The sequence below is a fragment of the Mesorhizobium sp. WSM4814 genome (assembly GCF_055811595.1).
Map to the genome: position 1 here is coordinate 57,672 of NZ_JBVVQT010000011.1, position 57,671 is coordinate 115,342.

At 59.0% G+C, this 57,671-nt stretch carries 38 protein-coding genes and 12 pseudogenes (1 of these 50 only partly in view); 37 read left to right on the plus strand and 13 right to left on the minus strand.

Translation table 11 applies throughout. The features are described 5' to 3' along the window. Positions 1 to 70: 70 nt before the first annotated feature. Complete coding sequence (locus tag AC0L2V_RS18045) at positions 71 to 973, minus strand: dihydrodipicolinate synthase family protein (RefSeq protein WP_473520772.1); 903 nt, start codon at positions 971 to 973, stop codon at positions 71 to 73. Positions 974 to 1,013: 40 nt separating this feature from the next. Continuing rightward, positions 1,014 to 2,246, minus strand: a pseudogene (locus AC0L2V_RS18050) (trans-sulfuration enzyme family protein). A 30-nt stretch (positions 2,247 to 2,276) separates the two neighbouring features. On the opposite strand from AC0L2V_RS18050, the pseudogene AC0L2V_RS18055 reads away from it, so the two are divergent. The 4 genes and pseudogenes from AC0L2V_RS18055 to AC0L2V_RS18070 form a co-directional block, all read left to right on the plus strand. Continuing rightward, positions 2,277 to 2,783: pseudogene (locus AC0L2V_RS18055) on the plus strand (GntR family transcriptional regulator); the annotation flags it as partial. A 74-nt stretch (positions 2,784 to 2,857) separates the two neighbouring features. Beyond that, a complete protein-coding gene (locus AC0L2V_RS18060) occupies positions 2,858 to 3,196 on the plus strand; it encodes a sterol desaturase family protein (protein WP_473520773.1) in 339 nt (112 codons plus the stop codon). Positions 3,197 to 3,614: 418 nt separating this feature from the next. Then, complete coding sequence (locus AC0L2V_RS18065) at positions 3,615 to 3,737, plus strand: hypothetical protein (RefSeq protein WP_473520774.1); 123 nt, start codon at positions 3,615 to 3,617, stop codon at positions 3,735 to 3,737. Positions 3,738 to 4,218: 481 nt separating this feature from the next. Next, complete coding sequence (locus tag AC0L2V_RS18070; protein ID WP_473520775.1) at positions 4,219 to 4,902, plus strand: transposase; 684 nt, start codon at positions 4,219 to 4,221, stop codon at positions 4,900 to 4,902. Between the two features lie 56 nt (positions 4,903 to 4,958). Here AC0L2V_RS18070 and AC0L2V_RS18075 read toward each other — a convergent pair. Further along, positions 4,959 to 5,574: pseudogene (locus tag AC0L2V_RS18075) on the minus strand (M16 family metallopeptidase); the annotation flags it as partial. A 554-nt stretch (positions 5,575 to 6,128) separates the two neighbouring features. Here AC0L2V_RS18075 and AC0L2V_RS18080 point away from each other — a divergent pair. Both AC0L2V_RS18080 and AC0L2V_RS18085 read left to right on the plus strand, forming a co-directional pair. Continuing rightward, a complete protein-coding gene (locus tag AC0L2V_RS18080; RefSeq protein WP_095777381.1) occupies positions 6,129 to 6,341 on the plus strand; it encodes a cold-shock protein in 213 nt (70 codons plus the stop codon). A gap of 253 nt (positions 6,342 to 6,594) precedes the next feature. Then, positions 6,595 to 7,428, plus strand: a complete 834-nt coding sequence (locus AC0L2V_RS18085) for a prephenate dehydratase (RefSeq protein WP_473520776.1) — start codon at positions 6,595 to 6,597, stop codon at positions 7,426 to 7,428. Between the two features lie 408 nt (positions 7,429 to 7,836). Here AC0L2V_RS18085 and hemN read toward each other — a convergent pair whose 3' ends face one another. Next, a complete protein-coding gene (gene hemN / locus AC0L2V_RS18090) occupies positions 7,837 to 9,171 on the minus strand; it encodes an oxygen-independent coproporphyrinogen III oxidase (protein WP_473520777.1) in 1,335 nt (444 codons plus the stop codon). A 754-nt stretch (positions 9,172 to 9,925) separates the two neighbouring features. Here hemN and AC0L2V_RS18095 point away from each other — a divergent pair. Beyond that, positions 9,926 to 10,963, plus strand: coding sequence for a cytochrome-c peroxidase (locus AC0L2V_RS18095; RefSeq protein WP_473520778.1), 1,038 nt, complete (start codon positions 9,926 to 9,928; stop codon positions 10,961 to 10,963). A 106-nt stretch (positions 10,964 to 11,069) separates the two neighbouring features. Here AC0L2V_RS18095 and AC0L2V_RS18100 read toward each other — a convergent pair whose 3' ends face one another. The 3 genes and pseudogenes from AC0L2V_RS18100 to AC0L2V_RS18110 form a co-directional block, all read right to left on the minus strand. Beyond that, the gene (locus AC0L2V_RS18100; RefSeq protein ID WP_473520779.1) at positions 11,070 to 11,489 is read right to left on the minus strand and encodes a hypothetical protein; all 420 of its coding nucleotides are present in this window, start codon (positions 11,487 to 11,489) and stop codon (positions 11,070 to 11,072) included. Beyond that, on the minus strand, positions 11,470 to 11,661 hold the full coding sequence (locus tag AC0L2V_RS18105) for a hypothetical protein (RefSeq protein ID WP_473520780.1): 192 nt from the start codon (positions 11,659 to 11,661) through the stop codon (positions 11,470 to 11,472). Before AC0L2V_RS18105 ends, AC0L2V_RS18100 begins: the two co-directional genes overlap by 20 nt. 1,285 nt (positions 11,662 to 12,946) lie before the next feature. Beyond that, positions 12,947 to 13,452 (minus strand): annotated as a pseudogene (locus AC0L2V_RS18110) (IS21 family transposase); the annotation flags it as partial. A gap of 1,555 nt (positions 13,453 to 15,007) precedes the next feature. Between AC0L2V_RS18110 and AC0L2V_RS18115 the strand changes: the two are divergent. The 13 genes and pseudogenes from AC0L2V_RS18115 to AC0L2V_RS18175 all read left to right on the plus strand — a co-directional run bounded on the left by AC0L2V_RS18115 (position 15,008) and on the right by AC0L2V_RS18175 (position 32,726). After that, a complete protein-coding gene (locus AC0L2V_RS18115; RefSeq protein WP_473520781.1) occupies positions 15,008 to 15,892 on the plus strand; it encodes a hypothetical protein in 885 nt (294 codons plus the stop codon). 249 nt (positions 15,893 to 16,141) lie between these two features. Then, positions 16,142 to 17,887 carry a type IV secretion system ATPase VirD4 gene (virD4, locus tag AC0L2V_RS18120; RefSeq protein ID WP_473520852.1) on the plus strand — a complete coding sequence of 582 codons (1,746 nt, stop codon included), beginning with the start codon at positions 16,142 to 16,144 and terminating at the stop codon, positions 17,885 to 17,887. A gap of 150 nt (positions 17,888 to 18,037) precedes the next feature. Further along, positions 18,038 to 22,054, plus strand: a pseudogene (locus tag AC0L2V_RS18125) (Ulp1 family isopeptidase); the annotation flags it as partial. A 51-nt stretch (positions 22,055 to 22,105) separates the two neighbouring features. Beyond that, positions 22,106 to 22,234, plus strand: coding sequence for a hypothetical protein (locus AC0L2V_RS18130; protein WP_473520782.1), 129 nt, complete (start codon positions 22,106 to 22,108; stop codon positions 22,232 to 22,234). A 616-nt stretch (positions 22,235 to 22,850) separates the two neighbouring features. Continuing rightward, positions 22,851 to 23,744 (plus strand): nitrogenase iron protein, encoded by an 894-nt coding sequence (gene nifH, locus AC0L2V_RS18135; RefSeq protein ID WP_473520783.1) that lies wholly within the window; start codon positions 22,851 to 22,853, stop codon positions 23,742 to 23,744. A 104-nt stretch (positions 23,745 to 23,848) separates the two neighbouring features. Next, on the plus strand, positions 23,849 to 25,354 hold the full coding sequence (gene nifD, locus AC0L2V_RS18140; protein ID WP_473520784.1) for a nitrogenase molybdenum-iron protein alpha chain: 1,506 nt from the start codon (positions 23,849 to 23,851) through the stop codon (positions 25,352 to 25,354). A gap of 129 nt (positions 25,355 to 25,483) precedes the next feature. Further along, entirely contained in the window at positions 25,484 to 27,025 is a 1,542-nt protein-coding gene (gene nifK / locus AC0L2V_RS18145; RefSeq protein WP_473520853.1) for a nitrogenase molybdenum-iron protein subunit beta, read from the plus strand. A gap of 62 nt (positions 27,026 to 27,087) precedes the next feature. Further along, positions 27,088 to 28,578 (plus strand): nitrogenase iron-molybdenum cofactor biosynthesis protein NifE, encoded by a 1,491-nt coding sequence (gene nifE, locus AC0L2V_RS18150; protein ID WP_473520785.1) that lies wholly within the window; start codon positions 27,088 to 27,090, stop codon positions 28,576 to 28,578. 9 nt (positions 28,579 to 28,587) lie between these two features. Next, complete coding sequence (nifN, locus tag AC0L2V_RS18155; protein WP_473520786.1) at positions 28,588 to 29,970, plus strand: nitrogenase iron-molybdenum cofactor biosynthesis protein NifN; 1,383 nt, start codon at positions 28,588 to 28,590, stop codon at positions 29,968 to 29,970. Then, positions 29,936 to 30,433, plus strand: a complete 498-nt coding sequence (gene nifX, locus AC0L2V_RS18160; protein WP_473520787.1) for a nitrogen fixation protein NifX — start codon at positions 29,936 to 29,938, stop codon at positions 30,431 to 30,433. The genes nifN and nifX overlap by 35 nt, the downstream gene beginning before the upstream one ends. A gap of 17 nt (positions 30,434 to 30,450) precedes the next feature. Next, positions 30,451 to 30,930 carry a NifX-associated nitrogen fixation protein gene (locus AC0L2V_RS18165; protein ID WP_473520788.1) on the plus strand — a complete coding sequence of 160 codons (480 nt, stop codon included), beginning with the start codon at positions 30,451 to 30,453 and terminating at the stop codon, positions 30,928 to 30,930. Between the two features lie 24 nt (positions 30,931 to 30,954). Further along, complete coding sequence (locus AC0L2V_RS18170) at positions 30,955 to 31,740, plus strand: response regulator transcription factor (RefSeq protein WP_473520789.1); 786 nt, start codon at positions 30,955 to 30,957, stop codon at positions 31,738 to 31,740. A gap of 299 nt (positions 31,741 to 32,039) precedes the next feature. After that, positions 32,040 to 32,726, plus strand: coding sequence for a universal stress protein (locus AC0L2V_RS18175; RefSeq protein ID WP_473520790.1), 687 nt, complete (start codon positions 32,040 to 32,042; stop codon positions 32,724 to 32,726). Positions 32,727 to 32,807: 81 nt separating this feature from the next. Here AC0L2V_RS18175 and AC0L2V_RS18180 read toward each other — a convergent pair. After that, a pseudogene (locus tag AC0L2V_RS18180) lies at positions 32,808 to 33,216 on the minus strand (carbonic anhydrase family protein); the annotation flags it as partial. Between the two features lie 474 nt (positions 33,217 to 33,690). Between AC0L2V_RS18180 and AC0L2V_RS18185 the strand changes: the two are divergent. Both AC0L2V_RS18185 and AC0L2V_RS18190 read left to right on the plus strand, forming a co-directional pair. Beyond that, complete coding sequence (locus AC0L2V_RS18185) at positions 33,691 to 33,846, plus strand: GDP-mannose 4,6-dehydratase (RefSeq protein ID WP_473520791.1); 156 nt, start codon at positions 33,691 to 33,693, stop codon at positions 33,844 to 33,846. 393 nt (positions 33,847 to 34,239) lie between these two features. Continuing rightward, entirely contained in the window at positions 34,240 to 34,578 is a 339-nt protein-coding gene (locus tag AC0L2V_RS18190; protein ID WP_473520792.1) for an ArsR/SmtB family transcription factor, read from the plus strand. Between the two features lie 555 nt (positions 34,579 to 35,133). On the opposite strand, the gene AC0L2V_RS18195 is transcribed toward AC0L2V_RS18190, so the two are convergent. Continuing rightward, a complete protein-coding gene (locus AC0L2V_RS18195) occupies positions 35,134 to 36,147 on the minus strand; it encodes a 1-aminocyclopropane-1-carboxylate deaminase (protein ID WP_473520793.1) in 1,014 nt (337 codons plus the stop codon). A 414-nt stretch (positions 36,148 to 36,561) separates the two neighbouring features. Beyond that, the gene (locus tag AC0L2V_RS18200) at positions 36,562 to 36,993 is read right to left on the minus strand and encodes a hypothetical protein (RefSeq protein WP_473520794.1); all 432 of its coding nucleotides are present in this window, start codon (positions 36,991 to 36,993) and stop codon (positions 36,562 to 36,564) included. 1,436 nt (positions 36,994 to 38,429) lie between these two features. On the opposite strand from AC0L2V_RS18200, the gene AC0L2V_RS18205 reads away from it, so the two are divergent. From AC0L2V_RS18205 to AC0L2V_RS18220, 4 genes and pseudogenes are all read left to right on the plus strand, one after another. Beyond that, on the plus strand, positions 38,430 to 39,734 hold the full coding sequence (locus AC0L2V_RS18205) for a lysine N(6)-hydroxylase/L-ornithine N(5)-oxygenase family protein (RefSeq protein WP_473520854.1): 1,305 nt from the start codon (positions 38,430 to 38,432) through the stop codon (positions 39,732 to 39,734). A 199-nt stretch (positions 39,735 to 39,933) separates the two neighbouring features. Beyond that, positions 39,934 to 40,713: a phytanoyl-CoA dioxygenase family protein gene (locus AC0L2V_RS18210; RefSeq protein WP_473520795.1), complete on the plus strand. Its 780-nt coding sequence runs from the start codon at positions 39,934 to 39,936 to the stop codon at positions 40,711 to 40,713. A 454-nt stretch (positions 40,714 to 41,167) separates the two neighbouring features. Beyond that, positions 41,168 to 43,009, plus strand: a complete 1,842-nt coding sequence (locus AC0L2V_RS18215; RefSeq protein ID WP_473520796.1) for a class I tRNA ligase family protein — start codon at positions 41,168 to 41,170, stop codon at positions 43,007 to 43,009. 745 nt (positions 43,010 to 43,754) lie between these two features. Then, positions 43,755 to 44,039 (plus strand): annotated as a pseudogene (locus tag AC0L2V_RS18220) (ATP-binding protein); the annotation flags it as partial. Here AC0L2V_RS18220 and AC0L2V_RS18225 read toward each other — a convergent pair. After that, positions 44,037 to 46,142, minus strand: a complete 2,106-nt coding sequence (locus tag AC0L2V_RS18225; RefSeq protein WP_473520797.1) for a recombinase family protein — start codon at positions 46,140 to 46,142, stop codon at positions 44,037 to 44,039. The pseudogene AC0L2V_RS18220 and the gene AC0L2V_RS18225 sit on opposite strands and share 3 nt — an antisense overlap. A 499-nt stretch (positions 46,143 to 46,641) precedes the next feature. Between AC0L2V_RS18225 and AC0L2V_RS18230 the strand changes: the two are divergent. The 10 genes and pseudogenes from AC0L2V_RS18230 to AC0L2V_RS18275 all read left to right on the plus strand — a co-directional run. Continuing rightward, positions 46,642 to 46,806: pseudogene (locus AC0L2V_RS18230) on the plus strand (ATP-binding protein); the annotation flags it as partial. A 258-nt stretch (positions 46,807 to 47,064) separates the two neighbouring features. After that, complete coding sequence (locus AC0L2V_RS18235) at positions 47,065 to 48,648, plus strand: integrase catalytic domain-containing protein (protein WP_473520798.1); 1,584 nt, start codon at positions 47,065 to 47,067, stop codon at positions 48,646 to 48,648. A 1,349-nt stretch (positions 48,649 to 49,997) separates the two neighbouring features. Continuing rightward, positions 49,998 to 50,201: a CCE_0567 family metalloprotein gene (locus tag AC0L2V_RS18240; protein WP_473520799.1), complete on the plus strand. Its 204-nt coding sequence runs from the start codon at positions 49,998 to 50,000 to the stop codon at positions 50,199 to 50,201. Beyond that, complete coding sequence (gene fdxB, locus AC0L2V_RS18245) at positions 50,198 to 50,515, plus strand: ferredoxin III, nif-specific (protein ID WP_473520800.1); 318 nt, start codon at positions 50,198 to 50,200, stop codon at positions 50,513 to 50,515. Before AC0L2V_RS18240 ends, fdxB begins: the two co-directional genes overlap by 4 nt. Next, complete coding sequence (locus tag AC0L2V_RS18250) at positions 50,487 to 50,876, plus strand: exopolysaccharide production repressor protein (RefSeq protein ID WP_473520801.1); 390 nt, start codon at positions 50,487 to 50,489, stop codon at positions 50,874 to 50,876. Before fdxB ends, AC0L2V_RS18250 begins: the two co-directional genes overlap by 29 nt. Positions 50,877 to 51,089: 213 nt before the next feature. Further along, positions 51,090 to 51,556 (plus strand): annotated as a pseudogene (locus AC0L2V_RS18255) (IS21 family transposase); the annotation flags it as partial. Then, positions 51,541 to 51,660: pseudogene (locus AC0L2V_RS18260) on the plus strand (IS21-like element helper ATPase IstB); the annotation flags it as partial. The pseudogenes AC0L2V_RS18255 and AC0L2V_RS18260, both read left to right, overlap by 16 nt. A gap of 66 nt (positions 51,661 to 51,726) precedes the next feature. Further along, complete coding sequence (locus tag AC0L2V_RS18265) at positions 51,727 to 52,596, plus strand: radical SAM protein (RefSeq protein WP_473520802.1); 870 nt, start codon at positions 51,727 to 51,729, stop codon at positions 52,594 to 52,596. A gap of 927 nt (positions 52,597 to 53,523) precedes the next feature. Then, the gene (gene ectB, locus AC0L2V_RS18270) at positions 53,524 to 54,780 is read left to right on the plus strand and encodes a diaminobutyrate--2-oxoglutarate transaminase (protein ID WP_473520803.1); all 1,257 of its coding nucleotides are present in this window, start codon (positions 53,524 to 53,526) and stop codon (positions 54,778 to 54,780) included. Continuing rightward, positions 54,773 to 55,612, plus strand: a complete 840-nt coding sequence (locus AC0L2V_RS18275; RefSeq protein WP_473520804.1) for a 2OG-Fe(II)-dependent halogenase WelO5 family protein — start codon at positions 54,773 to 54,775, stop codon at positions 55,610 to 55,612. The genes ectB and AC0L2V_RS18275 overlap by 8 nt, the downstream gene beginning before the upstream one ends. A 273-nt stretch (positions 55,613 to 55,885) precedes the next feature. Here AC0L2V_RS18275 and AC0L2V_RS18280 read toward each other — a convergent pair. Next, a pseudogene (locus tag AC0L2V_RS18280) lies at positions 55,886 to 56,083 on the minus strand (helix-turn-helix transcriptional regulator); the annotation flags it as partial. A 407-nt stretch (positions 56,084 to 56,490) separates the two neighbouring features. After that, positions 56,491 to 56,813, minus strand: a pseudogene (locus AC0L2V_RS18285) (transposase); the annotation flags it as partial. Between the two features lie 552 nt (positions 56,814 to 57,365). Between AC0L2V_RS18285 and AC0L2V_RS18290 the strand changes: the two are divergent. Then, a protein-coding gene (locus AC0L2V_RS18290) for an isopenicillin N synthase family dioxygenase (RefSeq protein WP_473520805.1) crosses the window boundary here: on the plus strand, positions 57,366 to 57,671 show its start. It continues 624 nt past the right edge of the window; the window shows 306 of its 930 coding nt (coding positions 1-306); it begins with the start codon at positions 57,366 to 57,368; the stop codon falls past the right edge of the window.

Consider the following 57,671-nt stretch of genomic DNA (forward strand, 5'->3'; position numbering starts at 1 on the left):
CGAGCCTCGATATCGGAGAACGTCCAGAAGTAGGCTCCAAGCGGGGAAGGCTGGCTTGAAGTCTCGCGGCTTACGATCCGGTACCTGATCCCAGACGGGCCGGGGCCCCGGCGAGCTGGCCCTTCGCGGCAGCGGGAAGCGGCATGATTGGCCGTGGGGGCTCTGCGCGACAGATGTCGAGGAGCTCGGCGAGCGCGTAGACGACGCGAAGGCTCGAAAACACCTCAAAAAGCTCCCACAGCGGAGCAAGCATGGCGTCGATCCGGTGTGCTTCTGCGTGATCGCCGTGCTGAGCGGCTCTGACAATCCCCAGGCAGGGCTCGGGCAAGATGCCACCGAGGACGCTGTACCATATATCGGCGCCGGCGATCATGGCCTCGGCGGCGTTCGAGTCGCCACTGTAGCCGATCGAGAAACCTTCTGGCACGATTTTTTTCTGGTGCGCCAGATGGCGTTTGATGGCATCGCCCCGGTCGGTTGAGTTTTTGATAGCGAGAATGTCAAGCAGCTGTGCCAGGCGCCCGACGAGCGCTGGCGTGAAGCGAAAATGCGTCGTTCCAAGATTGTCGTAGATCACGATTGGCAGACCGCTTTCGCGCGCCACTGTAGAAAAATGCTCGAAAACCTCGTCGTCGGTGAGCGGAGTGTAGGAGACAGCCGCGAGCAAGCCCGCGGCTGCGCCGAGGGCCTTCGCGTCACTAGCATATTTTACCGCCTCGTCAGTGCGCAAGGCGCCCACGCCCGCCACGAGCGGGATCCGTCCACCCGTCTCGTCCAGCGCCTCGGAAAGGGCGCGGCGGCGTTCCTCGCGCGAGAGATACATATAGGTGCCGGTGCTGCCGAGCAGGCCGATGGAATCCACGTTTGCTGCGCAAAGCCGTGCAATCAGCTTGCGCAGCGCCAGGGCATCGACGTGGCCGTCAGCGTCTCCCGGTGTGATTGGGAAGGCGGAAAGGCCGCTCAGGAACGCCATGCTGAAGCTTCCGTCGTTGGATTGGGTAAAGCGTTGGGCATCAGACCGCGTCCAGTGCCTGCTGCAGATCCGCGATCAAATCGGCGACGTCTTCGAGCCCTACCGACAGGCGCATGAGGTCGTCGCCAATCAGGCAAATGCGCGTCCTGGCGGATTGACTTGCGCGAGCGGGCCAGGCTTGCCGGATGATAGATGAGGCTGTCTGCGTCGCCGAGGCTGACCGCCCGGGTGATCAGCTTGAGCCGGTCCATCATACGGCGCGAGCCTTCGAACCCTGTGTGGAGGCCGAGAGCCAACATGCCCGAGCCTTGCGACATCTGTTTACGCGCGATCTCATGGTCGGGATGAGAGCCGAGAAATGGATAGCTCACCCAAGCCACAGCCGGGTGCGCCTCGAGCGCGTGAGCGACCGCAAGCCCGGAGGCACTGTGACGTTCCATACGCAAGGTGAGCGTCTTCAACCCGCGCAAGATCAGGAACGTCGACATCGGCGAGAGCGCTGCCCCCGGTGACATAGCGCAGGCCAGTTTCGTGCAGCAGGTGCAGTGTTTTCGCATCGCCGAATCGCGCCGCCCAGCGCATCGCCGTGGCCGTTGATGTACTTGGTCAACGAATGGATCACGATGTCCGCTCCGAGTTCCAGCGGACGCTGGAGGGCGGGCGAGGCGAAGGTGCTGTCGACCGCGACTTTCACGCCGCGCGCATGGGCGTGTTCGGCAATGGCGGCGATGTCGAGGATTCGGCTCAGCGGGGTGATCGGCGTCTCGAAGAAAACGAGACGGGTCCTGTCAGAGATGGCGCCATCGAGATTGCTCGGATTTGAGAGATCGACCGCAACGACCTTGATGCCAAACCGAGGCAACCCCTGTTCGACCATAGCGAGCGTGTTGGAATGGATCGTATTGTGGACAATAAGTTCGTCACCTTGCGAAAGCAGCGAAAGGATCAGCGTGCCGAACGCCGCCATCCCCGAGGCGACGACCAGCCCACCTTCGGCTCCTTCGAGATTGGCGAGCCGTTTTTCGAAGATCTCGGTCGTAGGGTTGTATTCGCGTGCGTAGAGTCTTCCGCCAAGCGCTGCGGCCGCCTCGTTTGCTGCCACACTTTCAAATCCATAGGTCGAGGTGAGAAACACAGGTGGCTGAACGGAATTGGAAAAGCCGGCCGGATCGTAGCCATGATGAATGGCCGGGGTGGCGAATGCGAGATCGGCGTCGTTCGAGGGCGGCGTTGTTCGTGCATCGGTTCCAGGCTGAGCTTCGGCGCCGATCATCGATTTTGAGTCCTCTTGATTTCGGGGACAATGCCGTCACACTGGTTCAGATTGGACGTCCAGTTGGCGATAAAGCAAATCGTCCAGTCTTCCCGTGCCGCGTCGGCAGGTCGCTCGCAAGGCCTGGGCCGCGCCAGATCTACGAAGCTCTTCGCGGGCAGATCCTGGCCGGGGTTTATGAACGCGGCAGTCAGCTGTCGTCGTCCCGCAGCCTCGCAAATGAGCTCGGCGTTTCGCGAACGACGGTTACAGCCGCCTACGACCAGTTGGCCGCGGAACGTTTCATCGAGGTCATTCAAGGCGCAAGGACTCGCGTACGTCTTCGCTGGTCCGTAGCAAGGCCAGCAGCGCGGTGGCAAAACGGACCGGCCCGATGCACCTTTGCGGCTACGGCGAGCGACTGCGCGCCAGTCCGCCATTACCTGATTACCTACCCAACCGCTTGAAGGTCGATTTCCGGTATGGCGACCTCGCGCCATCTGATTTCCCGGCGCTGACCTGAAGCGCGCGATGAACGCGGCGATGTCACAACGCCCCCGGAAGGCTAGGGTTGGTGGCACTACCACTCACGCTGTTCCACTTCGAATCTGGGCGTAGTGCCTTTTGTTGCCATGACGCTCATTGCTTTTCAGACCCATCTTTCACACTCTAGCACCCGCATCGATCTTGGGCCGCTTCGAGATGTCATTCGCGACAACGAGTTCCACCGCATTCACCACTCGTTGGAACCGCATCACGGGCGCCGAAACTACGGCTTCCTTTCAACTATCTGGGACACGATTTTTTCCATGGCATACTGCCAAAAGGAAGTTGACCTCCGAGAACAACCCGAGCCGCTCACCGTGCGCGATTACGTTATGTTTCCATTTGATCGACGTCGCTGGCGTAGAGCTAAAGTCGGAAGCGGTGTAAAGGCTGGGAATGGTTTACGCTTCGAATCCGATTGTTGAGGTCGGAACCCATCAACTGCGCCTGAAGGGGACGGATCATTGGCGCTCGCCTTATCGGAGACGGAGGATCTGGAACTACGCAGTGTGCAATGCTCCTCGAAGGGCATTCAGGCACGGCGAGGTTTTGCAGACCTTGCCTGGAAATTGCAGGCGGCCGTGGCTCTATGAGTCTCGTCCGCGGAATCGTCCGCCGACAGGTTGTTAGAGTCCAATAACCAGTGATGCCTAGCGCGAGCGATGAAGATCCGATGATGGCATCCGGCTGAGCGTACGCCCGGCGAGGCTTCCGATTACCCACATCGTCGACTTGATCCAATCGCGATGCCGAAACCAACACCCTGAGCGGCAACCTCGCCACTCTGGCCTTCGACATCGACATCACTGGCGAGCCGGTTGAAACACAAACCCGAAGGCTCCGGTGTATCGCCTCTATGACAGGACGCCGCGCAATCGCCGGATCGAGATCGGCGGCATCTGGAAGAAGAAGAACCAGAGCGGCGGCGACTACTACACCCTCTCAGGCGGCTTCGCGCCAAATTGAACGCGAACCTCGGCCGTTGTCCGGGGCAGCACGACCGTTGCGCTAGCGCTGGGCGAGGGCACGGCGAGAAAGCGTCGAGCGAATGCTGAGAAAGGTCGGGGGCACAGAAGGCGTGCAGGCCTGCAGTCCGGAGCCCTTGCTGGCCTTACGGGCACGCGCTCCGGGACCGAGATTGGATCGGCGCTCTGGGGCAGCCTCTTTGAGTTTGCATGCAAGCCGTCGATTGTACTTTCGGACACACGGGGAAATAGCTTTTGCATGCTGCCAGGTTTGGGGGTATCGACATCTTCGTCGATGCCGAGATGGCATAGCCTACCTGCTCACAGGCTTCATAGGAAACGATCTGTTCAGGGTGTGCGTAGCCAGCAGGCTTGCTCGCGCCGTCGGATGGATATAGCTCGGGCGACAGAAGAAGGCCCAGACGTTCATTCGTCGTCTGCCGCGACTTCCGCGAAAATTCGTATCCAACAAGGAAGAAACTATGAGGCGGCAGACCCGACCGTTCACGGTGGAGATCAGACAGAAGCGCAGTTCTCAACAACGGGGTCGTTCCATCTGGAGCGATGTCGATCTCTCCGCAGCAATGGCCGAGACAACAAGGGAACTCCAAGAGATGGAGTTGCCAAATGGTCGCCTTATTGACTCTAGTGCCGTAGCGCTTGATGCTGAACACATGCACAAACCGCGAGCGGAGCATCTTATGGCAAATCCCTTGGAAGCTGAATCAGTAAAAACTGCAACGGAACCGGCAGCGAAAGTGGAGACGCCTGAAAAGAAGAAAGTCCCACGGTCGCGGAAGGCGAAGGCTGAGCCTAGGCAGCCTGCTCGGAAGAATGCCGCCAAGACGGCGCCTCAGGCGGAGGAAGCACCAGCAGCGGCCGTCGGGACCGGACGGAAGATTTACTCTGAAAAGGAGCGTGCCCATATGCTCGCCCAGATCGAGAAGTCTATTAGTGGCGGCGCCACTCACAAGGGTGCCGTAAAGCAGGCCGGCATCTCGGAACAGACCTACTATCAATGGAAGAAGGCTGCGCCGCCTGCATCGGATGGTGACAATCTGAAGGACCTCGTCGCGCTTGAGGAAGAAAACAAGCGACTGAAGAGCCTGCTCGCGGAACGCTTGCGCAAGGAGAACGCGGAACTGAAGAGGAAACTGGGGCTGTAATAACACTGAATCGCAGACCGGAGCGGATACGTATTCGTCGTCGACGCTATCCGAGTGCTCATCATCTGCTCCAGCGCCGAGGGCGCCACTCTTTCGTAGAAGGGATAGTCGTAAGAGGTGAAGGCGCTGGGCGAGCCGCCGATCTCGGCCACCGCGCGGTTCAACTCGCCGGCGGTGTTATTGGCCGTCGCTTTGAACATCAGATGCTCGAAATAATGCGCGATGCTGGATTTCCCCGGCGGCTCGTCGGCGCTGCCGATCTTGTACCTCACCATATGGGTGACGATGGGCGCGCGGTGATCGGGGATGACGACCACCTCCATGCCGTTGTCGAGCAGGAAATTCCTTGCCTTGATGTCGTCGGTGGCCGCCAGAACCGGAGCGGTGGTTACAAACGCCACCGCGCTCGCAAAACGTGTCCCGCGCAAGCCGGCCAGACCGAAGATTTATCGATGCCTTCGGTTGTGGTGACCGGGCGGTGGGCAAGGTTCGAGGCGAAGCGAGTTGTCCCTCATTTTGAAGGTGCCGCGCCCTCGTCGCTCTCACTGAAAGTGGATCAGTGGTCAGCGCCGGGCCGGGATGAGCCCTCAGCATGCTTCCAGGCCCGGCTCGAGCGTTATCTTTGAGTCCGTGGGGGAAAGGTGAGGCGGCATTTTTTTGGTGGGGGATCATGGGGCGAATCTCCTGGCTTCGTGACGCGTTTGCGATGACCGCGCACGAACCGTGCCAAATGGGAAACCCTTTCGGCAATGTGATTATCGGATGTGCTGTGTTGCGTATCCGACATTGTCGGATATCAGACACGGCCGAATGGGAAGCCCTTGCAGCTTAAAAAGTGGCTAGGCAAACTGCCCGTCGGAGAGCGACGAATGTGGTGGCGTTAGCGCGCGCCCTCAGCTGCGGGTCGTCAGGGTACCCTTGCTCGCATGGAGATCGCAGATCTCGTGATAGGGCTCCAAAACCAGCGATAGACGCGGTTCTGGAATCTCCGGGACGTTGCAGCATTCGCTTGATTTTTGGGCCATTCCGAGCGCCCGCGGGAGACTGGCTCCGTCATCGACTACGATCAATTCGATCGATGCTTGGTCATGGTGGGCCTTGCGAGCCGCTTTGCAATTGGAGCGTGGCATTTGCAATTTTCGCTTTTGCTCCTCCTGAAATCTCGGATATGAAGCGGACTGGCTTATGGCCTGCCCACATCGAAATGGTTACAAAGGAATACGATTATGGCGACCGGAACGGTAAAGTGGTTCAACAGCACCAAGGGATTTGGATTCATCCAGCCCGACAATGGCGGTCAGGATGTTTTCGTCCACATTTCGGCTGTCGAACGAGCGGGCCTTTCGACCCTTAATGAGGGGCAGAAGATCAACTACGAGATCGAACAGGACCGCCGTACTGGCAAGTCCTCCGCTGGCAGTCTCAGCAAAGCTGGCTGAACTCTTCTGCTTCTGCCCGGCAAGAGCCGGGCAGACGTGCCACCGACCGCCCTATAAGAGCGGGCAAGAACATGGATCCCATCGCCGACCGGGGCAGCAGATTGGGGAAGCTGCCAATTCCTATGAAACAAGATGTTTGCCAGAGAAGAGGGGCGAGTCCCCGGCTTCTTAATGTTCTGCAGTCAACCTCTCCACATGTGATTCTTCCTGGGATGTTGGGTCTGACGCACTTTCGATCGAGTGTGGCCGGAGAATGAACGAGCAATCCAAGGGGCCTCCAGCGATTGACACCTCCGGGATCAAGAGGGCCGGGTACATTGGCCCCGAGGGTACCTGGACACATCAAGCCACGCTGGACATCTTTGGTGACCAAGTTGAACTCGTTCCGTTCAGCGACGGATTGTTCGAAGCATATGAAAAGGGCTGCGTCGACGTTGCATGCGCCCCAGCTACGACCTCTCTGGTCGGAACCACTCCTTACCTCGATCAAATCCTGAGCTTGAGGTCTCCCAGGATTATCGCCGAGTATTCGAAGGTCCTGAGCTACAGCCTGATTGCAAGCAAGGATGCGAGTTTCTCAACGATCACCAAGGTAATGGGCCATCCCGTAGCCTTGCAGGAGGTGGCCGCGTGGCTCGACGAGAACATGCCGAACGTCGAGCGAGAGAGCCGCATGGGAACGACATCTTTCGTGGCTGAGCAAAAGTCTCTCTCGATAGCGGCATTTGGTCCTGCACTTGGAGCCAAGCTGTACAATCTGCAGATCTTGCGAACAGGAATCGAAGAAGGGCTACATAACGTAACCCGGTGGTGGGTGCTTGGGCGCAAAACTCCTGCGCCGACAGGATTCGACCGGACGACACTTCATCTCCGCGTTTCAGAGGAAAACCTCAATTATGTACTGAACATGTTCTCGAAGGAAGGTTTAGTCGTTCTAAACATCTATGAGCGTCCAACATGCGAGCGGCTGGACACCCATCAGTATGTGATCGATGTCGCTGGACACGTTTCGACGCACCCGGCGCTGGCTGCGTTTGCGGCTATCGATGGCATTAGGATTCTGGGATCGTACCCACGTCTTTACTAGCTATGGCTAGACTAGCTATGGCTAAGCTAGTTTCGGCCCATGACGCCAAACTGTTGATCCTCGGCACTGATGAAAAACGGGGCACCGAATCGAAACTTGAAACGATGCACACGGTCGTGCTGCCGGGCCCCAGACGAGATCATCTTGATTTTATCGCTGCCGACACAGCTTCTTGCCTACCAAACGGCGGTAGTAATGGGCACAGATGTCGAACAGCCGCACAAACTCGCAAAATCAGTCACCGTCGAATGATTGTGACGTTCATAGGCGGCAACGCTCGTCCATTCGGAAACGCGAAGCACTTCAGGCGGTGCAAGGCCGCCGTCACTGGCGCCTGCGGTGATTCATGAGCGTGCCGTTTAGCACGAGCGGTCATCCTTGGACTCGCCTCACGCTGCTTGGATGTGGTTACGGGCCAACCCGGTCGAGAAAAGCATCGAATGTGGCAGCAACAGCGCGAACGACGAAGCGATGCTCCTGCCGCACTCGGATGAAACCCTTTTCGATGTCCACTATCCCGTCCTCAGCCAGCATTGCCAGCCGTTCAGCTGAACCGCGAAAACGGATCGGATCAAATCGATGGGCCGCACAGATTGCCGGCACATCGGCCTCCAAATCGCACATCAGCCGCTCGATGATTGCGGCTCGCACGCGGTCTTCGTCCGTGAGACGGTAGCCCTTTGACGTTGGCAGACGGCCAGCTGCTATGTGCCGGCTGTACAAATCCCGTGTAACCTCGTTCTGGACGTAACCCTCGCCGACACGCCCGATAGCCGATGTGCCAAAACCGATCAGGGTTTTGCAGGTGTCGGCCGAGTAACCCAGCGAGTTACGCCGCAGGCGACCGCTAGTCTGCGCCAGGGTAAGTTCGTCGTCTGGCAAGGCGAAATGGTCGAGGCCGATCTCTTGGTAGCCGGCGGCAACCAGCGTCTCGGCCACGGCGGCGGCCTGTTCGGCGCGGGCAACGCTGTCCGGCAGGGCTGTCTCCTCGATCAGGCGCTGATTCTTTATGACGGACGGATTGTGCGCGTACCCGAACACTGAAAGCCGGTTGGGGCGCATGGCGACCGCCGACGTCGCGGTCTGGACGCATGACTGGACCGTCTGATGCGGGAGACCGTAGATCAGATCGAAGTTGATGCGACTTACTCCATGCCGACGCAGCTCTTCGACGGCAGCGGCCGTCTGCGCCTCGCTCTGGACCCGGTTGATCGCTTTTTGAACGATGGGATCAAAGCTCTGCACCCCGAGGCTCGCGCGGTTCACGTTGGCTGCTCCCAACGCTTCGGCGATCTCGGCCGTGAACGTGCGCGGGTCAATCTCCACGGCGATCGTAGCGGATTTCCTGAACGCGAAGCGGCGGCGCAGGAGTTCGACCATGGCCAAAAACTCCGCAGGCCCGATAAGGGTCGGGGTTCCACCGCCGAAATGCACGTCATTCACTGGCAGCCCCTGCGGCACTTGCTCCGAGACCAAACGGATTTCGTCGCGTACCACCACCAGATAATTGAGGATCGGCGCATCATTGCGGGAGACGGTGGTAGGGAAGCCGCAATACCAGCAAATCGATTGGCAGAACGGAATGTGGAGATAGAGCGACACCGAATCGTCAGCCTGTAGACCCCTAAGCCATTCCTCATAAGTTTCGGCGCCGACCGCGGCGGAGAACTCCAGCACGGTCGGATAGATGGTGTACCAAGGCAGGAGAGCCTCGCTATATTTTTTCAGGATAGAAGTCTGCAACAGTTCCCCTCCCAAGCTGATAACTGTCCTTCTTCTACCGCTGCAATCTCCTGTGTCTCTGCGTTATGTCAAATCCGTTCCGCTTTCGCCGCGAACCAGCGTTTGTAAACGAAAGGCGGAGGTGAAGTGTCGTCCGGTGCGAATCCTGTCGGCGCAGGGGTCTTGCGCCCAAGCACCCACCAGTCAACCTCAGCGCGTGATCCGATTGAACCTTAGTCGGCGAAGCGTCGCATCTAGTGGTGGTTTCCGCTGAAAGCAACAAATGTCTCGACAGGATTATTCGATGCCGTCCAACATCGAGGTCTATAGCGCCGTATCGAGCGGTCGTGAACGCTGATCTGCCCGGTTATGGCTGTCCGGTAACTGGCTCAGTATTGCCTTTCATTCCCGATCTCGTCCCTTTGAATTTTGCAAAAGGAAGTGCAGAAGACCCAGAAAGCTTGGTTCGATATCATGAGCCGCGCATCCGCCTGGAGTAGCAAAACTTCGGCTGTAGAAACACGTTGGCCTTGTCGTGGCTTGTCCGACGGGCCACGAACCAACCAACCCCCCGGGCGAACAACAGCGATGGTGCGCGCCCACCTCTTGGAATCCGCTGTCGGAGCGATGAACACGCCGTTATGGTTTCTGCCGCTCGATGCCATATGACGGCCCGGGCGGCAGGCCAGATTCTCTCGATCCGCTGATCTAGCGCAAGGCGTTCGCGAACCGCATATGGAAAATGGTTGCCGTGCATACCGCAAGGACACCATTTATGAAAATGCTATTCACTGCGATGGCTGTTGCGTTTCTGGCGGCCACCGCATTTGCTGCGCAACTGATCCCAGTAGATCTCAAACAAACGGCACTGGCCACCTTCAAGCCTTTGCCATCCAGGCCGGCGGTCGCCGACAACCCGATCACACCGGAGAAGATTGCCCTCGGCAAGGCGCTGTTCTTCGATCCACGCCTCTCGTCGTCAGGCGTCTTCTCGTGCAACTCGTGCCACAACTTGGCGACCGGAGGCGACGACAATCGCGAAACGTCGATTGGCCATGGTTGGCAGAAGGGATGGCGCAACGCGCCGACGGTATTTAACGCCGTCTTCAACAAAGGGCAGTTTTGGGATGGTCGCGCCGCGGACCTGAAGGCTCAGGCCAAAGGACCGATACAGGCCGGTGGCGAAATGGCCAACACACCGGATCAAGTCATCGACACGCTCAAGTCGATGCCGCAATATGTCGAGTGGTTCAATTCGGCTTTCCCGGGTGAAGCCGATCGCATTTCCTTCGAAAACGTGGCCAAGGCAATCGAAGCCTTTGAGGCGACACTGGTCTCGCCGGCCCCCTTCGACGCCTTTCTCAATGGCGATAACGCCGCCATCAGTTCCGAAGAGAAACAGGGCCTAGCGCTTTTCATCGAAAAGGGCTGCTCGTCTTGCCATTCCGGTATCAACGTTGGAGGGGGAGGGTATTACCCATTCGGCCTCGTTGAGAAACCTAGCGCGGATGTTCTGCCGGAGTACGACAAGGGCCGATTTGCCGTCACCAATGCAGCCGACGATTCCTATGTTTTCCGCGTGGCACCGCTGCGCAACGTAGCAATCACGGCGCCGTATTTTCATTCGGGCAAGGTTTGGGACCTGAGACAGGCCGTCGCCATCATGGGAACCACCCAGCTCGGCGAAGAATTAACGCAAAACGAAGTCGACCTGCTCGTTGCCTTCCTTAATTCGCTGACCGGAAAGCTACCGGAGATAGCCTATCCGATCTTACCCACTGAAACGGCGACAACACCTCGACCTCAATCGTAGATGTTGGGAAATAGACGATCGCGTCGGGCGCGTGAGCATTGGTTCCGTCATCGATTGCGCGAATTGCCGCAGCGCACCGTCATCGGATTTGGCCGCAATACGTCGCCTAAGATGATGGGAGGGCGTGGCGGGAGCAATAACTTTGCACCCAGCCTTGCTGAGTGAAGGCGCGGCCGGACAGCTGCTCGCCGAAATGCTGCACCATCTCGTTTCGTTCGAACTCGCCGTGCACAGCACGTCCAGCCCGATCTCCTCCTACCAGCGGATCTCCGCCTCGGGCTCCTTCTTTAGGGAGGCATCGTAGTCGACATAGCTCAGCTGGCCCTTCGCATGAGCGGAGTGCAGCTTGCGCAACCTGCGGCGTCTGCGGGAAGGACCCGATGGTCGTCGCAGGGAACGGCGGAAGGCCGAGCGTGCTAACCTGGACTCTAGAGGGCTCGGGAAATGTGCTCTTTCGTTGCTTCATGCCGCCGTCAATGCTGGCGATTCGCCCGTCGACGAGCGGATCATGGACCTTTGTGGACATTGCGCTCGGCAGCCGTCTCGGCAGAAGCTTTCAATGGGCCTGCTACGGCGTGCCTGCCTTCGGACAAGCCTTGGGCCAGCACGAGCAGCTCTTCGGTCTTCTGGGCCGCGAATGCCAGCCACGATCTGACGTCCACATCGAGCGCAGTCTCGATCCGCAGGTCGATCGGCACAGAAGCATCGAGCAGGAAGGCGCGATTTCGACGCGGTTCCGGGCCTATTACGGGCGCCCACAGCTAAGGCAACCGGCAAGGTGATCCCGTCACTCAGTGGCTTTCCAGTGTGAGTCCTTAAGGCATGAGGATCTGGTCGAGTTCGCGCCGGTCGAGTCGCAGCGGCTGATCACTGTGCGTGCATGGCCTGTCGTGCTGCGGATTCAGTATTGTGAGTATTTCCGTATCCTTCATCTCGGCCGCTGTGATCGGTCAATGCTCTTCCTGCAGCCAACATCGCGTTTCGCCGCCGAACTGCAGAGCTTTGGCCGAAGCCGATCTGCGCGCCGTTTCGGAAACGTCTAGTCACATTTGCTAGGTGCGTGTTGGAAACGGTGATTCCGTGACACATTGTCGCCACCGTTTAGCCGCGAGGTCGTCCCAATCATCCACGAGATAGCCGGCGTTGCCCTGAGACGGTTCGGTCCGGCGCCGGCTCAAAACCAGCCCCCCCGCTTAAGGGTCAGTGCCGGATCGAACCACCCTGCAGTTCTTCTTGAAGGAATCAGGTGCGATGCCCGAAAAGCAAATGGCGGGCATCAGAAGCAAGCTGATCCGCTCATTCATCGACACTGGTCCCCAATTGCACAGCCCGCCAAAGACCTGCACAGCCACAGTGGTTTAGGGAGGGGCATCGACCGTCAGGCGAGACGCATCTCGGGCCGGCATCAGGCGAGAGGAGGGAATCAGGAAGGCGACGCAAGCTCGCATCGGGCGAGCCGCTCACTCTGGTGCTCAAACCGCGCCGCTCGGGATACGGCCCGTTGTTCCGATCAGCGGTTCAAGCCGGGCAAGGAGGCTGCCCGCAAATACGGAGCGGAGAGCGGCTTCGAAGGCTTCAGCTACAGCTTGCGCGCCATGCCAGAAATGTCCGGGCTGTCCTCCCGATCACCCCCCAAACAGGCTTGTCACGACAATCGCTCCCGCCAACAGGCCTGTTAGGACCAGAATGGCCGGTGGATGGGTGTCGGCCGAATTGAGAAACTGACCCCTGACGACGCGAAGAACTGACCCTCTCTTTGCGAGGTGAGATGCTGCAAGCAGAGTGATGTCGATGGTGCGCCTGCATTGATGCGGCTGAGGCGCAAAACGGATTGCAAAGTGATTCGGTTGCGCGCGAGCAGTACGGCTCGCCCGTACTTTCGTGAGAGAGCGGGTCATCGCGTATTGAGGCCGCCCGCGCGGGTCGGCCCTCGACGGGTTTCCTCCAAATGGCGTCGAAAGCCTGCATATGACAGCGCAGCTACGTCTGCAGGTCCTGGTGAATGACGTAGCGGGCGAAGATCTAGCGCGAGTGACAAGCACGAGCGAGAACAGCCGGACGATGCGCATCACGCCTGGCGTCGGTGAACTCGGTGACGAAGCGCGCGAAGTCGATCTGTGCTTGATGTCCGGCCGGATTCTCGAACTACACCTCAAAGGGACGCACCTGCTCCTGCAGTCGGATCGCGGCCACGAGGCGCTTCACGGCGGGGTAGGCGTCGTCATAGCGGCGCTCACGAATCTCGCGCGTCAGGCGCACGGGGCTCAGGTCGGGAAAGGTTGAGACCCGTTCGCGTAGATAGTCGACAAAGGGCGCGATCTTGTTTGGCCGCCCCGCCTGTCCCGGGCCATAGGCCGGGAGTTGGAGCCCGCGCTCCATGTATTTGCAGACCATCTTGGGTCGCGGCATGTTCGCCGGGCGATCGCCGTCACGGACAGGCCCTGACGCTGTAGATCCAATATGATCAGAAGTTCTCCTTGGAGCACCAACGCCGCTTCAAATCGGAACGGACTATCGAGGCCGGAGCGAGAGCCGCTAGTTCCGGGACGGGTCGCGGGCGGCAGCAGCGCCAACTAGGGAAATTTTCGATGCTCACAATCAGGGAATATTCCTCGCCCGATCACAGTGCGCGGTGGGCTATGGGCATTTTTGTTTCGGGGTGTGCCAGCAGGTGTCGCGAACGTCCGCGCGCGGTGCCGTCAGAGCGTCGAGGACGTAGCTTCCGGCCAGGCCGGGAAGCCTGTCGGGATGACGACGGTGTGGTTCAGGTACCGGAACCGGCGCCCACAGCAAAGGGACATGCGTTTCCGTTGATCCGCGCCGGGCGCGCGATCTGCCTTCAGCAGAGTGCTTGGCGCATCGGGTGCGAGGTAAGTGCCGAATTCGCGATCGGCCAAGGCGGCAAGACTTGCCTTTTGTCGTGACCGGCATCGGCTGAGGTGCTTTGGCTTCCGGCCGAGATGTCCTTCATACCATCGAGAGGCGGGATGTGTTTGCCTGGAAGGGCGGCGACCCTTTGCCGAAAATGAGAATCGCCTCGATCCGGCGACCTAATTCCGGCAACTACCATATTCGGCGAGGCGCACCGGCGGCTGACGCCGCATATCTATACCGATCGCGAGATCGTCGCACTGCTGGACGGTGCGCGGCAATTGCAACCCGTCAACCTCCATAACACGGACCGACAATCCTTCGTTATGAGGTGTCGATAGGCGCAGCGTCTGTTCTCATTCCGGTTGCAAGCAGCGCCGCGACAAATCATGTTGCTCCAGAGGTGACGCTTCTCGTTGAGAAAACCCGGCGGCACAGGGCATTGAAGATATCGCCATTGCCTCTAGAGCCGGGATCGGCTCGCTCGATTCAATAGCCCGCGGGCAGGAGACACGGACCGGCACCTGTCGCCAGCGCTGGTGCTGACTGCCGCTACACGACAGGCGTGGCGGCGTGGAGGACGGGGCGGCATTGCGCGATGCCGTGCTGCCCGCTTGCGTGAGCGATTTGTTTCCCCACCGGACTTTTGCTCGTAGCCTGCGCTGGTTGGGTCGGGGAGATCGCGAGTGGTGTCGAACCCCAACTGCAGCAGGAACGCCTTGGTGGTGGCATGGCACGGCAATGATATTAGCGCGGCGCTGTGCAAATTGCCGATCAGGTCGCGACTGATTCCCTGCCAAGGAAGGAGGACAGCTCGGCGCGGGTGGTCGGCTGGAACTAGGCGATGGTCGTCCTCGAAACGCTCGAGCATGCAGGCCTGCTCTCAAAGGAGAAGCTGCTGCGGGCGACATCATGCCCGGGTTTTCCAACGACGGGTAGGAGCAGGCGAAAGAGGCGGCATCGGCGTGCCATTCGTGCCATCAGGCTGCGAAACACGCATCGTCTTTTGAGGCCAACTTCATCATATTTCTTTGGCTTAGATGGGCTCTCGGCGTGACCCAGAGAGTTGGGAGAAGCCTCCGCGAGACTACAAGTGTAACACCATATTGGTTTAGCAGATCAAGCTTCGGTGGTAACCTCATGGGGTAGAGAAACGCCTTTGGAGGCCGAGCAATGGATCGCGATAGCAAACGGACACGTGCAGCTGGAAGTTCATCCCGCGACGGGAGGAGGGCCGAGGAACGCCGCAACCACCTTGACCTTCCAGACGGGCCACTGACCAATGTTGCAGAACGGTTAGTAACCGCTAACCCGCGCGATACAGCACGTGATCTTGGGAGCTTTAAATCCGCCGAGAGGCAAACGCGACGTGCAGTTCAGGGCGTGGCACCCGGGCAAGAATCTGACCTCAGCAGATTTGATAGGCGCAACAACCAGCTCGGACGATCAGCCAACAATCTGGTCGAAACATTGACCGCCGGATTGGGGTTCAACTCGGATGATGTAGCTTTGCTCCAAGTCAAAGCGGCCAGTAATCTAGGCCATTATTTAGGGCCAGAGAAGCAAACTGCTCTTGTTAATCGCATTGGCAACATGGACCCAATGGGGCAAGCTGCTGGAGTTATGGTTGTGGCGGAACACTTCAGTAAGTTTAACGACCAGAATAAATCTCGCATTTTTGAGCAGGCGATTGAATTGGCTGCTGATCCTCATAATCACCACATGGTCAAGGAGACCGCACAAAATGCCATTATCGCCGTGTATCATGAATTAGACCCAAATCAACAGGCGCAAGCTAGCTCACTTCCCCACCTGCATGGTCTGTTGCAGAACATGCCTCGGCCGCAGCGTGCAGCAGGGGAACGGACTTCGAATTTGGACGGGCGCATAACAAGTATTGAGACTTCAGTCCGTGATACAGTAGGACCTCAAACGTCGCATGAACAGCTGCGGCAGGGTGGTCAAATCGCGCGGTCCATAAGCCACGCCTACGATCACGCCCGAGAGGACCTAATGGCTTCCTCCAGAAGCAGAGATCGAACGAACTCGGGCCGCTGAGGTCTTGGCCATGGCACAGTGACGCTCTCTCCCTCCAATTTCCGTTCACGGCCTTGCCGGTTTCCATTCCGCCGGCCGTGGACGTAGCTTGCTTAACATTTTCTCCGGTGCGTAACTCTCAAATCCACATTTGCTGGTGTGCCGAAGCAAAGTATCGCATCCACCGGTCCGGCATCGAACTGTCGAGCGGCTACATCGCGTGATGTCGGTTCGGTGTCTGAAAGCAAGCGCAGCATTAGCTACCGAACGATGGCTTCATCAAAAACGACGCCCCCCAACATAGCTCTTAGCATCGCGTGCTCGCTCGCCTTGGGCTTCTGCGCGGCAAGTCTGTACGCAACGTTGCGCCACGGGGGTAGCGGCGAGGCTTTGATGACGTTTGACGTCCGTGCCTTTTGGTTTGAGACGCCCTTCTATCTGGGTTTCGCAACCCCCGTCTTCTATCGGGGCGTAGCTATCGTGCTCTCGACGTCCGCGGTCGTCTTGCTGATTCAGCAGATCGTATTACGACGCAATCTCGAACATCACGGGACGGCGCGTTGGGCGCGAGTGGATGAAATGCGACGCACGGGTTATCTACGACGATACCGTGGCGTGACAGGCCCAGTATTTGGGAAAACGAGTGGCCCTTTCTGGCCTGGCTACTACCTGACCAATGGCGAGCAGCCTCACAGCCTCATCGTTGCACCGACCCGTGCTGGTAAGGGCGTCGGCATAGTCATTCCAACGCTACTTACATTCAAAGGCTCAGTGATAGCTCTCGACGTCAAGGGGGAGCTCTTTGAGCTCACCTCAAGGGCGCGCCAGGCCGCGGGCGACGAGGTGTTCAAATTTGCGCCGCTGGATTCGGAGCGGCGCACGAATTGCTATAATCCGCTGTTGGACCTTATAGCGCTGTCTCCACAGCAGCAATTCACCGAGGCCCGCCGCCTGGCGGCAAACCTAATTACGGCGAAGGGGGAGGGCGCGGAAGGTTTCGTCAACGGCGCGCGAGATCTCTTTGTCGCGGGCATCCTCGCCTGCATCGAGCGGGGCACGCCAACAATCGGCGCCGTCTATGATCTCTTCGCCCAGCCGGGGGAGAAGTTTAAGCTCTTCGCGCGACTTGCCATGGAGACCCGGAACAAAGAGGCACAACGCATCTTCGACGACATGGCGGGGAACGATACAAAAATCCTGACCTCCTATACGTCCGTCCTTGGCGATGGCGGGCTCAATTTGTGGGCGGATCCCGCTGTAAAGGCGGCCACAAGTCGCTCAGATTTTTCGGTCTACGATCTTCGCCGTCGCAAAACGTGCATCTATCTTTGCGTTGGTCCGAACGATCTTGAGGTGGTCGCGCCTTTGATACGCCTGTTCTTTCAGCAAGTCGTTTCAATTCTACAGCGGTCGCTGCCTCGCCGGGATGAAAAATACGAAGTTCTGTTTCTGCTCGATGAATTCAAGCACTTGGGTAAGCTGGAGGCGATCGAGACCGCAATTACGACCATCGCGGGCTACAAGGGTCGCTTCATGCTCATCATCCAAAGCCTCTCGGCACTGACGGGGGCCTATGGCGAGGCTGGCAAGCAGAATTTTCTCAGCAATACCGGCCTGCAAGTGTTCATGGCCACGGCCGATGACGAGACTCCAACCTACATTTCCAAAGCCATCGGTGAATACACGTTTGAAGCCAAGTCGATTTCCTACAGCCAGGCGCGAACGTTCGATTGGAACATCCAGAATTCACATCAGGGTGCACCGCTGTTGCGTCCCGAACAGGTTCGGCTGCTCGATGACGAGTACGAGATTGTTCTAATCAAAGGTCTGCCACCATTGCAATTGAGGAAGGTGCGATATTTTTCGGATCGCATTCTGAAACGCATCTTTGAAAACCAGACAGGCGACCTCCCGGAGCCGGCACCCTTGACGATAGCAGACGAGGGACTCTCGGCAGAATCTCAACTCGATGACCCGCTGCGTGCATTGGCGCAGGACTTTGACGATACAGTTTGATGTGAGGCTAGTGTGGACCCGCGAAATAGTAATCCATCCCGTGTAACAGCTTCGTCGCAGGTGCAGGACGCCGGCTTGGAAGAGGGGCAAGCGGGCCAGGCCCGGCAAGTGGGCGTTGAGCAGCACCTTGCCGAGGCCCGGAGGCTGTTCGATCAAGCTGACGAGTCGCCAACCAATCCAGAGGAGCTTCTGCGACTGGAACAGGGGTTGCGCGAAGTGCTTCAGCGACGGCAGGATGATCAAGCCGCCTCGTCTTTTTTCAGCGACCCGGGGATGCCCGCTCGACCGGGTGACCTCAACAGCATCGTGGCCGACGCTTTCACAGCCACCGGCTCTGGGCACGCCGGAGTTGAGGCCGCCGCCCCGCCAGCGTTAGCTGCCAGCCAACACCGGCCCTGGCCGGATGCGCTTGACCAGGGCAACCACCTGCCACCCGGGCGGGTGATCATCAACAATGAACATTCGACAGTGCTGTTGCGGCCAGCGGAGAGGCAGAGGGCCCTGAATACGCCGCAAGCCGCCGCCATTCAGCAGCCGCTGAGCGAAATCGGCAATTCAGGCGGCCGCGTGCCGATGCAGCCCCCCATGCAGCTGTTGGTTGAATTGCCATTGGAAGGGGTACCCGTTCAACGGACAGGGTCCGATCACATCGGAAGGCTGCATGCGGAGGCCGCGCCCTCCGCAAGGTCTGAGAAGCCCCCCGCTGCGATCGAGGACTCTATAAACGTCTCATTCGCCGTCCCCAAAGGCTTCTCGCTTGGGACTCAACGCGTCCCAGACGCGATGCTCTCCTTCTTGGGCCGCCATGGCTCCTTGCCGGATGCGGGCCAGGCCCGGCAAGTGAGCTTTGAGCAGCACGTGGCCGAGCCGCGCCGAGCCGATCCTGTCGCGAGTGGCGACCGTGATGCCCGCTATCCCCATCTGTCCGGCGAACACCGGGACGTTATTGATCGGGCGATCACTCACGCTGCGGTTCAGCAACACCATAGCGCGGCGACGCTCCGAATATACGCGGATGCGCTTCGCCGATTGGCAAATGACCTCGGCGCTCGCGGCCAAGCGACTGATCTAAAAAATCAACAATCCCTGGTCGATCACGTCGATGCTTTCTTTCCGAAAAACGGTGATCTAAAGGCGGCGTTGAACGTCCTCCGTGCGTATCATGAGCCGGGCTATTCGGCGACTGGCCGGTGGCCAGTGACGGTGCCCTCAAAGGCAGACGCGCATGTCTTGGAACAAGTGGCCAGTGACAGCAGCTTGGCCCCAAACACCCGTGCTGTCTATGGTCGTACTCTTCGCAGATTTTCTGAGGCGCTTGAGAGTCGGGGCCAGACGATCTCTGGGCTGGATCACGATTCGCGGATCGAATTCGCCAAGAGGTTGTTTCCAGACAACGGCAATCTCCTCTCCGCGCTGCACCGGGTTCGCGACGCGGAGCCCTCCGCAAGGTCTGAGCCCCCCGCTGCGATCGAGGACTCTATAAACGTCTCATTTGCCGTCCCCAAAGGCTTCTCCCTTGGGACTCAACACGTCCCAGACGCGATGCTCTCTTTCTTGAACCACCATAACCCCTTGCCGGATGCGGGGCAGGCCCGGCAAGTGAGCTTTGAGCAGCACGTGGCCGAGCCGCGCCGAGCCGATCCGGCTCCTGTCGGGAGTGGCGCCCGTGATGCCCACTATCCCCATCTGTCCGGCGAACACCGGGACGTTATTGATCGGGCGATCGCCCACGCTGCGGCTCAGCAACACTATAGCGAGAGCACGGTCCGAATATACTCGAATGCGCTTCGCCGATTGGCGAATGATCTCGGCGCTCGCGGCCAAGCGACTGATCTAAAAAATCACCAATCCCTGGTCGATCACGTCGATGCTTTCTTTCCGAAAAACGGTGATATAAAGACGGCGTTGAACGTCCTGCGTGCGTATCATGAGCCGGGTTATTCAGCGACTGCCCGGCCGGCAGTGCCCTCAAAGGCAGACGCGCATATCTTAGAACAAGTGACCAGTGACAGCGGCTTGGCCTTAGGCAGCCGAGCTGACTATGGTCGTAATCTTCGCAAATTTTCTGAGGCGCTTGAGAGTCGGGGCCTGACGATCTCCGGGCTGGATCACGATTCGCGGATCGAATTCGCCAAGAGGTTGTTTCCAGGCAACCGCAATCTCTTCTTCGCGTTGCAACGGGTTCGCGATGCGGAGCCCGTGTCAAACGGGATTCCCGAGGCGCTCCGGCCGCTGTTCGATGATCGAGCTGACGAGCCGCCAACCAATCCAGAGAAGCTTCTGCGACTGGAACAGGGGTTCCGCGAAGTGCTTCAGCAATGGCAGAATGATCAAGCCGCCTCGTCTTTTTTCAGCGACCCAGGGAAGCCCGCTAGACCGGATGACCTCAACAGCAGCGTGGCCGGCGCTTTCGCAGCCGCCGGCTCTGGGCACGCCGGAGTTGAGGCCGCCGCCCCGCCAGTGTTAGCTGCCAGCCAACAGCAGATCCGGCCCTTGCCGGATGCGCTTGACCAGGGCAACCACCTGCCACCCGGGTGGGTCATCATCAACAATGAACATTCGACAGTGCTGTTGCGGCCAGGGGAGAGGCAGAGGGCCCTGAATACGCCGCAGGCCGCCGCCATTCAGCAGCCGCTGAGCGAAATCGGCAATTCAGGCGGCCGCGTGCCGATGCAGCCCCCCATGCAGCAATTGGGTGAATTGCCATTGGAAGGGGTACCGGTTCAAGGGACAGGGTCCGATCACATCGGAAGGCTGCATGCGGAGACCGCGCCCTCCGCAAGGTTTGAGCCCCCCGCTGCGATCGAGCACTCTATAAACGTTTCATTCGCCGTTCCCAAAGGCTTCTCCCATGGGATTCAAAGCGTCCCAGACGCGATGCTCTCTTCCTTGGACCACCATGGCCTCTTGCCGGATGCGGAAAACCCGAAATGGAACTACGAGATCAAAGGTCACGGCTACACCGCCGAGAGGCCGGAAGGGCGCAACGACTTTTGGCTCGTCGATCGCGGTCCGATGAGGGAAACTGCAGCGGCAGCACTACCGGCAAGGGTTCCAGAACCCGCCTCGCCAGCGACCGCCAGGCTTTCAGACACCTATGGCGAGGTTCCGTTGGTCGATCTGACCACCACCTCCGATGCCCAGATCGGAGCTTTTCGGTCAGGCTCATCCAACCTCCCCGCGGGGGCGGTGCTCGGGGCCACCCAACTGCTGAGCGACGCCCATATCCTCAGGGATTACGAATTCCTCGAGCAGCAGCTGCAGCAGGCCGATCCAGCGCTCGCCGCCCGAACGCGGCTGGTGGATCCGTCAGTATCCCATCTGCTGCGCCACATGGAGCAGCAAGACGCGCGAGGCACGTTGCAGTCGATTTATAATCGAAACGGCCCACCCGACTTCCTGTTCGTGCCAGTGAACGATGGCACTCCTGGCAACCGCGGCACCCATTGGTCGCTGCTGCTCGTAGATCGCCGCGATCCGGAAAGAACGGTCGCCTATCACTACGACTCCATCCATCAGAGCTATGGACGGGGATACAACAACGCGCCTGCACTAGAGCTCGCAACAAGACTGGACGCGACCACCCTGGTGACACCCGCCATGGCGCAGCAGAACAACGGTGTTGATTGCGGCGTCTTCGTGGTGGACGGCACGCGCGAGCTGGTTCTTCGATTGGCGAACCAAGAGCGGCCAGACCCGCAGCTGCCGCTGGACCTCAACTACCTCGTCGCCGATCGGCAGGCGCTGCAAAACCGACTGAGGCAGGGCCGCTTGCCGCACGAGCTTGCCGCAATCCCCGCGGACGCTTTTGCAGCAGCCGGGTCGCAGGTGCAACGCGCCGTCTTGCAAGAGCAGCAAGCCCGACAAGTCGCGCCAGCGCCGCTTGCACGGCACTTGGGCAAGACGCGCGAGGCGCAGGACGAGCTGACGAGTACATTTGACAGGAGCAACCTCGTGAACAGCGGGGGCGTCATCATCAACAATGAGCGTTATACAGCGCTGTTGAGACCGGCGAAGAGGCAGAGGACTGATAATCCGCAAAGCCTCGCCATCGGCCGGCAGCCGAGCGAAGCAACCACGACGTCCATCAGCCAAGCCTCAGATCAAGCCCGAGCGGACCTGATGGCTTCCTTCAGAAGCAGAGAGCGCTCCGACGCCGGACGTTGAGCTCCATGGCTGGGGCCAAGCAGAACAGCTCTTTCGACGACAGAGGCGCTGATGCCCGGCATCGTCGCCCACGATTCGTTCAGCTTTCCATGGATGCGGATGCGGGATCCTTCATCAAATCAGGATGCGCATCTGCGTCGACCAGAAGGCGATCTCGATCTGGATCAATACCGATCATGATCGTGGGGAAACTGGGGGCGATGGGCCGTCCGCTGCTGCAAACCTAGGATCCAAAAGGTACCCTCTTTAGCCCCGATGAGACCCGATTTTATGTGGGGGATACCGGCGAATGCGTGGATCCGACCCGCAACATTCTTTGTGTCTTTGACGTCGGGTCGAACGGCGAATTGTCTGCAGGAGAGGTATTTCACGCCGTCAGCCGGTATGACAGATGAACACATGCCGGCCTATTAGACAAAAATCCCACCAAAAGTGGGCCTGGCCGACGCAACAGCGCTGGACTTTACAACTGGCGCGTCGCCTAAGAAAACGCCCGCCTGTCGCTTGGCAGATGAGGTGGTTGCCGTCCTCCCCTAACGGTCAATAGCGGTCGCAAGTAACGCCATCCGACATCTCCTGTCGCCTTTGTCGGGTCCGCGACACAAGTTTCTTTAGCCATTTCATTTTTTTGCAAAAGATTAAATGGCTGAAAAGCAATCATAAAATTTCCTTTTCGATCCAACCGGGCCAAATTGGCACGAGTTTTGAAACGATGGGTGCGAGGCGCCGGGATCTGCCGACCGCACTTCAAGGTCGCGGCAAACCGCTATGGATCGAAAGAAGGAAGGAAAGCAACATGTCAGGTCTGCGTCAGATCGCATTCTACGGAAAGGGAGGCATCGGCAAGTCCACCACCTCTCAAAATACGCTCGCCGCCCTGGTCGACCTCGGACAGAAGATCCTCATCGTCGGCTGCGACCCCAAAGCGGACTCCACCCGCCTGATCCTGAACGCAAAGGCACAGGATACGGTTCTGCATCTCGCCGCCCAGGAAGGTTCTGTGGAAGACCTCGAGCTCGCGGACGTGCTCAAGATCGGCTACAAAGACATCAAATGCGTGGAGTCCGGCGGCCCCGAGCCGGGTGTCGGCTGCGCCGGCCGCGGCGTCATCACCTCGATCAACTTCCTCGAGGAGAACGGCGCCTATGACAATGTCGACTATGTCTCCTACGACGTGCTGGGCGACGTGGTGTGCGGCGGCTTCGCGATGCCGATCCGCGAAAACAAGGCCCAGGAAATCTACATCGTCATGTCCGGCGAGATGATGGCGCTCTATGCCGCCAACAACATCGCCAAGGGTATCCTGAAATACGCCCATTCGGGCGGCGTGCGGCTCGGTGGGCTGATCTGCAACGAGCGCCAGACCGACCGCGAGCTCGACCTCTCCGAGGCGCTGGCCGCCAGGCTCAATTCCAAGCTCATCCACTTCGTGCCGCGCGACAACATCGTCCAGCACGCCGAACTGAGGAAGATGACGGTAATCCAGTATGCCCCGGACTCCAAACAGGCAGGGGAGTACCGCGCGTTGGCCGAGAAGATCCATGTCAATTCGGGCCAGGGCACCATCCCGACCCCAATCACCATGGAGGAGCTCGAGGACATGCTGCTCGACTTCGGCATCATGAAGACGGACGAGCAAATGCTTGCTGAGCTTCAGGCCAAGGAAGCGAAATTGGCCCTCGCTCAGTAACCGCCGCTACCGACAGGGGGCGCCGACCGTGATCTGGCGCCCTTTTCTACGAAACAAGGCCTCGTTGGCGAGGCGTTACCCGAACCTTGAAAGGGGCAGGTCCCATGGGCCTCGACTATGAGAATGACGGCGCTTTGCATGCGAAGCTTATCGAAGACGTGCTGTCCCAATATCCAGACAAGGCGGCGAAGCGTCGCAAGAAGCACCTCAGTGTCGCAACGAGCAAGGAGGAGGCCGCAGGGGAGGAAAAGGGCCTTTCCGAATGCGACGTCAAATCGAACATCAAATCCATTCCGGGCGTGATGACGATCCGCGGCTGCGCCTATGCCGGCTCCAAGGGCGTGGTGTGGGGCCCGGTCAAGGATATGGTCCACATCTCGCACGGGCCGGTCGGCTGTGGGCAATATTCCTGGTCGCAACGCCGCAACTATTACGTCGGCACGACGGGCATCGACACGTTCGTGACAATGCAGTTCACCTCCGACTTCCAGGAGAAGGACATCGTTTTCGGCGGCGACAAGAAGTTGGAAAAGATCATCGACGAGATCGAGGATCTGTTTCCGCTCAGTGGGGGCATCTCGGTGCAATCCGAATGCCCGATCGGCCTGATCGGGGACGATATCGAGGCAGTGTCGCGCAAGAAGGCCAAGGAGCACGAAAAGACGATTGTACCGGTGCGCTGCGAAGGTTTCCGCGGCGTTTCGCAATCGCTCGGCCACCACATTGCAAATGATGCGATCCGCGATTGGGTCTTCGACAAGGAGGATGTCAACTTCGAGTCCGGCCCATACGACGTCAACGTCGTCGGCGACTACAACATTGGCGGCGATGCCTGGGCTTCGCGAATCCTGCTTGAGGAGATTGGACTTCGGGTGGTCGGCAACTGGTCGGGCGACGCCACGCTCGCCGAGATAGAGCGCGCGCCCAAGGCCAAGCTCAACCTGATCCACTGCTACCGGTCGATGAACTACATCTGCCGGCACATGGAGGAAAAGTACGGCATCGCCTGGATGGAATACAATTTCTTCGGCCCCTCCCAGATCGAGGCCTCCCTACGCAACATTGCCAAGCATTTCGGCCCGGAAATCGAGGAGAAGACCGAAAAGGTCATCGCCAAGTACCGGCCCTTGGTCGATGCCGTCATCGCCAAGTACCGACCGCGCCTCGAAGGCTGCACGGTGATGCTCTATGTCGGCGGCCTGCGCCCCCGTCACGTCATCACTGCCTACGAGGACCTCGGTATGGTGATCGTTGGCACCGGCTACGAGTTCGCCCACAATGACGACTATCAGCGCACCGGCCATTACGTGAAGAATGGCACGCTCGTCTATGACGACGTCACCAGTTTTGAACTGGAGAAGTTCATCGAAGGGATCCGCCCTGACCTCGTTGGCTCCGGTATCAAGGAGAAGTACCCGGTGCAGAAGATGGGCATCCCGTTCCGCCAGATGCACTCCTGGGACTATTCCGGCCCGTATCACGGCTATGACGGATTCGCCATTTTCGCCCGCGACATGGATCTGGCCATCAACAACCCTGTCTGGGGTCTCTACCGCGCGCCGTGGAAGAAGATGAAGGACGAGCCGCTGAGGGCAGTCGCCGCCGAATGAGGACTGGCCTCCCTGCCAGGCAGGGAGGCCGATGAATGCTTGGGGCGCACTCGATCCGCGGGAGGCCCTTCAACGTCTCGATGTCCCTGTGCTGCCGCTTGGCGCGGCCAGATGGAAAAGGTGACCACCATGCCGCAATCGGCCGAAAAAGTTCTCGACCATGCTCCCCTGTTCCGCGAGCCGGAATACAGACAAATGCTTGCCGAGAAGAAACTGAATTTCGAATGTCCGCACCCTGATCAGATCGTTACCGACCAACGCGAATTGACCAAGACTTGGGAATACCGCGAAAAGAACCTCGCTCGCGAGGCGCTTGTCATAAACCCCGCCAAGGCCTGCCAGCCGCTTGGCGCGGTGTTCGCGGCCGCGGGCTTCGAGCGAACCATGTCTTTCGTCCACGGTAGCCAGGGCTGCGTTGCCTACTACCGCTCGCATCTGTCGCGACATTTCAAGGAGCCTTCGTCAGCGGTCTCCTCCTCGATGACCGAGGACGCGGCAGTGTTTGGCGGCCTGAAGAACATGGTCGACGGCCTCGCCAATACCTACAAGCTTTACGACCCCAAGATGATCGCCGTCTCGACCACCTGCATGGCTGAAGTCATTGGCGACGACCTGCGCAGCTTCATAGAGAACGCCAAGAACGAAGGCTCGGTCCCGAGCGACTTCGCCGTGCCTTTCGCTCATACGCCTGCCTTCGTCGGCAGCCATGTCGATGGCTATGACGGCATGGTGAAGGGCGTGCTGGAGCATTTCTGGAAGGGCAGCGAGCGCTCGCAAGCCGCTGGGACCATCAACATCATTCCAGGCTTCGACGGATTCTGCGTCGGAAACAACCGGGAACTGAAGCGCCTCCTCGACCTGATGGGTGTCACCTACACCTTCATTCAGGACGCCGCAGACCAGTTCGACACGCCGTCGGACGGCGAATACCGCATGTATGACGGAGGCACAAAGATCGAAGACGTAAAAGGGGCACTCAACGCGGAGGCGACACTGTCGCTGCAGCATTACAACACCCGCAAGACGCTGGAATATTGCGATCAGGTCGGGCAGGCGACGGCATCCTTCCACTATCCGCTAGGTGTCCAGGCGACCGACGAATTCCTGATGAAGGTCTCGGCGGTTTCCGGCAAGGAGATCCCCGAGACAATCCGGATGGAGCGCGGCCGACTGGTTGACGCCATGGCGGACAGCCAGTCATGGCTGCACGGCAAGAAATACGCGATCTACGGCGATCCGGACTTCGTCTACGCCATGGCCCGCTTTGTCATGGAAACTGGTGGCGAGCCGACCCACTGTCTAGCCACCAACGGCACCAGTGCCTGGCAAGCCGAGATCAAGGAACTGCTCGCCTCCTCGCCCTTCGGCCAGGATGCCCAGGTCTGGGCGGGCAAGGATCTCTGGGCGATGCGCTCGCTGCTCTTTACAGAGCCGGTGGACCTGCTGATCGGCAATTCCTATGGCAAGTATCTGGAGCGCGACACCGGCACGCCGCTGATCCGGCTGATGTTTCCAATCTTCGACCGGCACCATCACCATCGCTTTGCGCTCATGGGCTACCAGGGCGGTTTACGGGTGCTGACGACGATCCTCGACAAGATATTCGACAAGCTCGATCGCGAGACGAGCGAGACGGGCGTGACGGACTATTCCTATGACCTCACCCGCTAAGAGCCGGTGCCGGCTTTTCGCCGAGGCCGCCCATCGCCCAATCGACTTCGGAGACTGACGCAATGACCTCGCTCAGTGCGAAGATCCTTGACGTTTTCGACGAGCCCGCCTGCGATAAAAACCGCGGCAAGGATGCCAAGGCGCGCAGGGAGGGCTGCTCGAAGCCGCTGACTCCCGGGGCGGCAGCCGGCGGCTGCGCCTTTGACGGCGCCAAGATCGTCCTGCAGCCGATCACCGACGTTGCTCACCTGGTCCATGCGCCGCTCGCCTGCGAGGGCAATTCCTGGGACAACAGAGGCGCAGCTTCGTCCGGGCCAACCCTGTGGCGAACAAGCTTCACAACCGACCTCACCGAACTCGACGTCGTGATGGGGCAGGGCGAGCGGAAGCTCTTCAAGGCGATCCGCGAAATCAAGGAAACATATGCGCCGCCGGCAGTCTTCGTCTATTCGACCTGCGTGACGGCGCTGATCGGCGACGACATCGAGGCCGTGTGCAAACGCGCGGCCGAAAAATTCGGCTTGGCCGTGGTGCCGATCAATGCGCCGGGCTTGGCCGGCTCCAAAAACCTCGGCAACAAACTCGCCGCCGAAGCGTTGCTCGATCATGTCATCGGCACGGTGGAACCCGACGACGCCGGGCCATGCGACATCAACATCCTTGGCGAATTCAACCTCTCCGGCGAATTCTGGCTGGTGAAGCCGCTGCTTGATCGGCTCGGTATCCGGGTGCGCGCCTGCATTCCGGGCGATGCGCGTTATATCGACGTTGCATCCGCGCACCGCGCCCGGGCGGCTATGATGGTGTGCTCGAGCGCACTCATCAATCTGGCCCGCAAGATGGAGGAGCGCTGGGACGTCCCGTTCTTCGAGGGCTCCTTCTACGGCATAACCGATACCTCGGAAGCGCTTCGCAACATTGCTGAGCTGCTGGTGAGGAAGGGCGCCGATGCAGAGATCCTCGATCGCACAGAGACGCTGATTGCTGAGCAGGAGGCGATTGCGTGGAAGAAGCTCGAGGTCTACCGCCCGCGGCTTCAAGGCAAGCGCGTGCTGCTCAATACAGGCGGTGTGAAGTCCTGGTCAGTGGTCCACGCGCTGATGGAGATCGGAATGGAGATCGTCGGCACCTCGGTCAAAAAATCCACAGTCGAAGACAAGGAACGGATCAAACGGATCCTCAAGGACGAAAACCACATGTTCGAGCAGATGGCAGCGCGCGACCTTTACGCCATGCTCTCAGAAGGCAAGGCCGATATCATGCTGTCAGGCGGGCGCACGCAATTCATCGCGCTCAAGGCCAAGACGCCCTGGCTCGACATCAACCAGGAGCGCCAACACCCTTACGCCGGTTATGACGGCATGGTGGAACTCGTACGCCAGATCGACCTCGCCATTCATAACCCGATCTGGGGCCAGGTGCGGGAGCCGGCGCCGTGGGATTGCCAGCCTGCCGTGGAGGACGATCTGGCGAGCACGAAGAACGGGATCGCGAGTGTTAACGCGTTCAATGAATTCGCTGACGCTACGGCTCACCGCTTCGGCGACCGTTGAGGAAATCCGATGGTCCGCATCCTTCGCAATACCAAATCAGCGGCGGTCAACCCGCTGAAGTCGTCGCAGCCGCTGGGTGCCGCCTTCGCTTTTCTTGGAGTCGACGGTGCGATGCCCCTGTTCCACGGCAGCCAAGGCTGCACCAGCTTCGCGCTCGTGCTCTTTGTGCGCCATTTCAAGGAAGCGATCCCCTTGCAGACAACGGCGATGGACGAGGTGGCAACCATACTCGGCGGAGCGGACCATCTGGAAGAGGCGATCCTCAACCTCAAAACCCGCACAAAGCTAAAGCTGATAGGGGTGTGCACGACCGCGCTGGTCGAGACCCGTGGCGAAGATTGCGCGAGCGATATCGCCAACGTGAAGCTGAAGCACGTGGAAGAGCTCGCGGGTACAGAGGTCGTGCTGGCCAACACGCCTGATTTTGACGGCGCGATCGAAGAAGGCTGGGCCAAGGCTGTCGCGGCGATGATCGAAGGGATTGCACGGTCGGGCGCACGGACGCGGCAGCCGAAGAAGATCGCGATCCTCCCCGGATGCAACCTCACTGTCGCTGACGTCGAGCATTTGCGTGACATGGTTGAAAGTTTTGGGCTCAAGCCGGTTATTCTGCCGGACGTCTCCGGCTCGCTCGACGGTACCGTTCCTGACCGCTGGGTAACGACTACCTATGGCGGCACCAGCGTCGAGGAAATCCGCGAGCTTGGCACGGCCGCGCAATGCATCGTCATCGGCGAGCACATGCGCCACCCGGCGAAAGTGCTGCACGGGTTGACCGGCGTGCCGTTCGTGGTGTTCCAGACGCTGACTGGATTGCAGGCTGTCGACCGGTTCGTCTCGCTGCTGTCGGCGGTTTCGGGCGCGGCGGTGCCGGCCCGGGTGCGCCGTCGCCGGGCGCAATTGCAGGATGCGTTGCTCGACGGACATTTTCATTTCGGAGGCAAGAAAATTGCGATCGCTGCTGAACCAGACCAACTCTATCAACTCGCAACCTTCTTCGCCGGCATGGGCTCCGAAATCGCGGCGGCGGTCACCACGACCGATATGTCGAAGATTCTGGAAAAAATACCGGCGGAGTGGGTTCAGATCGGCGATCTCGGCGATTTGGAAGCTCTTGCAGCGGGCGCGGATCTCCTCGTTACTCATTCCCACGGTCGCCAGGCTTCGCAACGCCTTGGCATCCCGCTCATGCGCGTCGGCTTCCCGATCTTCGACCGCCTGGGCAGCCAGCACAACCTCACAATCCTCTATCAGGGGACCCGCGACCTGATCTTCGAGGTTGCCAACATCTTCCAGGCCAATCAGCACGCGCCGACGCCTGAGGCGCTTGATCCATTTCGCAATCGAGAAATGCCAGATGAGCTCCGTTCGTCGCCTCTCACTCGTCACTGACGAGGTTCACGCACCGATGCCTGAACGACGAGCAGGGGCATTGCGCGTGGCCATCGCCACGCAAGACATGAAGCATCTCAATGCCCATTTCGGGTCGGCCAAGCGCTTTGCTGTGTACGATGTGACGCGCGAGGAGTGGCATCTCGTGGAAGCCGTGGCCTTCGATGAGGTTTCCGATGAGAGCGGGACGCATCGGACGGAGGGCGATGACCGCATCACGCCGAAGGTGGAGGCGCTGAAGGGCTGTCATCTGCTGTTTTGTCTGGCCATCGGCGGGCCTTCGGCAGCCAAGATTGTTGCGTCAAAAATCCATCCAATCAAGGTGCCGCAGCCACAAACCATCCAGGAGGTGCTGTTGCGCACGCAGACGATGCTGAGGACATGTCCTCCGCCCTGGCTACGCAAGGTGCTGGCCGAAGCTGGTGTCGCCGAAAAGAAACGGTCCTTCGAAGACGAGGATTGAAACGAGGAAAGAGCGAAATGTTTGAAGTCGCGGTTAGCCCTGCTGTGAACGAGGACGAGGCGGCCCTTGCCAGCCCGTTCGTCAAATGCCTCGTGCGGCTGATCCGTGCTCAGGATTCCCACGGGTCATGGGACGGCAAAGCGGACGCTGAGTTGCTGGCCGACTTTATCGTCAGCAAGGAACAGCGCCGTACGATTCCAATCATCGGCGATCCCGATCCGGACGTGCTGTGGAGGCTCGACAAGTTCTACACTGCCGTCGCCCTTGCAATCGAGGAGCGCTCCGGTCTGATGGCATCGCCGATGATCGAAATGAGCCATGAGGGCTTCGGGCGCGTGCTTTTCACCGCCGGGCGGCTGGTCGTGCTGTCCAAGACCCTGCGCGACGTCCATCGGTTCGGCTTCGAGACGTTCTGTAAACTCGCCGCGGCCGGTACGAAACTTGTCGACGATGCCATTGCAGCCATCGAGGCCTATCCCGAGGTGGCACGGGCATGAAACCGATTTTCGAGCAAGAGGATCATGTCCGGCCTTGAGGAGCCGCGATGGCCAGCCCACGCGTCCGATGCGGTCGAGGCCGATCTGGTTCCCGGGGTAGCGCTGATGAAGCCACTCGTCCTGATCTGTTCGCAAGATGCGGAGTTCTATCTGTTTCTCAGCCACATACTGGAGGTGGATGGCTTCGCCAGTGAGCCGGCAGGCGGCGCGAAGGAAGCACTTGCAATGGCCGAGGAACGGGAATTCCAGGCCGTGGTGCTGGACTGCGGGCCACTAAGCATAACAGGGTCCGCAATCTGCGCCCGGCTCAAGCGGGAGCCCCGGACCGGCGGGCTGCCCATTATTGCCCTGATCGCGCCCGGCGCCGAGAACCAGCACCTCGATCTCCTGAAGGCTGGCATTGACGAGAGCTTTGTGCGGCCGATCGCCCCGGCCAAGCTGCTCGACTGTCTACGGGAGAGGCTGGCGCTGACGAAGCGGGGCGCAAATGGTGTTGAAAACGGCAGCTGGCTTTCGTGTGGCAGCCTTGAGATGAAGCTCGATGCCCACCGGGTTTGCGGCAATGGCCATGACATCCCCCTCGGACCGATCGAGTTCAACGTGCTGCGGCATTTGCTCGAGGCTCCCGGCAAGGTGTTCAGCCGGGACGAGCTGATTGGCGCGGCCTGGCCGGCCAATATCCATGTCGGCGTACGCACAGTCGATGTCCATATCAGTCGGATCAGAAGGGCGCTGGAGCCGGCCGCGACCGGTATCGTCATCCGTACTGTCAGGTCGGCCGGCTACTCGCTCGAGAAGCCGGACGGCTGAATCAAGTTCCGGGTGTGGTGCCACTCCCTTGTCCTTGCGCTGTGAGCCGGTCTTGCGGCCTAAACGCCCTCAATGAATACTCAGGAAGAAGCAGGCAAATGGGTTTTAGAAGCGTACTCTGTTTGACCGGCGCTGACCATTCCGATCAGGACGTCAGAACGGCTGCCGGCTTGTGTGCCGAAGTCGGCGCGCACCTTTCCGTACTGATTATACCGCCTCCAACGCTCCTTATGTCGTATCCGTCGATCGGAGATGGTGCCCCCAAGTGGCCTGGAGGACGTGGACAGGCAATTGCCAGATTGAACGATCGGTTTCGGCAAATCGATCGATTTACACACGACGTGGTCAGACTGGAAAAACGCTCCAAAGATATCCAGAAACTGCTGGAATCTCTGTCGCTCGCCTATGACGTTGACACCGGCTATTGCGATCCGGCCAGCCTCGGGGAAGTGGCACGACAGCGGGCGCTCTGCGCCGACCTCACGATCATCGGACCGGGGCTCCTCAACGAGGAGAATCTGGGACCTCCTGTTGTCAACGGCTGCTTGTTCGATACGGGAAGGCCGGTGCTCGTTGTGCCGAAGGGCGCTGAGGCGACCCTATGGCCAAAGCGCGTCCTGGTCGGTTGGGATTCGCGAGTCGAAGCGTCCCGTGCGGTTCGTGAAGCGCTGGGTCTCCTATGCGTTGCTGAGGAGGTTCGTGTCGCCCTGGTCGATCCGAAGACGAACTACAACGGGAACGGCGCGGAGCCTGGAGCCGACATCGCTGCCTATCTCACTCGGCACGGTGCTTGGGTGTCGGTTGACCTACTGTCAAGTGCCGGCAAACCGGCGGCCACTGTGCTTGCGCAGCACGCAGTCGACATTTCTGCCGACATGATAGTCATGGGCGCCTATGGCAGCCGTCGGCTGCGTGAGCGGCTCTTTGGCGGTGTGACCAGATGGATTTTTGAAAAGCCGACATTGCCGCTGTTTTTGGCGCGCTGACTCGTTCCGGAGTTGCACTCATGCTGTTCGAAGCTCTACTTCCCTCGGTGGCCTATTCTGTGCCATCGGGAGAAAGATCGCGACCGCTGTTCCCTCGCCTGAGATTGCGGGAAATGCTGCGGCAAGGCTGGCGAAGCTGGCATTTGTCGCGCTTGGCGCCAGAAACACGCCCAGCACACCCAGAGTATCGCTGTCGCTGTCCTTATGGACAAAATGCGCTTCCATCGCTGTTCTTATGGACATAATGCGCTTCCATCGGAAAATTCTTGCCTGCCACGTAGTGTTCGCTCGGCGCATGGAAATGGAACTGTACCAGTTCGTAGACACGATCCCCGCGGGTGAGGGTGCTGCCTTGCGGCAGGTTGACTTGGATGGTGTGGCCGTTGTTCACCATCCTGCCGCCGGCCTTGTGCCAACCTATGGCAATGTAAATATCCGCTTTGACCGCGCCCTTGATATTAATCGGTATTGCTGCGCCCGTCGAGCAGACGAACTCTACAAGCGCAGTTGGACCGCCAGATCAGAACGAGCAATTGCTGCCGAATAGACCACTTGGAGCAGCAGCCAACCAGGCCAGAAACATCTCAAGCCCGGCCTGATCTCTTCCGGACAATCGGCTCATCTCGCCCCTGCCTCGTCGGGCGATTCCGATGGGGCGATCGCATCGCCGGCCGTGCAGTTACCGTTAAGCAGGTTGAGCGTCGGGTGCAGGCGCGTTGCGCGATTTGTATGGGGTCTGGGTTCGGTTCTTAAATCGGCTTCGACGGCCCGCATTCATACCGTAGATGCGCTCATCGAAACAATCGATTTTACGGAGAATAACGAACATGAAAAAGCGTTGCTCGGGAGGCCACACCCACCGGAAATAGTCATGCGTAAGGCGGAAGGGCGGAGCGGAGTCCTCCCAGTTCTGATGCCTCCGGTACACCGGTTTAATCGCTCGCTTCCTGGCCCATGCTGCACCATGACGAGACCTCACGACTTTGTGCTCGCGACCGGCAAGACGCATTCGGTCGGCAGCTTTGTCGAGGCTGCCTTCAGGCGTGTCGGGAAGGAGATCGTCTGGAAAGGGGGAGGCATTGACGAGGTAGCCGCGAACGCAGGAGTAACCAGGCGCTGATCCGGATAGACAAGCGCTATTGCCGTCCGTCCGAGGTGGATTGCCGATTGGCGACGCCGTCTCAGGCGGCCATCGAGCACGGGTGAAGCCAAACACCACTTGGATGAGCTCGTGTAATGTCGAGGCCGATTGCGCTTACGGAATCCCGCTCGATTAACGTTGAAATACAACAATTTCGCTGTAGGGCAAACATGCGGTCTTCAGCCACGCCGGCTTGATTGGCGCGCGCAGTGGTGCGTCGGCCGTCGGGGCCAGAGGCGACAGCCTTAACGGCGGACATTCGTGGTCGAAAACATTCCCGGCAGCGTTGAATCACCCGGCGCACTTCGCGAGTGCCTATGGGATTAGACACGATTGCTCAATAGCGCCGGATGACCAAGAAGGTAGGGATCAATGGTCTCGAAAAAGCTAATCGCCAATGCCGAATCAGCGGCTGCGTTTCTGACACTGATGGGCAACGAGAAACGACTGTTGATCATGATCTATCTGGCCGACGGTGAAATGTCGGTCGGTGCTATCGCCGAGAAGGTTCTGCTCAGCCAATCCGCCCTGTCACAGCATCTGGCCAAACTGCGGGCGCTCGATCTCGTCGAGACCCGGCGCGACCGGCAGATGATCTACTATTCCTGCAAATCCGATGCCGTGCGCGAACTTCTCAACACGCTGGACGGGATTTTCGGCGAAGGTGAGTTGTCGCAGATGGCGTACCGCCTGCGTCGCTCCGGGACTTGACCGGGTCAATGCATGTCGCCCAAAAGCCCGGCCTTGGGCTTGACCGAGGGTGTGCAGCGGTTTTGGGCGCAGGCTTGTGCGCCTGCTTGAAAGCGTCGGTACGTAGATGTCGACTCAGCACTGACGGAGCCATACGGCAGACAAGGGGACGTCAAGCAGGTTCCGACGCTTACGTTCTCGGCAATTGCCGAGGCACTGACGTCATCGGGTATTGCCACCGGCGACGAGGTCGATCGCGTCACATCCGAGCTCGACGCCTTTGCTGCGCGGGCTGATACTACAATCTCTTACGCACGCATCTTCCAGGCTTTGGGTCGGAAGCCCGTGGGCGCTCAGTTCCGACCGACCCAAGAGTGCGCCATAACTTGAGGGATCATAGCTGACAGATTCTCCGCAATGAGCCCAGCCGGAGCGGCGAGCTGCCTCCGCATACGCGAGACGGCCACGCGGCCGCCTCAGAATCCTGGCACCCTCTGAGCCAGAGAGCTGGCTAAATGACTCGAACGAACTTGAGCATCGCCGGCACCGCAGGTGGCGAAACCAATCTGTCGAGTTTCAGCCATTGCGAAAAGTGTAGCCGTAACCGTTGATCGCCGGAGCGCCACCGAGATGCGCGTAGAGGACCCTCGACCCCTCCGGAAAGAAGCCTCGCTGGACGAGGTCTATCATCCCTTGCATTGATTTGCCCTCGTAGACGGGATCCGTAATCATGCCCTCGAGCCGCGCGCACAAGCGGATCGCCTCCTTGGTTTCCTCGGATGGAATGCCATAACGCGGGTACGCATAGTCCTCGAGCAGCACCACGTCATCCTCGACAGGTTCCGTTCCGAGCTCGACGAGCATCGCTGTATGTTGGGCAATGCTTAGCACCTGCGCCTTGGTCTTGGCCGGGGTAGCAGAGGCATCGATACCGATCACGTTGCGCTGTCGACCGTCCTCGGCGAATCCGACGAGCATGCCGGCATGCGTTGAACCGGTCACAGTGCAAACGACAATGTAGTCGAAGGCAAACCCAAGCTGTTTCTCCTGGGCGCGCACCTCCTCGGCGAACCCCACATAGCCAAGGCCACCGTATTTGTGGACAGAGGCCCCGGCAGGTATCGCATAGGGTCTGCCGCCCCTTGCCTTGACATCATAGAGTGCTTTTTCCCAACTGTGGCGGATACCGATGTCAAAGCCATCGTCGACCAGATGCACCTCCGCGCCCAAGATGCGGCTCAAGAGAATGTTGCCGACCCGGTCGTAGACGGCATCCTCATGTGGCACCCAGCTCTCCTGAACCAGGAGACATTTCATGCCGATCTTGGCGGCAACGGCGGCGACCATCCGCGTATGGTTGGACTGTACCCCGCCGACGGTGACGAGCGTATCGGCATCCGACGCGATCGCGTCGGGAACGATGTATTCGAGCTTGCGCAGCTTGTTGCCGCCGAACGCGAGACCGGAGTTGCAGTCTTCGCGTTTGGCGAAGATCTCCACCTTGCCGCCGAGATGCTTGCCCAGGCGGTCAAGCTTCTCAATGGGCGTTGGACCAAAGGTGAGCGGATAGCGTTCAAACTTTTTCAGCATGCTTTCTCCGGGAAAAGGTGATTCAGCCTGAACCAGCTCCGGCCTCGGTCGCCGGCGTCTTTCAATCCAAGCTGCGTTCGACGACGTCGCAGAAGAGCTTCATCGTCGTTGCCAGAGTCTCATTCAATCGACACGCAACCGGCGTGCCGGCCCTCTGCGACGGTTCCTATGTACCTGCCCTCGGTTCCACCGCCCCGCCATTGGACCGTCCAGCGATCGCCTGGGCTCACTTGAAGCGCATCTTGAACGGTCAGCTCGAGGTCCCTGCTTGGTCACAGTGGCGCGGCTGCGAGTTCTGATGAATCTGAGTTCTGCTCCTGTCACCGCGCATCAACGGAGCAGCGATGTACCGCCCCACTTGAATGCGCTGACGCACATCTGAACATTCATTCCTGCCATCTTGCGATCTGCTAACTAGTTCAAAGAAGCCTTACCGTTGTAAAACCAGCTCGCCGGGCAGCCGGACAATACGCTGACGTAGTCAACCGAGTTCGCGCCAAAACCGTCCTTATAGTACCCGACCGTATGAAAGATGAAGGTATCGCGTTCAATATCGACCAGAGTGATGATGTGAGGCTTCCACCCCAACCTTGGGTCGAAGCCGCACATCGGATCGGCTAATCGTGAGTCAACGCCCGCGGTCAGATAATCCTTGCTGTGCCCAGCGTAGAGGGCATCTTCGCCGGATCCGCTGAGCTTGTTATTGTCCTCCCGAAAAATGCCCGGTATGTCGCGGCCATTGTCACCGGAGAGCTCGTCCCCTGTCTCGCCGCTGGATCGGTGATCGCCCTCACGGGCCAAAGATTGGTTGTTCGCCTGGGTAAGTGGCCATCCGGTCGATGCCATTAGGACCCAAGCTCACGTCGTGGCGCCCGTTGTCAAGGATTTGGATATCTGCTTGACCCCTAAGAAACTGTTTTAGCAGCAGGATGAGCTTTTTCATCGCAATCTCTCCCCATCCCACCCCGCGACGAAGCGCCTCCTATATCGCTCGTCGAGTCATTGCGGTAATCGATTGCCGTTATGCAGGTATTTACAGGATGGATGTTTTCACGTGCACTTCGCCCTTCTGCCTAGCAGTGGCGGGCGGGACTACGGCGGCCCCCCACTGATAGCGAAATCACCTGAACATTAGACACGCAAAACCGCTGGACGAGGATGTTGCCGATGACCGTTCTTGTGACCGAAGAACGATCAAGCAGCTGCGCTGCGGTGCGCGCAGGAGTGCCAGCGTGTGGGGAAGGGGCCTGGTTTGCGAGAGATACACTCTGGCGGACAGCGAGAAGCGGCGACAAAGTCATTTCCATTATGTGGTGTAGCTCGGCGGTTACGAAGCTCGCGCGCCGTTAGCGGCGACTAATGCGAGCGTAATGCGCTGTAAGGAATGCTGTGCAAATCAGACGATAGGGAGAGGTCCGCGATCGCATGACCGACGGGCAACTATCATTTCCGGGCGACGCCCGCCTGAAAAGCGCCCGACCTGGTAGAACTCGTGCTGTGCCGAAGGACGGTGAATTGCAAATCCGCGGCCGCTGCAGGGTTTTCCTCCCATGTCGGACACCCGACAGGATCATAGGCCTGCCGCCTTGTGTTGATCATAGTTCCTTCTGGCCACGTTCGATGGAGAGGACCTTCCGAAGACATCGGCGGATGTCTCCATGATCAGGCTCAGCGAACAAGCCTTGCCCTACCTAAGGTATTTTCCGGGTGCGGAGCTACCCTATTAGCCTACCGGCAAGAGGAGGGCGGCGTGCAAATCGGTCGCCCGTGCAAGGTTCCCCCCTCAACGTCGGATACCCGACAGGATCACAAACCTGCTCCTAGTTGTTTTGATTATAGTTTCCTTCTGGCACGTTGGATGCAGGGGATCCTCCAAACGGGTGTACTCCAATGGTCAGGCTCACCGAAAAATGCTGTCGCCGGCTTCGAGACCGCGCCCTCGCTGAATCCCAAGCCGGTCAAAGGTCGGCGCATCGTGTTGGAGGCGGGCGACCGCGCTCGATTAAAACACGGAACAAGGTTGGAAAGCATCTCGCTCACCGAGACGCGACCATCGAAGCGGGCGGAGATACGTCGATCCCGCCCACGCGCCACAAGTCGCCGGTATGAGTGTCGATCTCATCACCATGCTGGGATACATGGGTTTCACAGCCGACCACACGAGAGTGGGGACAAACCCTGGCAAATCCAGCGGCGCCGAGGTCGCGAATGCCCGTAACCGCTGTGGCCGATATTCGCCGCGAACGTCGCCTGATTGGGAAGCACCTGTGGGAGCAAGACAAGTGGAGCTCTCTTGCATTGGAGTGGGTGCTGGGCCTTCTAATTTGAGCCTTGCGTGTCAGATACACGAGCAAATTGGGCAAGGGGCACTGTTCCTGGATCGGCAAGTCGACTTCCGCTGGCACCCAGGCATCGCATTCAATTCCTCGGAGCTCCAGGTCAGCCACTTCAAGGATCTGGTCACGCTGGTGAATCCGCGATCAGCCTACACTTTCGTAAGCTACCTGCACGAGAACGGGCGTCTGTACCACTTCCTCAATGCACAGTTTGAGGCCGTGCTCAGAGCTGAGTTCGAGCAATACCTGAACTGGGCGTTCCACAGGAACCCGCTTGTCCGCGGCGGCGAAACGGTGCGCCAAATCCGCTTTGACGGCGAGTTTCGGGTGCACACCGATAACGCGGTTCTCGGCGCCAGAAACGTCGTGCTCGGCATCGGCAAGCAGGCGCATATTCCGCCTCAGTTTCAGGGCTGGACTGGACGCAACCTGTTCCACTCATCTGAATTACTGCACATCCACCCTGAGGTGCACAAAAAGCATGTCTGCGTGGTCGGCGGAGGACAGTCCGGAGCCGAGGTGCTGTTGCATCTTGTCGGCCAGCCGGAAGAACGGCGGCCTGCCTCGATCACTTGGGCCTCGCAACGCGAAAACTTCCTGCCCATCGACAACAGCCCGTTCACAAACGAGTTGTTCATGCCCTGCTTTTCGGATCGTTTCGCGGCAATGAGCGAGTCGCAGCGCAAGCTGTTCTTGCGGCGCTTCGTGCTTGCTTCGGACGGCATTTCGGAAAGCACGTTGCGCGCGATCTATCAGGCGCTATACCGCCACGCGTTTCTAGAGCCAAACCGATGCGAAATCACACTGCGGCCGGGCTGCACTGTCTCGCACTGCATCAACGCCGGCGCGGGCCACAGACTCACCCTGCAGCACGGCATGGAGGAGGTCGAAGAAGTCACGGCCGACATCGTCATCCTGGCCACCGGTTACGAGAACGCGGTGCCAGGCTTCTTGGAACCGATCGCGGACCGGCTGGAAAAGATCGACAACGAATTGGCTATTCGCGAAGATTTTTCGGTGTGCTGGGACGGACCGCGTGACAGACGCATCTTCGTACAGAACGCGAGCCTAGGACAGCGTGGGCTGGCTGATCCGAATCTAAGCCTGCTGGCCTGGCGAGCGCGCCGCATCCTCGACAGCCTTGTGGGGCGCGCGCCGCGCGCGAACCCCGAGCATCCGGGCTTCATCAGCCCTACCTCTGTTGAGAGCTGGTCCGACACCGTCGCAGAAGAAATGGGCAGCGGGATATGACCGGCCGACTACTGATCATTGGCGGTGGCATCCAAGGAATGATCCCGCCTTCACTGCAGCAGAGGCTGGAGAGCGAGACGCACTTAGCGTCGTCCCGTATGCCGTGGAGTACTGTTTCCGTCGACCCACAATCTGACCAGCGCCGACTGCCCTAACCGGAATGTTCGACCAACCAGTCTTTCCAACAGGAGGCTTTCGCATGTTGACTGATGCACAAAGACAAAAGTGGCAGAAAGACGGATATGTCAGAGTCGAAAGATTCTTTGATCCCGCGGCTCTGGAACGCATTTCCAGCTTTGTTGAAGACGTATCACACTGGGAAGTCAGCGATGATAAATGGCTCATGTGGTTCGAGAAGACGACGGACAATCGCAAGATCACCTCCAAGGTCGAGAATTTTCTGGACTTCCATGATCGATTGCGTCGTTTGCTCCTAGAAGATCGGCGCATAGAGTCTGCAGTCGAGGACTTGCTTGGCGAAGATTCGCGCAGGCTCAAGGAGTTGCTGATTTTCCACTATCCCGACAGCGGCGGCTATCGCCCGCATCAGGACATTTATCACATTCCACACAGACTCCCCGACAGGATGGTCCATGCGGTCGTTGCCATAGGGATCGACGACTCCGACCCGGGTAACGGCGGGCTTTTCTTCAGCCCCGGCAACCACAAGAAGGGGATATTTCCCATGGATGCCGGTGGGGTGATTGATCCTGAGGTCGCCGAAACATTCTCCTGGGAACCCGTAGTATGGAAGGCTGGCGACATCTTCATCTTCGACGATTACGCACCGCATTACTCGCAGCCGAATAAAAGCAATCGTTCGCGGCGGACGCTCTACTTGGTCTTCCAGCGTGCTTCAACCGGTGGACCGACCCGCGCTGAATATAATGTGCTTAAGCGCGTCCTTAATCCGCCAGAGGGCAAAGTGGCCGATCTAGACAATCTCAAGCCGCCAAACGGAATTTTCTATCGCGATTGAGCTCACGCAGCCGGGCGTGGCATGCACACGAAACTAATCGACCGCTTCCAAAAATGCGGGGAGCATGGCGTTCTGATTTGTGGGCTACTGGAGTTTCGCCGCAGCCCCGTTACGACGCTCCGGCACGTCGGATGGAGTAGTCGCCGGGCGGTCTTCTCTGACGCCTAAAGTCTACTGGCCGCCCGTCTTCGCCCGCCTGTGGGCTAGAGCCGGATTATTCTCGCGGGGGCCGCCAACGGTTCCGGGCTGCCTCTCTTCGCAACTTGCAGCAGAGGCTGTTGCGTTGGCAGCCGAAGATACCACTGCTTCAACGGCTGAGGTTCCTCATGCGCAAATCCACGTTTTCTCGAACGGAGCTGTCGCGGGCGTTCGGTATCGACATGGCCACGCTTGGAACGGGAAGCGCGGGCACTGGGTTTTCATTCGGAAAGGTTGGACCGGGCGTCACATCCGAGTGGTCCTGTCTGGCGCTGGCAAGGTCAGGGCCGACCTTGGGGAAATCTCCGTCAAAGCCGGCGATGTCGTTCTGTTTCACCCTTTTGAAGCACATGTGCTGCGCAACGATGGGGACGAAGACCTAAATTTCGTCGATGTCTACTGGCGCGACGGCAAGGCCGCCCTCGAAGCTGCTGCACAGGTCGCGACTCCGCGCGGACCGATCTTCGTCTTCTCCACGCCGCCGACGCCCAATGGCGATCTGCATCTAGGGCATCTTTCTGGCCCTTATTTTGGCGCCGATGTCTACACGCGTTTCCTGCGCATGAAAGGGGTCGAAGCTTACCACCTGACTGGGAGCGACGATTACCAGAGCTACGTCGCCACGCGTGCCGATGCCGATCAATCGACGCCCGCAAAGGTGGCGCTCCACTACGCGGATGAGATCAGAGCCACGCTTGCACTTCTCGACTGTGAGGTCCACAGCTTCTTACGCACGTTGGAGGATGACGCTTATGGAGAGTTTCAAGCCGCGTGTTTCCGTAGTCTTCTGAGCAGCACGGTGGTAGATCTGCGCCAGAGCCCTGCGCTCTTCGATGGAGTGACAGGCGATTACCTTTCCGAACCGGATGTGAGCGGCCTCTGCCCCGATTGCGGCGGCTCCACTAGCGGCAACATCTGTGAGGAATGCGGCGCGCCGAACCTATGCCACGATTTGCGTGCAGCCCGGTCACGTCAATCGGCCAAGGCGCCGGTGGTCGGCTCCGTGCTCCGTGCCGAACTTGCGCTGGAACGATGCTACGACAATATCGACCGGCATTTAAGGGCGTCGGGCGCCCCCGCTCGGATCATGGACCTCTTCGCGCGTCTGCGCGAACGCGGCGACTTTTCCGTGCCCATTACCCACCCCTCGGACTGGGGCCTGCCGGCCGAAGGGCTCCCGGGGCAGGTGATCTGGGTTTGGCCGGAGATGGCTTTCGGATTTCTTTACAACATCCAGGCGCTAGCTCGCTTGCTTGGGCGCGACTGGAATGCGGCGATGCCCAGCAATGATTGGCAGATTGTCCATTTCTTCGGTTTCGACAATTCCTTCTACCACGCGCTACTCTACCCCGCTGTTTATGCCGAGGTCTTGTCCCACTGGATGCCCCGCATCCGGTATCATGTGAACGAGTTCTACCTGCTCGACGGCCAGAAGTTCTCGACTAGCCGCGGCCATGCGGTCTGGGGCAAAGAGGTTCTGGGCCCAAAGACAGTCGATGTCGTCCGTCTTCATTTGGGCCTGACACGCCCGGAAGGTGAGCGGACGAACTTCACTCTGGACGCGCTACGCCGCACCGAGAATGAGGTGTTCCAAGGGATCTGGCTGAATTGGATTGATGCGCTGCACCGGGAAATTAAGCAGGACTTTGGCGGCCGTGTGCCCGACGCAGGCGACTGGGCTCCGGCCGACCGCGTCTTCTTTGCCCGAATAGAGATCCATCGCGCGGCGATGGAACGTGCCTATTCGGACGATGGCTTCTCGGTCCGGCGCGCGGCCGCGCAGGCCTGTGATTTCGTGAGCGATTGTGTAGTTTACCGACAGGCGCAAGACTATGAAGCGGCGCGACGTCTCTATCCCGCCCGCACCCGTACTTCGCTCGCCCTTCAGGCGACGGCCGCCGCAATACTGGCACAGACACTCGGGCCGCTGATGCCCCGATTCGCCAGCACACTCGCGCGAGGCGTCGGCGGCGTGTCAACCGAAACATGGCCGCGGTCGGTCCAGAGGCTTGCGCCCGCAACGACCTTTGATCTCGGACCCATGCTGGCGTTCTATGCCAGAGCAGACATTCCTGTTCTCAATGAGGGGGAGGCATAATACCCTATCGTAATTTCGACCAGATTTGGGCGGCAATCAAAGCCGATGATGCCGAAGCTTTACTCGCTACCACTGGCTGCCGAAGGCCACTACCAGACCACAAACACAAACACTGGCCGGCCTTAATCAATATATCGTCGAGACGCTGGCCCCGCGCCTTGGAGGATCGCTCGGTTGACAGCCTTCCAGCGCTTGCTATTCGTGCGGCAAATGCCAGGCGGGCTCCACTGCGCTGATCAGCTTTTTTGGAATCGCGGAATTTCCGACCTATTGCCAGCCGGTCAAGCAGGTGATGCGGTTCGGGGCGCTGGGTCAGCCTAGCGCGCCCTGGATAGTGCCCGATGGCGGGACAACGCCTCTCGTCTATAGGAATGACCGGCCCCTATTTGCTGGCCGAATACCTATTCGACCCAATCGAGCTCTTCAGGACGAGCCATCCTGCGGCGCAGATTAGTATGGTCGCGCTCGAACTGATCCGATCGTGTTACTCGATTCCTGGCTGGAGAGGGGGAGCCAGCGCAGAACAAACCGTACTATAGTGCACGCATTGCGTGTTGTCGCGCTCAACGCCGTTCGGATTGAACGCAATGCCGCCGACATGCAATTTGGTGGTGAAATTGAGTATACGATGCAAGCAATCATCACATGGGGCGATGGCCGCGCTTCTAGACAGCTTGGACTTCGGCGACAGATCACGCCCGCTCTGTTCGACGACTGGGGCAAGCGCGGGCCTTTGGAATGGCCGGATGCCATCCGCGAAGGATACTCGGTGCTGTTCGTCGCCGCCCCGGCCTTGGTTGCCGCCCTCGTCAAGGAGCATCAGGAGGGCCGCTTCGAAGAGCGCCTGGCGTTCTATGCAAAGCCCAAGCTGCTGATCGTCGACGAACTCGGGTATTTGCCGTTCGACCCCAACGCGGCGCACCTGTTCTTCCAGCTCGTCTCCAGGCATTACGAGCGCGGCAGTCTGCTCATCACCTCGAACCGGTCCGTCGGCGAATGGGGCGAGGTGTTCGGCGAACCGATCTTGTCATGAGACCTTCCTCCTTGATCGCCTGGTGCGTGCGAGCCGGGCTCGCAGGGTGTTGATTTGGTCATCCGAGAGTTCGATTTGCCAGGGCTGGCCCTTCGTAAGCTGGCGCCCGTCGAGCAAGCCGCATGCGAGATAGTCAAACACAGTTTGTGGTGTGACGCCCAGGGCGGCCGCCGTCCCTTGAACCGAGTAGGTTCCATCTGGCCATCGGTCGGGATTGGCGCTCGTCCCGTTGATCTTGACGGTGGGGATGCCCCAACGTGTTCGCAGAAGCCAGACATTCTCGCCCTTGAACGCGCAGCCGCGTGCTGCGACGAAGCCTTCCGCGTTCAGCGCCGCTGCGATCTCCTTGTCCATTTTGCCGGCGGCGTTGAGTTCGATCACTCTGCTCCGCAGCCGCTCCAAATCGATGTAGTCGCCATAGGTGTGGACCCGCCTCTGGAGAACATGCTCGCTGGTCGCTCCCGTCTGCCACAGGATCTTGAACCAGACCTGGCCCTGGAAGCGCTTTTGGTCGAGGACGACCTCGCCAATGATGAGGCGCAGGATACCCTTTCGCTCGGCCGATGTAGTGGAAGGGGCGTGCCAGATGCCAGGCAGGTCTTCTCCCAGCTTCTGAAGTGCTTGGCGGTCGGACTGGCTCAACACCAGGGGCTCGTTGGACCGCCATCGTTCATAATCCTGTTCGATCGCCTCGGCCAGGCGCAACTTGTCCTCCCACCCGCGCTCCAACGACCGAGCCACCAGGCGATTTTCCGGCTCGACCGCGTCATATTGGCGTCGTGCTCTTTCCGCCTCATAGCGCGCCCGCTCGCGTCGTAGCGCCCACTGCCGCTCAAGCTGACGCGTCTCCTCTTCGATCTGGCCCAATGCGGCAATGGCGATAGCGATCTGGTCCGGTCGCAAGGCCTCGAGCAGGATGCTTTCGACGTGCGTATCGACGGGCAGCGCACGCACTTCCTGGCAGAGCGGCCCGCCCGCCTGATCGCGGTCGGCGCGACACGTGTAGACGGGGTAGTCACCGGCGGGACCGCTATAGCGTAGGCTCATCCGGCGACCGCACCGCCCACAAACGGCGATGCCCTGCAGCAGGGCCGCTCCCTTGCGCGGTACGCCCGAATGGCCGGCTGCGTAGCGATTGATGTTGTTTGCCAGTCGCCTCTGGTTCTCCATGAACTCCTCCCAGTCGATATAACCAGGATGGGCAGCCTGAAGGCAAACCTCCCAGTCGGCGATGGGGACCTTGACCGTCTTCGGGCGATAGACATCATGGCGAAGCCGCCCGCCTTCCGTCCGGTACCGACCATAGACATATGCCCCGGCGTAGGCAGGATTTTGGAGAATGCTGAGGACCCGCGCACTGTCGGCCTCGCGCCACACCACATCATGCGGCGCGGGACCGAGGAGCGGGCGCACAGGCAGTGGCAGATCGTTCTTTCGCAGGTAGCGCATCACGGCCCGTGCGCTGTGTAGCTCGCGGAATTTGGCGAAGACCAAGCTGAGCCGCGCCTGCACCTCCTCATCGGGATTGAGAATGATCTCGCCCGAGCGATCATGCGCCAATCCGGCAGGAACAGGAAGACGCAGCTCGCCGCGTCCCGCTTTCTGACGTTCGCCCTGATGGAGCCGCTGCCTGATCTGGTGCAGCTCCGCCTCGCTCATGATGCCGGACAAGCCGAGCAGCAGGCGGTCATGGTAAGCGCAGGGATCGTAGAGACGTTCGCCATCGGCAATGATGACGCCGAAGAGAGCGCACAAATCGAGGAGCTGATGCCAATCGCGATTGTTGCGGGCAAGCCGGGAAGCGTCGAGGCTGATGACGAGGCCGGCATTGCCCAATCCGATCTCCGCGATCAGCTTCTTGAACCCCACCCGCTCAACGGTCCCGGCTCCGGATTTGCCAAGATCTTCGTCGATGACGTGCACGCGTTCGTGCGGCCAGCCGAGGGCGACGGCACGGTCGACGAGGCGGTATTGCAGTTCCGTGCTTTCCTGATGATGCCGTACTTGGTTCACGGAGGACTTGCGGACATAAATGTAGGCAAGCTTACCGCGATGCGCGGCCGTCACACATTCGACCGGTCTATTCGGCGCTCTCAACATCCCGATCCGCCGCTATCGGCACGCCCGTCGGTCGCATCCGCAAAAGAAGTCGCGCGACGCTCTGCGTGATCTGCTTCTGCGTCTTCGCCGGCAGGTCGAACCACAGGCGCGGTAGTTTCGCTGCGGCTAGGACTGGAACTCTGGTGACTGTCTGGGACGCAACGCGGCACGGATTCGACTGAATGTTCATCGCGAATCACCTCCTCGATACGGGAGGTCAACGTGCTGTTCAAATGGTGCAGCAATGTGAGCAACGTTCGGCCGTTGATGCGAGCCAACGATTTCGACGCGCCTTGTTCTTCCGGCGTCGCCTCCGCAAGGTCGGTCACCGAGCGCCGAATTGAACGGCGGCGCCCGTCAGGTAGTCGGACGATGACGAAAGCCGGACCGCGCGCAGAATGGGACGATACGAGTTCCAGACGCTGACCCGCGAGCCCGTGACGCGGATCGATGACTGTTAAATGAGACACCACCCGGTCGAGAATGGTGGCAGCATGGCATGTTTGGTGATCCGGTCGTGGCCACAGCCATCCTCGACCGGTTGCTCCATCACAGCCATGTCATCATGATCCGCGGCGACAGCTACCGCCTGCGCGAGAAGCGCCGTGCCGGTATCTTCAACTCAGCCAACCTCAACCTGGAGAAGGCTCATGACGCACGATAGCCGACAGATTTGCGCCCCGGCGTGCCGGCACCCCGGAGCCCACAGGTACCTCCCGCGCTCCGCTCCGCCAGCCGCGTGGAGGCGCTCCGCTACGCGCGGGTCCCTCCTGTGGACTCCGGGACCGAGCCACAGTCCATCAACCAAGGGGGGCAGTTTTAAGTGTCGCCGAGGGGCGCATTGCCTCAAGCAAAATGTTACCAATAGTGTCGCTGTTCCGAATGGGATGGTCAGGTGTTGTCATCCCGATTCGGAGGATGGATGGCAAGGCGGATCAGCATGGCGACACGGTCGGAATTGGTGGAAGCAATTGTCGGGCGGTATCGATCTGGGAGCCGAGCCGATAAGCGCCTCATCCTCGATGAGTTCGTCGCGGTGACCGGTTATCATCGCAAGCATGCGATCCGAGTGCTCCGTCATCGCGCGTCGAAGACACCCGGCAACAAGAGGCACAGCCTTCGCTATGGCGGCGATGTTCGCGAAGCGCTCGTGGTGTTGTGGGAAGCATCGGAGCGCCTGTGTTCCAAACGGCTGCGGCCGTTGATACCTGTCTTGTTGCCAGCGCTTGAACGGCATGGCCGGCTAGAACTCGATGCCGCGCTCCGCGGCAAGCTGCTGACGATGAGCCCGGCGACGATGGATCGGCTTTTGGCGGAGGTACGTGTTGTCGCTCGCGGCGGCCAGCGCCGGCGAGCAGGAATGAGTTCGGCGGTTCGCCGATCGGTGCCGGTGCGTACCTTCGGGGACTGGAATGATCCGCCGCCCGGTTACGTCGAGGTCGATTTCGTGGCGCATTCCGGCACATCTTCGTCCGGCAGCTTTGTGCAGACGATGGTGTTGACCGATATTGCCACGGGGTGGACCGAATGCGTTCCGGTCCGCACGCGCGACAGCGGCAATGTGATCGTGGCGATCAAGCAGGCCCGCTCGTTCTTTCCCTTCCCCCTGCTGGGCGTAGATTTCGACAACGACAGCGCCTTCATGAACGAGTTCGTCGTCTCCTGGTGCCGAAGTGAGGAACTGGAAGTGACGCGCGCTCGTGCCTATCGAAAGAATGACCAGGCGCATGTGGAGCAGAAGAATGGCGCCATCGTGCGTCGCCTGGTGGGGTATGGTCGGTTTGTCGGCGCGGAGGCAACAGCCGCTCTTGGCCAACTTTATGCTGTGGTGCGGCTTTACGGCAATCTGTTCCAGCCGTCATTCAAGCTTCAGGAGAAGACGCGGATCGGCGCTCGTGTGATCAAGCGCTATCATCCGCCAGTTCCGCCTGCAGCCCGTGTCCTTACACATCCGGGTGTGGCCGAGGCCTACAAGCAGCAGCTACAGGCGATGATGGAAACCGCCGATCCCGTGCTGCTGTTTTCTGGTCTCCGCGCCGCGCAGGCGGAGCTTGGACGGCGGGTCGATCGTCGTGGCCTGAATACGAAGATTGAGGAACCGGCCGTTATCGATCTCCAGCGCTTCACCGCGAATCTGAAGACGGCCTGGAAGAGTGGCGAGACCCGACCAACGCATCGGCGGCCGTATCGGCGGACCAAACCCTATCCGAAGAGGCCCAGCATGTACGAGCCGTTCGAGGCGCAGATCAAGGCATGGCTCGAGGAAGAGCCGGCGCTGTCGGCAGCAAGTGTGTTGCTACGCCTGACAAAGATCGACCCGTCGCGCTTCAAGGAAAGGAACCTGAGAATGGTGCAACGGCTTGTGAAGGCCTGGCGCATGGAAATGGCTGGGCTGATCATCCTCGATGGCAGCTGGATGAAGAACTGGCCGCTATCTCCCTCCGCCGCGACTGAGGGAGATAGGGGCCATGTCGGCCCCATCGCGCTCGGTAACATTCCTCGCTGAGGCAATAGGAGGGGTGAGTTCCGGATGTCGCTTGATACCTGCGCCTCGTCGGCCCGAGAAAGATCAGGCATGCGCCAGCAGCCAGATGCTGCATACGGGAGCCAGTTGTGGAGATCGCCCGCGCATCGCCGGCGCCGATGAGCCGACGCCAACATTACCGCAGGCAGACAGTCAAGCGGTTCTCGCCCTCAAGCGTCTGACGCATGATGCGTGTCCAAAAGCCGACAGCGGCAGAAAACATGTCGGGTTCAAAACAACCGGCCGTCTTGGACTTGGGAGGTTTTCGAGCCAGAACATGCATTTGCTACGGGCAAATCGCTGGCACGACGTTTGCTGGTTGAGCTCCGCAATACTGAGTGAGGGCGGAACGCATGAGAACACGAAAGACATTGATGGTCTGCTAACCGGTGTGTTCCGTTTCTGAGAGAAGAACCAGTTCGCGCATAAACGTCAGGAAAGGTGTGGGAATGGAGAACGACATGTTCCGTAGCGAGTCCCCGGCTCCTCCGATCAAAGTGGACGACTGGCTGCATGGCGAACCCCTTACGAACTTTCAGTCCGGCAACGTGTAGGGGTGACAAGTGCAATGGAACCCTGGTCAATTCGCCCATATTCTACGTCGCGCCCGCAGTAACTATGTTCATGGAGCAGAGGGTCGATCGTTTGCTGCAGGTCAAGGCTCGGACCTTAATGGCCTCCAACCGAATCGCCGCGGCCGCGATATTCGACGCAAATTTGGCCCGTGGTTGAAGACGTGTTCAAGGTCGGCCACAGGGGCAGCATTTACGTGGAATCGGTCTAGCCAGGCCGGACGTCGGCTGCATAAGCGGGACCGAAGTCGGCGTAACCGGAAGCGGAAATCCTCCGTTGAGCACGAGACCTGAAATTGAGGAAACGAAATGTCTCACGCAGCCCTTGGCCCTGCCCTCAACAAGGACGGCAAGGCCCATCCGTGCTCAGGACTTCCACGGCTCATGCCAAGGGAAATCGGACACCGGGCTGCTGGCCGATTTCATCATCACCAAGGAATTGCGCCGGAATATCCAATCGTTGGCAATCCGGATGCGGCCGCCCTGTGCAGGCTCGACATGTTTTAGACCGTAGTGGAGCTTGCGATCGAGGAGCGCTCAAGCGTGATGACATAGTCAACAACAGAAATGAAACCGACCGGTGCTCCGGGCGCGTGCTTTTCACGGTCCGGCAATTCGCCGGTCTGTCAAGGCGTCTACCGGTTCGGCTTCGAGACTCTCCGGAAACTCGCGGATACCGGCGCGAAACAGGTCGGCGATGCGACTGGAGCTATCCCGACGTGCCGCGGGCGTGAACAAACTGATTTTCGAGGAAGGATCATGTCAAACCTGGATGAGATGGCGAAGAAAGTCCGAAAGCTTCAACTGCGCGCGGCAATTGCCAAGACTAACTTGCGCGACCTTGCCGAGGGTCTCCCGGTCAAATGGATCGAGAAAGAGGAACTCGCGGAGAAAACGCGTGTCGTTTATGCCGAGTTGGATGGTGCCAGGAGAGAGCTCGCCAAAATGAAGACTTTGCGATGAGGAGCACATTCATCAGCCGCGACGGCTCCATATGGGTGCCGGAATATTTGATCGCTATAGATGGCAAAATCTGTATCGGCTGCGGCCGCTGTTTCAAAGTCTGCTCGCGCGAGGTCATGCATCTTCATGGCGTCGATGACGCGGGCGAAATCCTCGACGCCTGCGACGGCGGTGACGACGACTTCGATGGTGAGCTCAATCGCATGATCATGGTTGTCGACCATGCCGGCCGCTGCATTGGCTGCGGAGCTTGCGGCCGCGTTTGCCCGAAGAACTGCCAGACCCATGTCGCGGCCGACCAGATCGCAGCATGAGTTGCATGATTTGACGAGACAAATCAGGAGAACGGCATTGCGCTTCATCCCATTTTGCCGGCTCCTCGGGCTGGTCCTGTGCGGCAACGCTGTGACGGTTTACTTCGCCTCGCATTATTCGTTCCGTCTAGCAGTCGTCACGACGCTGGGCTGTTCGCTACTTCTTCAGCTGGGCTATTTCGCAAGTGTGCTCTTTCTGATTTGGCGATCCAGCTGCGCTGGCAAACCCGGGCAAGGGGCTGTTTTCGATAGGTCCCAGGAAGTTCGGTACCAGTCGCGGGACGATGATGAGCATAGGAATGAAGCTCAAGACGTGCCCCAGCGCAATCAAAAGCTCGGAATATTGCTGCTCCTCCCTTGATGCGCCGTAACAAGATCAGAGCTCAGATTCTTCACTTTGTTCAAGTTTGATTATTGAGGTCATGGTTCCCTGGTATGATCGAAGGCGACGGCATTCTCATCGTTCTAACTCCAGGGGAATGCAGTTTCTGTTCTCCGGGCAATGGTAGTCGATCGCAGCGCACGGCACGCGGGTTGCTTCGTTTCGAAGGCGAACGAAGCGCCGGAAAACATCACACGTGTGAAAGTGGCACATGTCCGGCTCTGCCACAGCCGTATGATGTTCGTGCGGGCCTATCTACGCGAGACGCAGGAGATGGTGTTCGAGCCCACGACCGGGCCTTCGCTTTCTTCGGCGGGGCCTGCACGCGCGGCATCTACGACAACATGAAGACGGGTGGAGATGGTCTTTTGGGCAAGGACCGGCAATACAATCGCCGCTTCCTGCAGATGTGCAGCCATTACCTGGTGCAGTCGGTCGCCGCACCCCGGCCTCCAGCTGGGAGAAGGGCAGGTCGAGAACCACGTCGGGCTGGTGCGCAAGCGCTTCTTCACACTACGGCAGCGCTTCAGGAGCTACGAGGAGCTGAACGACTTGCTGCTCGACAAGTGCGTCGCCTGGGCTAAGGCCACCGCCATGTCGATCAGCCGGACCGCACGATCTGGGAGGTGTTCGAGGAGGAACGCGGCAGGCGCGCTCCATCAAATACCAGCTGACCGTCGCCAAGCTGCCACTCGCCAAGGAGATCGGGGACGTCGACTTCACCGACACGCTGATCAACGTGGCCCTCGTCCGCGAGCTCGCCAACAAGAATCCAAAAGTAGACTGCTTTGGACATTATGCAGGACCAGAGGAGTGGGAGTCATAAAAGATGATTTTACCGGAACTGCGCTCTGCTAACCCAGCCAGGGGCAGCGTGTTGGAGATAACGACGACCACAGGATGCATCGTGGGATGTTCATATTGTCCGCAAGACAAGTTCGCGGCCTTGCAAAGACAAGTATCTCATACCAAGCATCTTATCCTTGAGGATTTCAAGCGGTGCTTGGAGGCGGTACCAACTTCCGTCGACATTAGTTTCGCCGGCTACTCCGAGCCTTGGCTCAATCCGGACTGCACCGAAATGGTCGAACACGCTTCCACCAGAGGCCACGGCATCCGGGTTTTCACGACGCTTATTGGAATGGAGCCGCGAGATCTGGAACGCTTGCAAGCGCTGCGCCTTGGAGTATTCGTGGTACATGTTTTCGATGATGGCGCCTGCATGAACAGCCGCCTTGTCGGCGACAAGTATCGCGCTTTGGTGCGTCAACTCATTGACGCGAATATCCCCTCGATTCAATTTGTCGTTCTGGGGAAGGCGCATCCTGGCATCGTCGACATCATCCCTACCGAAGCACTAATTCGCACGCGACCGATGTGTAGCAGGGGTGGAAGCGTCGACCCGAAGATGGTTGAACCACGGCAGCCAATCGTCGGAGCACTGACATGCGTCGACGATCGACAGCATCGGAATGTCCTTCTTCCAAACTGTGACGTTACCCTCTGCTCGATGGATTTTGAACGGCGTCACGTATTGGGTAACCTTTTATCCGACGAGTACACCGATCTCTTTGACAGCCCCGTTTTTTGCCAAATCGTTAATCGCATGAACGGAGCGGATGGCTTTCTGCTCTGTAGAATGTGCGAATTTGCTGACCCAAATGACCGCTTGCTGACTGGATCCCGGCGGACAGCCTGAAGGGCGTGGCCGATAATGCAGTTAACTGGCCAGATTAGACTGGGAATGCCTTCGCCATCCGGCGAAATCAATGCCTTTTCACGTTGAGCGAGGTGCGACTCGGCCGCTTCCGGACGAGCTCATAGGTCTTCGGCTTCCCAAGGAGTCCATGGTGCGTTTTCCGTCGAGCCTGATCCATCCGTTCCTATGTCGTAGAGGCCTTCATGCATCCGCGACCTGTTCCCGGTGCAAGGACCGCAATCTACGCGAGCGACGAGATGCGAGTGCTGCTCGCACGCGAAGGACGCCTCACGTTGGACTATCGCCGATGGAGCGAAGCTCTCCACAAAAGCTATGGTGTTTCGAATGTGGAGAGCCGTTGATCGCGCCTTTCCCGGTGGATTTTGGGGTTGTCGCAGCTGGGGCGGGTCTGATGTGTGCGCGTGGTCTGTGCATCCTAAGGCATGGAAATTGCAATCTTGTTGCTATTGAAGGGAACAGCAACACCCCACTTGCCGTGCTGTTTGGTGGATCGCCTGTCCGCATCAGTGATCTGTCTCAGGATCTTGCTGACAAATAGGCGCTTCGTGGCGACGAGCAGAACGTCAACTACCAGATGCCGTAGTATCGGCGCTTGCCCGAAAAAGTCTAAATCAAGCGGATGTCAACGAGCTGACGGAGAGGTATCCGAATGCGGAGCAAAGTGAGTGCATGGAGGCTTCGAAGTGCGTCTGGGCAGAAGATTAGGTGCCGTGCCAGGCGGCCCCCATTGTAGGCGACGTCTCTAGTGGAGCACGTCGCTAAGGGCCAGCAGATTTTTTCGAAAGTCACCGAATTGCAAAGCTCCGTCCGAACCGTTCTGGCCTTCTATGTGAGACTGAAGAAAAGCCGCCAAAGAACCAAACTCGTTTAACGCTGTCGTTGACGCTGCGTGGAGAGGGACCCTAGATGAATACCGACGTTTTCACAGCTCACGAGTCTAATGTTCGTCGCTATGGGCGCTCTTTTCCAACTGTCTTCAAGAAGGCGCTTGGGGCGACAATCTGGGACGAGTCCGGCAACCCGTTTATCGATTTCCTTGTAGGATCCGGTGCGCTCAACTACGGACACAACAACCCGACTATTATGGCGCCAGCAATTGAATATCTCGCTAGCGAGAACATTCTTCTGTCGCTTGACATGTATACGGCGGCAAAGCGTGAATTCATCGAAGCGTTTGTCGATTGCATTCTGAAACCCAGGGGCCTTTCTTACAAGATACAGTTTCCTGGGCCGACCGGCACAAACGCCAACGAAGCGGCGCTGGCCCTCGCGCGAAAGTATACCGGCCGCTCGATCGTCATGGCATTCACGAATGCGTTCCACGGTATGTCACTCGGCTCCCTGGCGGTGTCGGGGTCGGCGTCTACCAGAGAACTGGGAGGCGTTGCGCGCCACGATGTGATCCGTATCCCTTATGACGGCTATCCGAGCCAAACCTTCGATTCGGCGAGCTACATCGACTGTCTTTTGGGGGACCCGGGAAGCGGCATAGAAAAGCCAGCCGCAATCATTCTGGAGACCATCCAGGCAGAAGGCGGCATGAACGCCGCATCCGCGGCTTGGCTCACAGAAATTCAGCGCATTTGCCGTAAGCATGGTGTTGTTTTTATCGTCGACGATATCCAGGCGGGTGCGGGCCGAACAGGCGATTTCTTCTCCTTCGAGTTCGCGAAAATCGAACCCGATATCGTGTGCCTTTCCAAGTCACTGAGCGGTTCAGGTAGTCCGTTCTCCATTGTTCTTATTCGCCCCGACCTAGACATATGGAAACCCGGAGAACATAGCGGGACATTCAGAGGCAACAATTTCGCCTTCGTGACGGCAGGGGCCATGTCCAAAATGTGGTCGGACAGGCGGTTTACTGCTGGCGTCGAGCGGACAGCGGCCAAGTTGCAAACGCACCTTGATCGCCTCATTGCCAAATTTCCCAAGTGCATTGAACAGAAGCGCGGCCGCGGTCTGATGGCCGGCCTCAAGTGCCGTTCATCGGCCGCTGTGAGCCGTGTGCACGATATCGCGTTCGAAAACGGTCTGCTTATCGAATCCTCAGGGCCAGATCGCGACGTTATCAAAATCCTCCCACCGATAACCATCACCGATGCCGAACTTGATCGTGGCATCGCCATCCTTGATCGCGCATTACAGGAGCAAGACAATGTCTAGTCAGATATCTCAAGCCCCGGCCATCTCTCCTGTTTCGATCAGAGAACGGACCGGCTCGATCAGCACTGCAGACATTATCTCAGTCATGAAAGGCGAGACCACCGCTTTGCACATGAAGCAATCTTTCAGCACCGAGGTAGCCGAGGAGATCAGCGCAAACTTCAGTGGCAGCACCGGTCTCAAGCTGCGAAAAGATGGAGTGCCGGGACAATATGTCGGCGCATCCCACTACAGGAAGGATGCAGCCACCTATTTCGCAGAGGCCGAAAATGCGCGACCGCACGTCGAAGCCCTGTTTGAGAATTTGGTTGACCCGGTCCGAGCAATATTCAGCGCATTGAAGCGCGAGCTTCACAACCAGGGCATTGAATTGCGACTGGCCCGTTCAGAACACGGTCAGGCCAATGTTTGTCGCGCTATCAGCTGGTCTGGCAGCGGCACATTTTCATTGGACCCCCACGACGATGTCGCTCAAGTCTTATGTGCTGGGAGCGGTTATGAGCTTTCTTCGGTGGCGCACAACACTGTCGCAGCACTCAACTTCTATCCAAGCATGCCCGAGGAAGGCGGCAATCTGAGGCTCTGGAGCCATAAGCCGACAGTTGCGGACCGAATATCACAGGGTGTGGAGACCACTGGCTATCCCTATTCGGCAGGCTATCTCGAGGGCGTTCCTTGTCGCGAATTTCAGCTCAAGGCGGGGGATATCGCCCTGATCGATGGCGGTTTCGTTCACGGGGTCACCGGTCAATCAGGTAACGGAAAGCGTCGCCTGGTGCTGAACAGCTTTTTCGGGTTTGCGCGACCAGATCTTGTTGTCTGGTGGACCTGACGTTGGATAGAAGCAACGCGAGACGTGAGAGGCAAACGTCTCCTTCTCCACAGATATATTGCGCGTCTACATGCGCGGTGCGCGGTACACCGCTGCTGGCCTTTGACTTTTCTGAACTGGGCCCAATTCAGTGTACCTGCCCGCCAGACAGATGCAGGTTCAGGAAACGCCTGCCACAATGTTGAAGTTGCCAGTTGTTAAGAGGCTTTCTCCGCAAAACATAAATCGTCACCTCTGAATGATACTTGCCGAACGGATTTAAATCCCGACATTTTACAACTCAATAATTCCAAGTTTTAGCGCCTTTATTGCTGCTGTAGTTCTGCTACAAGTATCCAGCTTTCTCATTACGTTCTTTATGTGGAAGTTAACAGTGTTTACGGATATACCTAAAATTTGTCCAATTTCCCAGGAGGATTTCCCTTCCGCCGTCCACAGGATGCATTCCTTTTCTCTTGGAGAAAGGGTGGGTGGCTCCTCGAAACCGCTGATCCGCCGATATTCCACAGTCTCTCCTCCGCAGTGGTTTGCAGAATGTTGTCACTGGGCACGAAACTGCCGGGGTGTAAGGCTACGGCTCTGCGCGGCTTGCTGGGCAGCTCTGAATCCACACCGCTCTAGCATCTGATTGCAATTGTTGAGATTATTTTACCTTAAACTTGTATTTCGTCATCGTTATGCGAGCGCAATGTGGAGTACAAACATGATACTTTCGTCGCGTGTCTTTTACGAGCTTGAAAGAGTTTGCACGCCACATCGATTTTTTCGGCGAAAAGAAGTAAAATCGAGAAAAGTCGACACCCCACGGAGTCTCATCGGCGTGTTAAAAATATATCGTGTGGATAAATAAGTCTGAGAGTCGGTCTTGAAACTGACGTTGAGCGGTTCTTTGCAGCAGTTCCGCCCGTTGCGACGAGGGTCATGGCCTGGGAGACGTCGAGCGCTGCTCGTAGTCGCGCACGAGGCGTTGCCACCGGGCATCCAGCCGAAGGTGCGTTCGATCTCCCAGCGGCGCGGCAGAAGTCGAGATAGGCGGCCCTTGCCATGAGCTTGAGCTGATCGCGGTCGGCGAAGTGCTTGACCCAGGGCCAGCGCTTGCGGACGCCGGCGAGAATGGACCTGCGCCGGCGCTGTTTGAGATATCGGCCGGCGTCAGGTTGACCATCAAAAGCCGCCCGTCGGTATCGACCGCAATCCGACGCAATGCCATCACTAGGTGGCAATCCTTGCCGCCTTGGCGCCGTGCAGGCAAGTATCCCGGGACACCGCTCCTGCGACTGGGATCGCCTACCCGGACGCGTGTGACTCCCGCGCAGATCCGCTCCGGCATCGCGCGTTTCGGAACCCTGGCCCAAAGAGGTAATCAGAAGCTTCAACGGAGCGTCGCTGGATTCATCTTCCGGCAAGAGGTCTAGGAAGTTCAACTTGCGCAGTCGGCGCGAAAGTCGAACGAGTTCCGGTTTAATTGCGGCGTGTTGTCGAGCGTCGTTGTTCGTTTGCCGAAACTCATATCAGACGCCGGTTCATATACGTCAATATGAAACTTTCTAGACAAAGATGTTAAGCAATAGTAATTCTCAAGTTATAATGTGATGCGCATTCTTATTGTATTCACGATGTTGTCGTCGCCGAAAACATGCTAGAAAAAATACTTATGTCCAGCCATCGCCGATGGGAGATGCATCACGGGCAAGGATGTGACTGCTAAGTTTCCAGGCGCCTCACAAGGCCAACCACCAAGGGATGAACGATTATGGACGCGCTACCACTAATTTCACTTGCGAAACTGAGGGCCGATGCAACGCAACGTGAAGAGCAACGGCGCCTACAAATGGCCTGCCAGGAGTACGGGTTCTTCTACCTTGTCGAGCATGGCATTCCGAAGGAGCAGATCGCTCAAGCCATCGAGGCCTCCCGGCGGTTCTTCGCTTTGCCACAGTCGGTCAAGGAACGCTTCGGTCACGCAGCTCAAGGGATCTATCCCACTATCGCCCGTGGATACAGTCCATTGCACGGGGAAATCCTACATCCCGACGCCGGCCGCGATCCCAAGGAAGTG

Coding starts and splice junctions, on each gene's coding strand:
- virD4 (WP_473520852.1), top strand. CDS start 16,142: ATGGCTTCATCAAAAACGACGCCCCCCAACATAGCTCTTAGCATCGCG.
- AC0L2V_RS18165 (WP_473520788.1), top strand. CDS start 30,451: ATGTTTGAAGTCGCGGTTAGCCCTGCTGTGAACGAGGACGAGGCGGCC.
- AC0L2V_RS18060 (WP_473520773.1), top strand. CDS start 2,858: ATGACGCTCATTGCTTTTCAGACCCATCTTTCACACTCTAGCACCCGC.
- AC0L2V_RS18045 (WP_473520772.1), bottom strand. CDS start 973: ATGGCGTTCCTGAGCGGCCTTTCCGCCTTCCCAATCACACCGGGAGAC.
- AC0L2V_RS18070 (WP_473520775.1), top strand. CDS start 4,219: ATGAGGCGGCAGACCCGACCGTTCACGGTGGAGATCAGACAGAAGCGC.
- nifH (WP_473520783.1), top strand. CDS start 22,851: ATGTCAGGTCTGCGTCAGATCGCATTCTACGGAAAGGGAGGCATCGGC.
- AC0L2V_RS18195 (WP_473520793.1), bottom strand. CDS start 36,147: ATGCTGAAAAAGTTTGAACGCTATCCGCTCACCTTTGGTCCAACGCCC.
- AC0L2V_RS18240 (WP_473520799.1), top strand. CDS start 49,998: ATGTCAAACCTGGATGAGATGGCGAAGAAAGTCCGAAAGCTTCAACTG.
- AC0L2V_RS18080 (WP_095777381.1), top strand. CDS start 6,129: ATGGCGACCGGAACGGTAAAGTGGTTCAACAGCACCAAGGGATTTGGA.
- AC0L2V_RS18185 (WP_473520791.1), top strand. CDS start 33,691: ATGACGAGACCTCACGACTTTGTGCTCGCGACCGGCAAGACGCATTCG.
- nifE (WP_473520785.1), top strand. CDS start 27,088: ATGACCTCGCTCAGTGCGAAGATCCTTGACGTTTTCGACGAGCCCGCC.
- AC0L2V_RS18130 (WP_473520782.1), top strand. CDS start 22,106: ATGCCCGGCATCGTCGCCCACGATTCGTTCAGCTTTCCATGGATGCGG.
- nifD (WP_473520784.1), top strand. CDS start 23,849: ATGGGCCTCGACTATGAGAATGACGGCGCTTTGCATGCGAAGCTTATC.
- AC0L2V_RS18250 (WP_473520801.1), top strand. CDS start 50,487: ATGTCGCGGCCGACCAGATCGCAGCATGAGTTGCATGATTTGACGAGA.
- AC0L2V_RS18085 (WP_473520776.1), top strand. CDS start 6,595: ATGAACGAGCAATCCAAGGGGCCTCCAGCGATTGACACCTCCGGGATC.
- nifN (WP_473520786.1), top strand. CDS start 28,588: ATGGTCCGCATCCTTCGCAATACCAAATCAGCGGCGGTCAACCCGCTG.
- AC0L2V_RS18170 (WP_473520789.1), top strand. CDS start 30,955: ATGTCCGGCCTTGAGGAGCCGCGATGGCCAGCCCACGCGTCCGATGCG.
- AC0L2V_RS18275 (WP_473520804.1), top strand. CDS start 54,773: ATGTCTAGTCAGATATCTCAAGCCCCGGCCATCTCTCCTGTTTCGATC.
- nifK (WP_473520853.1), top strand. CDS start 25,484: ATGCCGCAATCGGCCGAAAAAGTTCTCGACCATGCTCCCCTGTTCCGC.
- AC0L2V_RS18115 (WP_473520781.1), top strand. CDS start 15,008: ATGGATCGCGATAGCAAACGGACACGTGCAGCTGGAAGTTCATCCCGC.
- AC0L2V_RS18235 (WP_473520798.1), top strand. CDS start 47,065: ATGGCAAGGCGGATCAGCATGGCGACACGGTCGGAATTGGTGGAAGCA.
- AC0L2V_RS18225 (WP_473520797.1), bottom strand. CDS start 46,142: ATGTTGAGAGCGCCGAATAGACCGGTCGAATGTGTGACGGCCGCGCAT.
- AC0L2V_RS18265 (WP_473520802.1), top strand. CDS start 51,727: ATGATTTTACCGGAACTGCGCTCTGCTAACCCAGCCAGGGGCAGCGTG.
- AC0L2V_RS18095 (WP_473520778.1), top strand. CDS start 9,926: ATGAAAATGCTATTCACTGCGATGGCTGTTGCGTTTCTGGCGGCCACC.
- fdxB (WP_473520800.1), top strand. CDS start 50,198: ATGAGGAGCACATTCATCAGCCGCGACGGCTCCATATGGGTGCCGGAA.
- ectB (WP_473520803.1), top strand. CDS start 53,524: ATGAATACCGACGTTTTCACAGCTCACGAGTCTAATGTTCGTCGCTAT.
- AC0L2V_RS18200 (WP_473520794.1), bottom strand. CDS start 36,993: ATGGCATCGACCGGATGGCCACTTACCCAGGCGAACAACCAATCTTTG.
- nifX (WP_473520787.1), top strand. CDS start 29,936: ATGAGCTCCGTTCGTCGCCTCTCACTCGTCACTGACGAGGTTCACGCA.
- AC0L2V_RS18100 (WP_473520779.1), bottom strand. CDS start 11,489: ATGTCCACAAAGGTCCATGATCCGCTCGTCGACGGGCGAATCGCCAGC.
- AC0L2V_RS18190 (WP_473520792.1), top strand. CDS start 34,240: ATGGTCTCGAAAAAGCTAATCGCCAATGCCGAATCAGCGGCTGCGTTT.
- AC0L2V_RS18210 (WP_473520795.1), top strand. CDS start 39,934: ATGTTGACTGATGCACAAAGACAAAAGTGGCAGAAAGACGGATATGTC.